The sequence below is a fragment of the Streptomyces sp. NPDC091682 genome, from assembly GCF_044756625.1.
Lineage (GTDB): Bacteria > Actinomycetota > Actinomycetes > Streptomycetales > Streptomycetaceae > Streptomyces.
This window is the reverse complement of record NZ_JBIVTH010000017.1, coordinates 1-57,671: the sequence shown is the minus strand read 5'-3', so window position 1 is coordinate 57,671 and position 57,671 is coordinate 1. Positions and strand designations below refer to the sequence as shown.

The following is a 57,671-nucleotide window of genomic DNA, read 5'->3' as shown; positions in this document are numbered from 1 at the left end:
CCCGCCCCTGCCCCCTCCCCCGCTACCGGCCGTCTCCCGGAACGCACCGGGCGGACCGGGGCCGCCCCGGACACCGGCCCCCAGCTCGTCTTGCTCTCGGCCGGCAGTCCCGAGCTCCTGGACCAGCACATCGGCGACGTTCTCGACGCACTCGACGCGGCGGACCCCGCCCCGCTGGCAGCCGTGGCACACACCCTCGGCTCCCGCCGGCCGCTGACGGCCCGGCTCGCGATCGTGGCCGCCGACACCGAGGCCTTCGTACGGCGGCTGCGCCGCGCCCGCGAGCAGCTCGTCGAGGGCGAACGGGGCGACCTCGGGAACGACGCCTTCGCCGCCGACGCCCCGCTGCCGGCCGAGCGGCGCCGCCTCGCCTTCCTCTTCCCCGGTCAGGGCAGCCAGCGGCCCGGCATGATGCGGGACCTCCACGAGCGGTTCCCCGGCTTCCGGGCGACCGTCGACGACCTCGGTGCCGCGGCCCGCGAGGCCACCGGCCCCGACATCGGCGACCTGTTGTACGGGGAGGCGGCGACCGCCGAGGGCGACGCCGAAGGGGCCGGGCGCAGGCTCGCCTCCACCGAGGTGTGCCAGCCGCTGCTCGGGGCCGTCCAGATCGCCGCCACCCGGCTCCTCGCCGGCTTCGGCATCGCTCCCGACCTGGTCCTCGGCCACAGCGTCGGGGAGTTCGCCGCGGCCGCTGCGGCGGGCGCCCTCACCGACGGGGACACCGTACGACTGCTGGTGCACCGGGGCGCGACCCTCCGGGAGGCCGAGAACGGCCTGCGCGGCGGGATGCTCGCCGTACAGACCGACAAGGACACCTGCCGCCGGCTGGTGAACGGCATCGACGACGTGTGGCTCGCCTGTTTCAACCAGCCGCGGCAGGTCGTGGTCAGCGGCACGCCGCACGGGCTCGACGCCATGCGGCGGGCCTGCGCCGAGGCGGGGGTCGTCACGGTGGCGCTCGACGTGTCGAACGCCTTCCACTCGCCGCGGCTCGCCGCCGCGGACGAGGAGATGCGCGCGGACCTCGCCGAGCGCCCCGTCAGCAGCCCCGTCCTCCCGTTCGTCTCCTCCGTGAACGCGGAGGTCTGCACCGAACCCGAGCGGCTGCGCGAGCTGTGGGCACGGCACGCGTCCGCACCGGTCCAGTTCGCCGATGCCGTGCGCACCGCCTACGACCAGGGGGCCCGTGTCTTCCTCCAGGTGACCGGCGGCAATTCGCTCCTGACCTCGGTCCGCCGCAACCTCACCGACCACGGCGACGTCCACGTCGTCCCCGTCGCCGGGGTGGCTCCGGACGGCGGCCGGAGCTTCGTACGGGCCCTCGCCCGGCTCGCGGTCCTGGGCGCCCCGGTCGACCCGCGCGCCCTGGTTCCCCAGGGGGAGCGCCGACTGCTCGACCTGCCGGTGGCGAAGCTCGCCACCCAGTCCTACTGGATGCCCCGCCGTCGCCCGGCAACGACGGGCACCCCCGCCCCCTCCCACCGGCCCCCGGCCCGGTCCCGGCCCGTACCCCCCGAGGAGACCACGATGAACGACTCGCCGCTCCACCCGATGGAGGAACTGATCCGGCTGGTCCAGCAGCAGACGGCGCTGCTCGCCCGCCTCGCCGAAACCCTCCCCGAGCCGAACCCGACCACGGAGGCGGCGCTGCTGGCCCGCCTCGCCGAAACCCTCCCCGAGCCGAACCGGACCGCGCCGGCCGTCGCCCCGGCGACCGCCGAAACCGCCCCGGTACCCCCCGCCGTGCCCGCCCCGCCCGCCCCGCCCGCCGCGCCCGACACCGAGGAGCGGCCGCCACCGCCGCCGACCGGGGACCTCACCACGGTCACGGAGTCCGTGCTCGCGCACGTGGCCCGGGTCAGCGCGTTCCCGGTCGCCCATCTGCGCGACGACCAGTTGCTGATCGACGACCTCGGTTTCGACTCGCTGATGCTGACGGACCTGTTCTCCTCCCTCAAGCGGCAGTGGCCTCAGTGGACCCGCGACAAGTCGGCCACCGACCGGCCGACCGTCGGAGGGATCGCCGCGATGATCGCGCGCGGCTGCGGCGACTCCGTACCGGCCCCCGCCCCCGCCCCCGTACCCGTAACCGCTCCCGCTCCCGTTCCCGAGCAGCGATCCGGAGCCGAAGAGGCGCCGGCCCCGGCCGCCGCCCCGTTGCCCGAGCAGCACACTCGGATCGAGTGCTTCCCCGAGGTCACCGCCCACGCCGAACGCATCGCCTCGCTCTCCGGGCTGGGGCTGGCCAATCCGTACTTCCTCGTCCACGAGGGCGCGCTGACGGACACCACCGTCATCGACGGCCGGGAACTCCTCTCCTTCTCCAGCTACAACTACCTGGGCATGGCCACCCACCCGCAGGTGAACGAGGCGGCCCACGAGGCGATAGAGCGCTGCGGCACCTCGGTCTCCGCCAGCCGGCTGCTCTCCGGCAGCCGACCGCTCCACCTGGAACTCGAAAGCGAGATCGCCGACCTGCTCGGGTGCGAGGCCGCGGTCACCCTGGCCAACGGCCATGCCACCAACGTCACCGTCATCGGCCACCTCGTCGGCCCCGGGGACCTCATCGTCCACGACTCCCTCGCGCACGACAGCATCCTCCAGGGGTGCCGGCTCTCCGGCGCGACCCGGCGACCCTTCCCCCACAACGACGCCACCGCCCTCGACACCTTGCTGACGCAGGTCCGTGACCAGTACCGGCGGGTGCTCGTCGTCGTCGAAGGCGTCTACAGCATGGACGGGGACATCGCCGACCTGCCCGCCCTCGTCGACGTCAAGCGCCGACACGGCGCGCTGCTGATGATCGACGAGGCGCACAGCATCGGGACGATCGGCCGTTCCGGCCGCGGCATCGGCGAGTACTACGGCATCGACCGCTCGGCGGTCGACCTGTGGTCGGGCACGCTGTCGAAGGCGCTGGCGAGCTGCGGTGGCTACGTCGCGGCGAGCCGCCCGGTCGTGGAGTACCTGCGCTACACCGTGCCGGGCTTCGTCTACAGCGCCGGGATGACCCCGGCCGACACGGCGGCGTCGCTGACCGCCCTGCGCATGCTGCGTGCCGAGCCGCAGCGGGTGGCACGGCTCTCGGAGAACGCGGCGCTCTTCGTCCGCCTCGCGCGCGAGGCGGGCATCAACACAGGGGACAGCCATGACACGCCGGTCGTACCGTGCATCGTCGGGGACTCGCTGAAGACCCTGCGGCTCGCGGAGGCCCTGTTCCAGCAGGGCATCAGCGTCAATCCCATCCTCCATCCGGCCGTACCGGAGGAGCTGGCCCGGCTGCGGTTCTTCATCACGTACGACCACACGCCCGGCCAGATCCGCCGGGCCGTGGCCGCGCTGGCGCACGAGCTGCGGCTCCTCGACCCGGACGAGGAACCGGTCTGATGACCGGCGCCGTGGACGCCGCCGCGACCTCGAACGCCGGAACCGGTCGGACGCTCGCCCTCGTCCTCGCGCACCCGGGTGGCTGAGTGCCCCGCGTGACGGTACTGCGTTGGTGCTCCTTGTCCGGCTGGATCATTCTGGTCAGAGGAGCGCCTGGCCGTGCACGTCCCCGTGGGGCGGCGGCAGCGGAACGAGCGAGGGCGAGATGAGTGGCGATGGAGCAAGTTCCCACCTCTCCTGGTGAGCGGCCCGAGGAGACGGCCGCCCCCCTCGAGTCGGCCTACACGGCCTCGGCGACGATCAACGAGCAGGGCATCGTCACCGAGTGGAGCGAGGGTGCGACCCGGCTGCTCGGCTACGTGCCGTCCGAGGTCGTGGGGCTGCCCGCCGCCCACCGGCTCGCCGATGTCCTCAGTGACGCGGCGCGTGAGGTGCCGTCCGAGCGGGAGCGGTGGAGCGGCACGGTGGCGCTGCGCCACCGGGACGGTCACCGCATGGAGGTGGCACTGCTGGCGCACCGCTGGACGTCCAGCGGCGGCACCGTCAAGTGGTTCGTGGTGTCCGCCGCCGGGGGCGCACCCCGCTCTCCCTGGGGCGAACCGCTGAAGGAGTGGGCGTTCACCCAGTCCCCCTGCTTCCTGGCGATCTTCGATGCGGACCTGCGCCTGGTGCGGGCGAACGCCGGTATGGAGCGCACGCTCTCCCTCACGGAGGCCGAGATGCGGGGGCTACGCCTGCCGGAGATCGCGCCGGATCCCGTGAGCGACGAGACCGAGCGCCGGATGCGGCTGGCGCTGGACTCCGGTGAGCCGCAGTACACGGAGGCCTTCGTCCACCCGACGGGCGCCGGTGCGGAGCACGGTTGGACCACCTCGCTGGCGCCGTTGCGGGACCAGGACGGCCGGGTGCACGCCGTATGTCTGGCCGCGCACGACCGGAACGGGGTGGAGGGGGTCCAGCACCAGATGCTCCTGACGGACGAGGTCGACACCGCGCCCATCGGGACGACGCTGGACAGTGTCCGCACCGCGCACGAGCTGGCCGACGCAGCCGTCCCCCGGTTCGCCGATTTCGCGGTGGTCGACCTGCTGGAACCGCTCCCGCGCGGCGACGAACCGTCCTCGGTCCCGGCGGACGGGCCGGTCACCGTGTGCCGCGCCTCGGCGCGGTCGGTCCTCGACGGGACCCCCGAGTCCGTGGTGGCCGTGGGGGACACGACCAGCTACCCGCCGCTGTCACCGCCCGTCGAAGCGCTGGTCTCGGGCCACGGCGCCGTGTACGGGGCCGCCGACCCGGCCCTCGCCCGCTGGGCGGCGCAGGACCCCGGAGCCGCCTGGATCGGCGAGTACGGGGCCCACTCGATCATGGTGGTGCCGATGCGGGCCGGCGGCGGCACGCTCGGTGTGGCCGTCTTCAGCCGTCACCGGCGCCAGGAGCCCTTCCAGCCGGAGGACCTGCGGGTGGCCGGGGAACTCACGGCCAGGGCGGCGGCCGGGATCCGCAACGCGTACCGGTCCGGCCGGGAGCACACGACGACCATGACCCTGCAGCGCAGCCTGCTCCCGCACACGCTGCCCGATCAGGCCGCGCTGGAGATCGCCTCCCGCTACCTGCCCGCGGCCGGCGAGGCCGGTGTGGGAGGCGACTGGTTCGACGTGATCCCCCTGTCGGGCGCCCGGGTGGCGCTGGTCGTGGGGGACGTCGTCGGCCACGGCATCCGGGCCACCGCCACCATGGGGCGCCTGCGCACCGCCGTACGCACCCTGGCCGACGTCGATCTGGGACCCGACGAGCTGCTCACCCACCTCGACGACCTCGTGATCCACCTGTCCGCCGACGAGGGTGACCAGGAGTCCGGCGGGGAGACGGCCGGGGGCATCGGCACCACCTGCCTGTACGTGGTCTACGACCCGGTCATCCGCCGCTGCACGGTCGCCCGGGCCGGCCACCCGCCGCCCGCCGTGGTCTCCCCCGAGGGCTCCGTGTACCTCCTGGACGTCCCGGCCGGTCCCCCGCTGGGCCTGGGCGGCCTGCCCTTCGAGACGCTCGAAGTCGAACTGCCCGAGGGCAGCATCCTCGCCCTGTACACCGACGGTCTGCTGCAGGCCCGCGACCACGACATCGACGAGGCGTTGGACAGCATGTTCGCGGCCCTGGTGCGGCCCGCGGACACGCTGGACGCGGTGTGCGACCGCGTGCTGACGGCCATGTTGACGCATCGCCCGGACGACGACGTGGCCCTGCTCGTCGCCCGGACCAGGAGCCTGCACGCCGACCAGGTCGTCGTCTGGGACCTGCCCTCCGACCCCTCCGTGGTCGCCACGGCCCGGCGCCAGACCACTGACCAGCTGACGGCCTGGGGGCTGGAGGAGGCCGCCTTCGTCACCGAGCTCCTGGTCAGCGAGCTGGTCACCAATGCGATCAGGTACGGCCAGCCGCCCATCCAGTTGCGGCTGATCCACGAGAAGAACAGCACCCTGATCTGCGAGGTCTCCGACGCGAGCAGTACCGCCCCGCACATGCGGCGGGCCCGGACCTTCGACGAGGGCGGGCGGGGCCTCCTGCTGGTGGCCCAGCTCGCCCAGCGCTGGGGCACCCGGCACGCGGCCATCGGAAAGACGATCTGGGCCGAGCAGTCCCTCACCGAGTACTGAGGGCGCGCACCAGGTTGGGCGATATGCGCGGAAATGTTCCCTGTGACGCGCCTGTGACAGTCGACGGACAGCTCCATGAAGTCCCACCGACAAGCTCTTTATTAGGGACAAACACCGACATTCAGGTATACGTCCCCTGCTTCCGAGGACGTGAGCAGTGATGACCAGACCGATCCGTCGGAGGAAATCATGAGCCTCACCCTCGTCGCCCCGCAGACCGAAGCCACCACCCCCACCCTCGCCCCGCGCGAGCAGGAGGCACTGCGACACATCGCCGCAGGCTGCACCTACCTGCAGACGGCTCGCCAGATGGGGCTCTCCAAGCACACGGTCGACGCCTACCTGCGCCGCATCCGCGCCAAGCTGAACATCAGCACCACGGCCGAGATGACCCGCCTGGCCATCTCGATGGGGCTGTGACGAGCGCGGGATTCGCGCAGGAACGACCTACGCAGGACAGCGGAAACGCCCGCCCCGCCCGTTACGGGCGGGGCGGGCGTTTGGCGTCTACGGGCCGCCGGGCCGGCCGTAGAAGACCGGCCGGGCCCAGACCGGGGGCTCCCGCGGGGGCGCTGAGTCCCCCGGGACACCGGGGGGACGGGAATCCTCCCGTGACGGCGGATCGGCGTAACGGCCGGTGCCGCCTCCCGTGGCGACGCGCAGCGCGGCCACGAATTCGAGGCAGGATCCGTAGCGGTCCTCGGGGACCTTCGACAGGGCCTTGGTCAGTACGTCGGCGGCGGCGGGAGCGATTCCCGGCCGCCGCTGCGTCAGTGGGGGCGGGGGGTCGTACTGGTGCGCCCACAGCAGCGCCGCGTCCTCCTCGCGCTGGAAGGGCGGCCCGCCGGCGAGCGTTTCGTAGACGACGCACGCCAGGCTGTAGAGGTCGCACCTGCCGTCCACCGGCCTGCCGGAGATCTGTTCCGGCGCCATGTAGTCGAGCGTCCCGACGAACTCGCCGTCCGTCGTGAACCCGGTCAGCGCCAGCGCCTTCTTCGTCAGCCCGAAGTCCGTGAGGTAGATGTGCTCGGGGTGCTCGCTGTCGGTGCCCGCGGCCACCAGGATGTTGCCGGGCTTGACGTCCCGGTGCACGAGGTCGTGGTCATGGGCCGCGTCGAGCGCCGATGCCACCTGGGCGGCGATGCGCAGGGCGGTCGCCACGGGCAGCGGGCCCTCGCGGTCCAGCAGCGCGCGCAGGTCCAGGCCGGAGACGTAGCGCATGGCGATGTAGAGGACGCCGTCGGTCTCGCCCGCCTCGAAGATGGGCACGATGTGCGGGTGGTCTATCGATGCGGCCACCCGCGATTCGTGCGTGAAGCGGCGCCTGAAGGTCTCGTCGCGGGCCCGCTCGGGGGCGATGAGCTTGAGCGCGACCGTACGGTCCAGGCGCAGGTCCTTCGCGCAGTAGACGACGGCCATGCCACCGCGGCCGATCATGCGCTCCACCCGGTAGCCCGCGATCTGCTTGCCGATGAGGCCCGAGGCTCGGCCCGCGTACACGCTGAGGTTGGACGCCTCGCTCATCGGGCGCCCCCCTCACCCCGCCGGGTGACGCCGCCGGACGCGGCAGGCCGCTCTTCCATACCTGGAAGTCTATCGAGCGCCCCGCCCGCGTGCCGCCCGCGCGCCGCCCCGTCGAGCGGTACGGGGGGACGGACACCCGAGCGGACGCGCACGCGCACCGGGACCGGTCCCCGAAGGGAACCGGTCCCGGTGCGCGCCGCGGTCCGTGGCGGTCAGTCGTCGTCGTTGCCGCCGGCGCCGCCGTTGCCGCCGAAGCCGCCGGTGGTCCCGCAGCCGATGCCGAAGCAGAGGCCGCCGTCTCCGCCCGTGCCGCCCTTGCCGCCGTCACCGCCGGGCAGCGCGACCCCGCCGGTGCCGCCGGTTCCGCCGTTGGCGCTGCCGTTGCACGTCCCGGCGCAGATGCCGCCCTTGCCACCGGTGCCGCCGCTGCCGCCCGGCACGCCCGTGACGCCGGTGCCGCCGTTGGCGCTGCCGTTGCACAGACCGGCGCAGATGCCGCCCTTGCCGCCCTTGGTGCCGTTCACCGATCCCTCGCAGCTGCCCGCGCAGACCCGGTCACCGACGCGGACGCTGCCCTTGTCCACCTTGACGCTGTCGAGCACCGCCCTGCCGTCGAACCGGCCCCCGCCCGGGGTCGCGTCGCCGTCGGCGAAAGCGGAGACCGTCCGAACGGTCTGCGCCGGGGCCGCCGTGGCGACCGGTGCCATTGCACCCGCGCCGATCAGGGTCGCGGAAATGACGAGACCGAGCCGAAACTTCGTGGATCGCGTACGCATGAGAATCTCCCTTGCCTTGGAAATTACTTTCCGTGACGCGGCTGCGGAGTCCCGATTTCCCGCTTTCCGCGTTCCTTTCGAATGGGCCAGATCGATGTCCGGCTGTTCTTTCCCCGGTGCCCGAGGTTCCGATGGCGCCCCGGCCCGTTGTGGACCGGGGCGCCTGGGCCTGGAAGGCCTTACGAGCGGACGTCGTCCGCCATCAGCGCGAACCAGTCGCCGTCGACGTAGTACTTCTTCCAGTTGTCGATCTGCTCGTCCGTGATCTTGTACTTCTCGGAGATCTTCTTCGTGGTCTCCTCCGGGTCGTCGGCCGCCAGCACGATGAGCACGATGCGCACCTTGTCGACCACCGTCAGATCCGCCTTCGGCTTGTCGGGCAGGTCCTCGAACTTGAAGCAGCCGACCCCGCCGGGCTGGCCGGGCTCGCCCGGCTGACCGGGCTCGCCGCCCCGACCGCCCTTGCCGCCCTCTCCGCCCTTGCCGCCCGCCCCGAATCCGACGCAGTGTTCGGGCGTGTCGGCCGGGGCCGAGGCGCTGATGTTCGTGGGGGTGTGGGACTGCGACGCCTGCGCGGCGCACGCCGTACCGGTGACGAGGGCCAGAGAGGCCGTGACCAGGATGATCGGACGCTGCCAGGACTTCGTGAACATGAGGGGTTTCTCCGTTTCGGCACATACCGACGAGGGGTGTGGGGGGTGGGGGGTGGGGGGTGGGGGGGCCGGGGGGCCCCCCCCCCGGGGGGGGGGGGGGGGGGGGGGGGGGGGGGGGGTGGAGGCCCTGAGGCCTCCACCCCGTTGAGCGGGTACTGCGGTGCGGGTCAGGTGAGGGTCAGAAGAGGCTGCCGCCACCGGCACCGCCGTCGCCGCCCTCGCCACCGATCAGGCCACCGAGGCCGCCGTCTCCGGCCTTGCCGCCGTTGCCTCCGTTGAAGAAGCTGAAGCCGCCGTTGCCGCCGTTGCCGCCCTTGCCGCCCTTGATGAAGCCGTCGCCGCCCCCGCCGCCGCCACCGGCGTTGCCGCCCTGGAGGACGCCGAAGCCGCCGTCGCCACCGTTACCACCGGCGCCACCGATGCGGCCTTCGCCGCCACCGCCGCCACCGCCACCGGCGCCACCGAGCAGGAAGCCATCCCCACCGGTACCACCGTTGCCGCCCTTGCCACCGGTACCCGTGACGCTGCCGCCACCGGAGCCACCGGCACCACCGGCGCCACCGACGAGACCGCCGGTACCGCCCTTGCCACCGTCACCTCCGGCGCCCCCGGCGTTCGGGAGGGCCGTAGCGACGTGGGTCGCCACCGGAGCGGCCGAGGCCATGGATGCCGGAAGGACGACTCCTCCTGTGACCACAGCGGCCGCGGCGACCAGAGTGGCTACGCGGAAACCGCGGCGGGTGGGACGGACAACGTTGTTGGTGTGCATCTTGCGGTTCATGACTTTCTCCTACAGATTCAAGAGGGGTGTATGACGCCCCGGATTTCCGAGACGCTGCGGTGATGTCGACGAAGGAAGAGGTATTCCTTTTCTTTCGTCTGCCTCGTTTTGTTTCCGGTGAGGCCCGCACCACAAGTAAGCCCCGGGGGCCACATCCGGGTCATGTTCCGGAATCTCGGGACTTGACACCCTCGTGAAAATCGCCTAAAAGCTCAGTCGGCCGGGCGGCGGGTCCGGCCTCAGGCGCCGGGTGGTGGGGCCAGCGCTCGCAGGCGGTCCTCCAGGGCGCGGACCTCCGCGAGGGAGGAGGCGTACGTCTGCGGGACCTCCGCAGCGAGCTCGCGCAGGATGGCGACCGACTCCTGCGCGGCGGCCAGCGACGCCTCCCGGCTGAAGTGCATCCGGGCGAGGTTGCCGAGCGCCATCGCCACGTCGCGCCGGTGGACCGCCGGATTGGCCAGGGCCAGCTGCCGGTAGAGCGTCACCGCCTCCTGGGCGCTCCGTAGGGCCCGGCGCCCTTGGTTGAGTACCGACCTGCGGCGGGCCAGGTTGTTCACCGCCTGCGCGAGCCCGAGGGCGTGGGCGGCCGGGTCCGCCGAGATCAGCCGCCGGTACAGGGCGACGGACTCCTTGGTGACCTTCAGCGCCTCGGCGTGCAGCCCGAGGCGGGACAGCACCACGCCGAGCAGGCTGAGCGCGTTGGCGAGCTGCGGGCGGTGCGCGGCGTCCCTGCGGGCGAGCCTGCGGTACAGGGCGACGGACTCCCGGGCCATCGCGAGGGCCTCCTGCGGGCGGCCCAGTCCCCACAGGGCGGTGGCGAGGCCCATCAGGGTGGCGCCCAGGGGCGCGGCGAAGGGCGCGTCCGCCTGCTGCGAGCGGCTCAGGGCCACGGCCTCGGAGGCGGTGCGCAGGCACTCCTCCCACCGCCCCAGCTTCGACAGCGCCTCGCAGCGCAACACCAGGACGTAGGCGAGCGGGGCGGCCGAACCCAAGGCTTCGAGCCGGCCGGGCCGGGCGGCGATCCGCTCGCGGTAGAGCCGCGCGGCCTCGTCGGTGGCCGTCAGGGCTTCCTCGTACTGGCCGGTGAGCACCAGGCGGCCGCTCAGTTCGAAGGCCGCCCGGGCCGGGTCGGGTACCTCGTCGGCCTTCGTCTTCCCGTCGGGCACGGAGCCCCCCGCTCTCGCGGACGGACGGGGGCGGCCCGGCCCGCCGGTCGACAACGGAAGCTGTGGTGCCACCGGGCCGGCCCCCCACACCCCGACGACCCCGTCAGCATGCCCGCGGGGGCCGCCCCCGAACCGGGTGGCGGCACCCGCCGTCCGGCTCCGCCCCGGGGAGCGGGGCGGAGCCGGGTGGGTTCAGCGGGACTCGACGAACGCGCGGCCCTGGTGGCCCTCGGCGGCGCAGGAACGCTTCTCCGCGGTCGTCATCTTGCGGCTCTTGACCACCACCGCGTTGCTCTTGCCGTCCGTGCCGTTCTTGGCCGGGCTGGTGATCGTGTCCTGGAAGAACCAGTAGTAGTGGCTCCACTTGGGGCTGTCGTAGTGGGTCTGCCAGGTACCGGAGACCTTCTGCATCACCTGGGCGCGCGAGATCCATCCGACCTCGCCGGGCTTCACCGTCATGTTGAGCGAGCTGCTCTCCGAGTGACTGCTCGACCAACTATGGCTGTAACTCGCGGTTACGCTCAGGTCAACGATGCCCGCTATCTTGCCTCCCGCCGTGACGGAGACGCCCAACGAATCGGTGGAGCCCACCGTGTCGTCCCAGGTCATCGACTGGGTGGCGTCCGACGTGGTGCAGTTGAACAGCGAGTTCGACACCTGGCGGAACTCACCCAGGTACGCCTCGCCGAGCTGGGGCGAGTTGAAGGTGCACTTGCCTTCGCCCGAGGCGCAGTCCGCCATGAGCTGCTGCCGGGTCGGCTGGTCGGCGGCGGATGCCGGAAGGGTGGTCGCCGCAGCGACGGCGCAGGCCGCGACCGCCATGGTCAACGCGCGTGCCGCGTAACGCCTGACGCGGTGTGTGGTCATCGTGGTGCCTCTCACGGTACTGGGGGGATCGGTGAACCGCCCTACGACAGGGGTCCGTTCACTCACCCCCGCCCGCACGGACGATCACCGCCTCTTGCTCCTGAGATTCTCCCGACCTACCGGAGGGGTACGGTCCATTTCAGTCAACCCGCCGCCGGGCACAGCACCATGAGCTCCGGGCCGAAGGCGACCACGAGCCGCCCTCCCGGCGCGGACCCGAGCGCGCCCGCCGGGAGCGGCAGCGCGTACTCCTTCCCGACCTCTCGCCCGACGGCGGGGTCCCAGAACCGCACGGCCCGGCCCTGGCCGATGGCCACCACCGGCGGGGCGCCCCCGGCGGCGACGGCCAGGGGCCCGTTCGGATCCGTGTGGCCGGTCAGGGGTTCGCCGATCTCCCGCATCGCGGCCAGGTCCCACCGGCGCACCGTCTGGTCCCGGCTCCTGCTGACCGCCACGGGCCTGCCGTCGACCAGGGTGGTGACCACCGATGTCACCCAGTCGGTGTGGCCGGTCAGCGGTTCCCCGATCGGCCGGCCGGTGGTGAGGTCCCACAGCCGTACGGTCTTGTCCCAGCTTCCGGTGACCGCGACGGGCCGCCCCGCCAGTTCCGTCGTCGCGACGGTGGTCACCCTGCTGGCGTGCCCGGTGAGCGGTTCGCCGACCGGGCGGCGGGTGGCGAGGTCCCAGACCGCCGCGGTGCGGTCGCTGCCGGCCGTGACCACGACGGACCGGCCGGCCAGGGTCGCACCCGCCAGGGCCAGCACCCGGCCGTGGTGGGTGGTGACGGGCTCACCGAGGTGTTTCCCGCCCACCGGATCCAGCAGGTGCAGGTCGTCTCCTGAGCCTGCGGTCACGACCACCGGCCGCCCGTCCACCACCGATGCGACCATGGCGGTCACCTCTCCCTCCAGACCGGTCACGGGGTCCGTGACCTGCTGACCGGTGGTCAGGTCCCAGACGCGCAGGGTGCGGTCCGCGGCAGCCGTAACGACCACCGGGCTCCCCTCGAGAACGGCTGTGGTGATCGCCGAAACCGTTCCGGTGTGGCCGGTCCGGGCCGGCCCAGCCCCAGGGGTGCGGGTGAGGTCCCAGGTCCGGAGCGTGTGGTCGGCGCCCGCCGTGACGGCGACGGTCCGCCCGTCCACGACGGTGGTGGCCACGTCCCAGACCTTGCCGGTGTGGCCGGTCAGCGGCGGGCCCACGGGCTGTCCGGTGGCGCGGTCCCGTACCACCACCGTGTCGTCCTGCTCCACGGTGAACAGGACCTGATCGCCGCCGTCGGAAGGACCGTTGCCACGGCCGGAGATCCGCTGCCAGAGGTCCCCTGCCGGCTCCGGGCCGGGCGGGAAGGCCGGCGCCGTGCCACTCGCGCCGACGGCACCGATCACCCGCGTGCCGTTCACGCGCGGCCGGTCGTCCGTCAGGTCCCAGATGCGCTGGGATCCGTCCGCTTCGATGGTGAGGGCGACGGCACGTCCGTCCAGCACCGCGGTCTCCCGGGCCCGGGCCCGTACCAGGGCGCCGTTCTGACGGGCGAGGGCCAGGGGGCCGATGAAGCGGGGCTCCTCGCCGTCGAGGCCGACGGCGACGGCACGTCCGTGCACGAGCGTCACGGTCGTCGGGCCGGGCCGGGCCGCGCCGCCGGCCAGGGCCGCGGCGGCCGAAGGGGTCTCCACCGGCTCGCCGGTGGCCAGGTCCCACAGCCGCTGCGCCTCCTGGCCGGGCTCCCGGGCGGTGACGACGAGCACGCGTCCGTCGAGTTCGACGGTCCGCACCACCTCCAGCGACCGGGCCAGCTGATCGCCGGTGCCCAGGTCCCACACGCGCACCGTCCGGTCCACGTCGATGTCGTCGACGGTGAGGACGACGCGGCGGCCGTCCAACATCGCGAGGCCGGCCGCCGACGGGAAGGCGGTGACCCGGCGGCCGGTGAGCAGGTCCCCCACGTACAGGGTCCCGTCGGCCCCGAGGGTGAGGAGGACCCGGCGCCCGTCCAGGACGGCGCTCTCCACCAGTCCGACGAACTCCCCGGCCGCACGGCCGGTGGCCAGGTCCCACACCAGGACCGCGTCGTCGCCGTGCAGGCTGAAGGCCACGGGCCTGCCCTCGGCAACCGCCGTGGCCACGGACAACACCTCGGCCGTCATCGAGGACACCGGATCGGTACGACCGGTGACCGGATCGTGGAGTTGCCCGCCCGTCGCGAGGTCCCAGAAGCGCACGGTGTCGTCCCGGCCGCCCGAGACCGCGACCGGTCTGCCGTCGACGATCGCGGTGGCCACCGCCCGCACCGGGCCGCCGTGGCCGATGAGGGGTCGCAGCTGCCGCTGGTCCGGTACGGGGCCTTCGGCCCACTGCACGGTCCACCGCGGATCGTCGAGCGGGCCGTTCACGTCGTCGGGCGCACCCGTGGAGGTCTCAGACATGCCCCCGAGGCTAGACACCGCCTCTGACATCGCCCTTCCCTACCACATCGGGTGCCGCCGACCGGAGCGTGCGAACCACCACCATTCCGCCCCGTGCCGGGCCTCGCTTCGGTGGGGGGCGCGGGCGGAGATTATGCGGGGCCACCGCCCATGTGCGGCTGGAACGGATGGCGTTGAGTCGGTCCTGTCGATCGGCCGGCCAGGAATCCACATCACCGTGCGTCCCGCGCACCCGACCTTCGAGGAGGTGATCCGGATGAGCGTCCTCAAGCTTCAGAACATGGAGGCCCGCGTCACGCCCAGTGCTGCCGCCACCATCAGCCTGACGAGCAGCAGCAGCGACTGCTGCAAGTCTCCGCACCAGCCGCACGACCCGAACTGACCCGTCGGGTCCGTGCGGGGGCTCGGCGCGCCCCCGCACGGACCCGTCGTTCCCGATGGCCGCTGCCGCTGCCGCTGCTGCCGGCGGCCCCCAGGACGATCACAGAGGCTGACATGCGCAACGAACGCTGGGTCTACCGCTTCCTCTTCGCGTGGAACGACACACTGTTCTTCGACCCGCTCGACGTCTTCTACGAGCCGAACGCGGACCACTTCCTCGCCGCGTTCGACGAGCGGGTGCGGGACCGCTTCGTCCGCAGCGGCATCTGGTGGAGCTTCCGGCACAACCAGAACCTGCCGGCGCAGGGCTGGAAGATCCACGTCTCGTCGAGCCACCGCCACGTGCGCGAGGTCGCCGCCTCGGTGATCGGCCACCTGACGGAACGCGAGATCGATTTCAAGATCGCCCTCGACCTCAACATCTTCGAGATGCTCAACTCCAAGGCCATGTCCCGGGGCAGCGGCGGCAAGCTCGTCACCGTCTACCCGCGCGACGAAGACGAGTTCCGCACGTGCCTGGCGGACCTCGCCCGCCTCCTGAAGGGCGTCGAAGGTGCCTACGTCCTGTCGGACCTGCGCTACCAGGACAGCAAGGCCCTCTACTTCCGCTACGGCCAGTTCCTCGACACCCACACCGTCGACGTCCTCGGCCGCCGGCTGCCTCAGGTCCTCGGACCGGACGGGCCCGTCCCCGACGACCGGCGCCCGGGCCGTGCGCAGCCCTCCTGGGTGCCCTGGCCGTTCGACGACTGGCAGCCCGCCGACGAGGACGAGGGGGACGGCCTGCTCGGGGGCCGTTTCCGGGTGACCGGCGCGATCCAGTTCTCCAACAGCGGCGGCGTGTACACGGCCGAGGACACCGCGGACGACGACCGCCCGGTGCTGCTCAAGGAGGCCCGGCCGCACACCAACATCAACCCGCGCCAGGACCACGACGCCGTGGACATCCTCGACCGCGAGTGGATGTTCCTGAACCGGCTGGCCGACGCGGGCTCGTACCCAGCGCCGATCGCCAAGTTCCAGCACTGGGAACACCACTACATCGCCGAAGAGTTCGTCGAGGGCTCCGACATCCGCTCGGTGCTGCTGGAGCGCAACCCGCTGGCACGGCCGGGGTTCGACATCGAGCGGTCGCGGGAGTACCTGCGGACATTCCTCGCCGTCTTCCGCGGGCTGGCCCGCGCGATCGGGGCCGCCCACGACCGGGGTGTGGTCCTCGCCGACTTCACCGCCGCCAACCTGCTCATCGACCCGGACACCTACGAGGTGACCATCGTCGACCTGGAGGCCTGCCGGCTGGCCGAGGGCGGCGACGCCGCTCTGGCGAAGCCGGTCGAGCTCTACACCCCGGGGTTCAGCCTCTCCCGCAACCGCTTCAAGGCGTACGGGCCGGAGGGCGACCGGTACGCCCTCGCCTCCACCATGGCGTACTTCGTCTTCCCGATCGCCGCCATGTCGTACCTGCGCGAGGACGTCCTCGACCTGTACCGGATCTTCATCACCGAGGGACTGGGCTGGCCGGAGCGGGTGCACCGGCTCATCACCGACCTGGCCCGGAACCGGATGGACCTCACCGGCCTGCTGGAGGCCCTGGAGGACGAGGCCGGCCTGCTCGACGCCGTCGAGGCCCTGCCGCAGCGCCCGGTCGTCGAGGAGCAGCTCGCCCTGGCCGAGGCGGAGGCCGGGGTGGCCGCGTTCGTCGAAGCCACCGCCGACACCGATCGCGACACGCTCTTCCCCGTGGACCCCTTCGCACACGTCACCAACCCGCTGAGCCTGGGCTTCGGAGCGAGCGGTGTCCTGTGGGCGCTGCACGCCAGCGGTGTCCCGATCCGCCCGGAGTGGCGTGCCTGGCTGGGCAGCAGGCTGGCGGACATCGATCCGGCCCGCTACCCGGACGGTCTCATGAACGGCCTGTCCGGCATCGCCTGGGCCGCCGACTCCCTCGGGCTCGCCGCCCGGGCCAGGGAGCTGCTGACCCGGGCCAACGAGCGCGCGGTGGAGAAGGGCGACCACACCTTCTACTACGGCCTCTCCGGGGTCGGCATGACGAACCTGCGCTTCTTCCTGCGCGGCCACGACCCCCGCGACCTCGCCGCGGCGCAGGAGTGCGCGCAGGCGCTGTACGAGACGGCGCAGCGCGACGGCGGGCAGGCCCACTGGCTCAACGAGTTCACCGCGAAGGGGCCGCTGACCGGCCTGGGCTTCGGGCAGGCCGGCGTCGCGATGTTCCTGTTGCGCATGCACCAGGTCACGGGAGAGGAGCGCTACCTGCGGCTGGGGCGGGAGGCGCTGGCCTGGGAGATGGCCCACGCCAAGCCCATCGACGACGAGGGCGGCCCGGTCATGTTCGAGCACGAGCGGACGATGGAGCCGTACGTCGAGGTCGGTTCCGCGGGCGTGCTGAAGGTGCTGCTGCGTTACGGGGACACCGAGGCGGCCCGGACCGTCCTGCGCGGACTGGACGTCCGGTACTCGGTCATGCCCGGCTACGCCTTCGGTATGACCGGGGTCGCCGACGCCCTGCTGGACGCGGCCGAGTTCACCGGCGACCGGTCGTACCGCGACACGGCGCTGCGCCAGCTCGACTTCGTCCGGAAGGTCTTCCTCTTCGAGCCCGCGGACCGTTTCGGGCTGCGCCGCGCCGAGGGCCGGCCGCCCCTGCTGGCACTGCCCGGTGACGGCCTGCTGCGCTGCTCCACCGACTACCTGACGGGCTCGGCGGGCGTGCTGCGGGTGCTCCACCGGGTCAACCGGGGAGGCCCGGCCGACTTCCTGCTGGACGAGGTCGGGCGGTGAGGCAACTGTGGGTCACGCTGCGGGGGCACCGGTCCCCCTTCGTGGTGGTCCTCGTCGCCGAGGCCACCACGAGCGGGCTGGAGGCGCTGCTGCACCCGCTGCTGCTGAAGGCCCTGTTCGACGAGGCGATCCTGACCGCCGACCTGCGGCGGTTCCTGGTCCTCGGCCTCGCCTACCTCGTGCTCGGGCTGACCCTCAACCTCACCGGGTACTGGGTCGCCTGCCGGCGCAAGCGGTTCGAGAACGCGTTCACGCTGGTGCTGGAGACGCAGCTGCTGGGGCGCGCCCTCGGCCTGGACGGGCGGAAGGTGTCGCGGGCGGGCAACGCCTCGTACGTGAGCCGCATCCACAACGACGTGTCCCAGGGGGTGCTGCCCGCCGTCGACGTGTCCCTGCGCATCGCGCGCCAGGCGGTCGCCTCGGTCGTCTTCCTGGGGGTGCTGCTGTACTTGTCCTGGCAGGCCAGCCTCGTCCTGCTGGTGATCGTGCCGCCGCTGGTGTTCGTGAGCAACCGGCTGGGCCGGCGGATCGAGGAGAACACCGGTCCCGAACGCGAGGCGGAGGCCCGGTACGTCAACACGCTGACGCGGACCCTGGAGGCCTTTCCCGCCCTGCGCGGTCTGCCGTCGCTGCTGCCGGGGACGCGCCGCGCGAACCAGGACGCGCTGCGCGGCTTCCTCGGCATCACCTTCGTCAACTTCCGGCTGGCGCAGCGCCAGCGGACCCTCAGCGACCTGGTGATGAACCTGTCGGACACCGCTTCGATGGTCGTCGGGGCCTTCTTCGTCTTCTCCGGCCGGATGTCCTTCGGCAGCTTCCTCGCCTTCGTCAACTCGCTGTGGCGGGCGGTGACCGGGATGTTCGACCTCATCAACATGATTCCGCAGGTCCGCCGGAGCACCGCCGTCCTCGAACGGATCGAGTCCCTGCGGGAGGCCCGGGAAACCCCCTACCACGACGAGGGGGCGCTGGTCCGGGTCCGCGGAGCCCGCGTCGTGTACGGCGGCGGCGCCGACGAGGACCGGGCCGGGACCGGGGCCAGGGCCGGGAAGAGCGAGGTGGCCGGGGTCTCGTTCGACACCTTCGAGCTGCACGCCGGCGAGCACGTGCTGCTGCGCGGCCCCAACGGCTGCGGGAAGACCACCCTGCTGCACATCATCGCCGGGACGCTCGCCCCCGATGCCGGGTCGGTCACCCTGCCGGCCCGGGTGGCGAGTCTGACCGCTCCGGTGAACCTGCCCCCGCTGCCGGTGCGCGACCTCGTCCCGGACGAGCGGCTGCGCGCCGCGCTCGACCTGGACGCGTCGGCCGACCAGCTGCCCTCGGAACTGTCCTCGGGTCAACGCCAACGCGTCGGGGTCGCCGCGCTGCTGTGCGAGGACGCGGACGTCTACCTCGCCGACGAGCCGTTCGCGAACCTCGACGACCGCGGCAGGGAACTGGTGTTCCGGCTGCTGCGCGAGCGGACCGCCGGGCGGGCGCTGCTCGTCGTGCACCACGGGGACGAGGACCTCGACGGCCGCTTCGACCGCGTGGTGACCCTGGCGGCCGGACACCCGCTGGCCCGCCTCTCGTGAACCGGGCCCACGGCCTACGAGGCCACCAGGTCGCGGGTGGCGGTGGCGAAGGCCGTTCGGTTCGGGTGGCCGGTCTTCTGCAGGAGGCTCGCGACGTGCTTCTCGACGGTGCGCAGCGAGATGTGCAGACGGCCGGCGATGTCCTTGTTGCTGATGCGCTCGGCGACCAGCCGGGCCACCTCGAACTCGCGGACGGTGATCCCGCAGCGGCGCAGGTCCGGCGGCACCCGCTCGGTGCCCGTGCGCCGTTGCCGGACCGACGCGCCCATCCCGCGCAGCAGCGCCCGGCTGGCTCCGGCGACCGCCTGGAGGCCGGCCTCGTGGAAGTACTCCTCCGCTTCGCGCAGCCACTCGACCGGCGTGCCCCAGCCGTCGTCGTACGCCGACTGCGCGACGAGGCGCAAGCACAGCCTGCGCGCCACGGGGAAGGGTTCGGCCGCTTCGAGTGCCTTGACCGCGGCGGCCGTCGCCTCGTCGGGGCGGCCCTCGCGGCCGAGCAGCACGGCGTGTGCGAGGCCGGTGAACTGGTGGTTCCAGCGGGTGGCACCGGCGCTCGCCAGGGTGACCTCGGCGTGGTGGCGCCGGCCCATGCGGCCCTCCAGTACCCCGAGCAGCAGGATGATGCCGTGCTTGCCGAACCCTCCCATCGCGGGGTTCTCCGCGTCGTAGGCGAGTGCCTGCGCGAACTCCTGCCCGGCGGCCTCGTGCCGTTCCTCCAGCAGCGAGCAGAACGCGCGGGCCAGCCCGTACGACATCGCGCGCACGCCGGGTGCCGCGTCCAACAGCGGGGCCAGTCGCTCCAGTGCTCCGCGCATCTCGGCGCGGCGACCCTGGTGGGCGTACCGTACGGCTTCGGCGAGCCGCAGCATGGCCAGCGGGCGGCCCAGTCCGAGGCGCGAGGCATCGGCGGCGGCTTCCCGGATCCGGTCCCGGGCCTCCTCGAACCGGCCGTGCTGGATCCGGTCCAGCGCGAGGACGAAACCGGTGTCGTGGACCAGGGGCAGCAGGCCCATGCCCAGTGCCTCCCGCCGGGCCCCTTCGATCCCGGTGGGCCGGCCGTCATGGCCCGCGGCAACGATGGCCAGGTGGACGTCAGCGGCCACGCGCGGGACGGGCAGCCGGCGGGCGAGGGCGATGGCGCGCGCCCGCCGGAAGTGGGCCGCGGCCGTCGGCTCGTCCTGTTCCCGGGCCAGCTGCCCGAGCAGCAGCAGGGCCCTGCAGGTCACGTCGGGCAGGTCGACGCGCTGGGCGGCGTGCAGTGCCCTGAGGGCGTACCGGGTGGCGGTGCGCAGCCGGTCGGGGGCGAGCCTGCTCAGCTCCACGTGCACGGCGCAGAGGTCCACGAGGGCGGCGTGCTCGTCGGCTGGGTGGCTCCCGAGCAGTGCGCGGGCGATGTCGAGGTGCCACAGGGCTTCTGCGGGCCGGCCCGTCAGGGTGGCGATGTCGCTCAGCCGGGCGTGGAGTCCGGCGCGCCGCTGGGCGGGTATGCCGTGCTCGCCGCCGTCGCCGCCGAGGGTGTCCACGACGGCGGCGGGCGCGGGCAGGCGGTCGAAGCGGGCCGAGCGGGCGACGGCGTCCAGCAGGCACTCCAGCACCGTGGCGTGCAGTTCGGGCGCGGTGCCCGGTTCGACGAGCCGGTGGGCCCGGGTGAGCAGCTCCACGGCCCGGTCCACCGCGCCCTCGCCCGTCGCCCGCCCGGCCGCCTCGACGTACAGGCGGATGGCCTCGGGGGTTTCGCCGGCGTGCTCGTGCAGCTGGGCGGCGTGCTCGCACCACGTTCCCGGCAGTCCGGGGTGGAGTTCGGTGAGGGCGCGCGCGGCCCGTCGTACGTACCGGGCCCGCTCGCCCGGGCCGAGGTCGTCCAGCAGGGCCTCGGCCGCCAGCGGGTAGCGGAAGGTGTACCACTGGGCGCCCGGCCCGTCCGGCGTGATCAGGCACGAGGCGACCGCGGCGCGCAGGGCGGCGGAGAGTTCCGCGTGGTCGCGGCCGATGGCGCGCTCCAGTACGGGCAGTGCGAAACGCCGGCCGAACAGGGCCGCCATGCCGAGGAGTTCCGCGCCGAGCGGGCCGAGCCGCTCGACCTGGCGCCTGACGTTCTCCGCGACGGTGGGCGGGACGGACGGCGCCCCCTGGACGTGGCGGGCGGGGCGGCCGGTGAAGTCGTGGACGAGCTCCTTGACGACGAAGGGGATTCCGGCGCTGCTGTCGACCGCCCGGTGGACGAGGTCGGGACAGACCTCGGTCGGGGGGACGCGCAGCTCGGCCGCGACGAGGAGGTGCACGTCGGGTCGGCTGAGGGGTGCGAGGTCGAGCACCGCGGCGGCCCCGCGCTGGCGGGCCCGCGTGGCGAGTTCGGCCGCCGCGTCGGGAGCGCATCCGGTGACGAGGAGGAGGACGGCCGGCTGGTGCCCGATGTTGTCGAGGAGGTATTCGACGACCGCCAGTGTTCCGGCGTCGGCGTCGTGCAGGTCGTCGAGGACGAGCAGGCAGCCCTGCCGTTCCCCGACGACGGTGAGCAGGCGCAGCATCGTTTCGGCGACCACGAGGTGCGACGCGGCGTCGGCGTCCGCGTCCCGGGCGCCGGTCAGCAGCCGGGCCATGACCGGCCCGTAGCGGCCGAGTTCCTCCGGGGCGGGCAGCAGGCCCGCCCGGGACAGCAGGAGGAGCGCCTCGACCAACGGCCGGTACGGGACGGGTGAGCCGACGGCGCTGGCCCGTCCCCGTACGGTGACCATGTTGGTCTCTGCGGCCACGGCGAGGGCCTCGGTGGCGAGCCGGGTCTTGCCGACGCCGGACTCGCCGGTGACGAAGAGCGCCGTGCCGCGCCCGGACCGGGCGGCCGCCAGGGCGAGCATGATCTGCCCCATCTCGGGGCCGCGGCCGATGAGTTCCCCCCGCCTCGGGTGCGGATCGCCGCCCGGGCCCGCGGCGGTACAGTCCTCCGGCAGCGCCGGCCAGAAAATGGACACCGGCTCGTCCCCTTTCCGGCGGGCCGTCCGAGGCGCCGCCGGGGATGACGGTATGGACGGTGGCGTGCCCCCTGTAGCCGTCCGTTTGGGGGGCTTGTGGGGGTGGTCAGCCCGCGTCGAGACTGTCCTCCCGGACCCGCTGGGCCAGGTCGAGCTTGGTGTAGGTGGGGCGGCCCGCCTGCTGGTACTTGGCCTTGACCCGGTCCAGGTAGTCCTTGGCGGTGTGGACGGTGATGCCGGCGCGCCGGGCGGCGGACTTCAGGGTCAGTCCGGAGGCGTAGTCGAGGAGGATCTGTCGTTCCCGGGGCGAGAGGCGGGGGCGTGCGGGGCTGTCGTCGTAGGCGCAGGCGAAGGCGAGTTCCGCGGAGAGGGCGCCCTGGCCCGAGGCGAGGTCCTTGATCGCGGCGACCAGGGTGGGCAGGTCGTGGTCCTTGGTCAGGTAGCCGTCGGCGCCCGCCCGGATGGCTTCGATGATCCGGGAGCGGTCGGGCACCGTGCTGATCATCAGGACGCGGCTGCCGGTCCGCAGCAGCCGCCGGATGTTGTCGGCGGGAGCGGAGCCGTCGCGCAGGACGAGATCGAGGAGGACGATGTCGGGCGGGGAGTAGCCCGTCGCCCCGAAGCCGTACGGCAGTTGCGCGTCAGGTGCGCCGAGGAGCTCCCCGACGGTGGCGGCGGTCGCCACGAGCCGCAGCTCCGGCACGCCGCCGAGCCAGGCCCGCAGGCCGTCGAGGAGCATCCGGTCGTCGTCCACCACCGAAACGGTGATCACCCGGGCCATCTCAGCTCCACCCTCACGCCCTCGCCGGGGGCGGTGTCCACGGTCGCCCGGCCGCCCACCTCCGTCATCCGGCCGTGGACCGAACCGCGCAGGCCGAGGCCGGGCTCGCACCGCGCGGGGTCGAATCCGGGCCCCCGGTCGACCACGGTGACGACGGCTCCCCCGCGTCCGTCCGGGTCCCTGGTGGCGGTGAGGTAGGCGTGTCCGGTGCCCGCGTGGCGCCGTACGTTGTTCAGCGCCTCACGGACGGCGTCCCCCAGCGCGGCGGCGACCGCGGGGGGCACCTGCGGAAGGTCGTGGTACTGGGCGGTGACCCGCAGTTGGAGGCTCTCGACGTGTCCGACCGCCTCTTCCAGGGCCGTGCCGATCTCCCGGTGGTGGACCTCTTCGGCGGTCTGCTGGATCAGGCGGCGCAGGTACGCGGCCTCGCGGGCGCAGCGCTGGCGCACCTCGGGGGCATTGGCGTCGACCGCGCCGGAGGCCAGGGTGGTCAGGGTGGCGAGGACGGTGTCGTGGAGCGCCCGGTGGTGTTCCAGCCGCTCGGCGTAGCGCGCCTTGTGGGCCTCGGCGGCCACCGCGCGGGCGTTGGCCTCGTCGAGCAGGCGGCCCTGGCGGAGCAGGTACCACCGGAAGAGCCAGGTCATCACGGCCGAGGACACCAGCGAGTTGGTGTGGCCGAGGATCACGGCGGGGCTCGCGCCGACCGCGTGGTAGCCGATGAAGTGGGTGCCGATGAGGAGGCCGATCACGATCAGGGCGTGGAGCCGTCGGAGGGAGATGGCGACGACGGCGCTCGCCGAGCCGCCGAGCAGCATGGCCCAGGCGATCGCGGGCGGTTCGCGCAGGCCGCCCCAGGCCCAGAGGGCCAGGGGCAGTGCGCAGCCGGTGACCAGGGCGTCCGCCCAGATGTGCCGCCGGTCGAACCAGCCGCGCCGCAGGGCGGCTCCGTAGGTCAGCGCGCTCAGCCCCAGGGCGACGGCGAATCCCGCGTACTGGAGGGGGAGTTCTGACCGACGCTGGGCGACGGCGAGGGCGCCCACCGTGAGATGGCTCGCCCGGTACAGCAGGGTGGCGACGATCAGGAAGGACTGGGCGCGTTGCAGGCCCGACGCCACCCCCCTCGTCCCCTGCAGTGCCCGTATGCGCCGTACCGGTAAGGACAGCAACGCCAAGACCACACCTTCCCTTACCGATGTGCCGGTGACATCTGCCATTTTGCCCCAGCAGGTGCACGTCAAATAGGCGGGTACCGGCCTGCTCACGGGCTTGGCCGAGGTGCCACCCCAGGTCGGCCGGAAAGGTGTTTCCGGCCCCGTCCGGCACCGGTCCGACACGTGTCCGGCGCCCATCGGCCAGGGCGAAGACGCCGTGCCGGCCACCGGCGGAGGGTCTCGCGCGGGTCCTCGGTGGCGAGATCGCTCCCCTCCTGCGGTCCGTCGGCGACCTGGATCCGGACGCGGTCGATGCCGCGGTACTGGATCCGGGGCGCTCGGGCCACCGTCCCCGCGACGGAAATGCTCGGCGGTTGGGTACCGGGCGGCGGGCTGTCCGCAACCGCTGGCCCGGGCCCTGCTGGAGCAGCCGGTGGAGGGCATCGACGACTGGACGGTTGCCACGGACGGCACCGGCCGGAGCCGGATCGCGGTCGGTGTGACGGAGGACAGGGCTCCTGGGGCGGGCTCAGTCCCGTGTGACCAGGCTGGTGACGAGCGCTGCGGTACGTCGGTGCCAGGCGCCCGCGCCGCGGAGCATCGCATGGCCGCCGGTGAACATCGGGATGGCGGTGGCGTCGGCGCCCGCGAGCCGGGACCGGCGGACGAACTCCCAGGACCCGGCGGCCGAGGTGACCCGGTCCTCCTCGTCGTGCAGCAGGTAGAGGCGCCGGCCCGCGAGGTGGTCCACCGGTTCGCCCGGTGGGCACCAGGGGGCGAGGGCCACCACGCCGTGGACCAGGGGTGCGCCGGCCGCCCGCAGCGCTGCCCGGCCGCCCATCGAATGGCCCACCAGGACCACCGGTACGTCCCCGGCGAGCTCGCGCAGCCGCACGAGGGCCGCCTCCGCGTCCCGGGCGGCGTCGCAGCGGGAGCCGTTCCAGCCGCGGTGCCGGTAGCGCACCTCCGCCACGAGGACGTCGCGTCCGCGCGTCGCCCGGACGACGGCGGCCGCGAAGGGCCGCATCCGCAGCGCGGGCAGGTTGACCAGGGGCGGCGGCTCCGGCCCCTCCTCGCGCCCGCCGTGCAGCAGCAGGACCGCGGCCGCTGGTATCGCGGGGGACGTACGGAGCACGAGGGCGCGGCCCTCGCCGGTGGCCTCCGTGTTCCGCTCGGTTCCGGCGCTCACCCCGCCTCCCCGTGCGTGCGGCGCGGCGGGCGCGGGAAGAACCCGCTGGTGCGGGCGGCATAGGCGGCGTATCCGGGCCGGTCCGCCATGTGCGCCTCCAACAGTCTCTTGCCGCTGCCCCAGATCAGCAGCGCGCTCATCACCAGGGGTGAGACCAGCGTGAGTGCCGCAGTCTGCCAGGTCGCGCAGGCCAGCAGGTAAAGACCCCACCACACGAGGAAGTCACCGAAGTAGTTGGGGTGCCGGGTCCAGCTCCACAGGCCGCGGTCCATGATCGTTCCACGGTGCTCGGGGCGTTCCTTGAAGCGGGCCAGCTGGAAGTCGCCGACCGCCTCGAAGAGCAGTCCGGTCACCCAGAGCAGCAGGCCGACGGCGGCGAGCGGCCCGAGGGGAACGGGCACGTACGACGCCGCCTGCACGGGCAGCGACACGAGCCAGACCAGCGCACCCTGGAGGAGGTAGACCTTGCGCAGGGCGTAGAGCCGGGGGCTGCCCGGCGCCCGGGCGAGCATGCGGGCGTAGCGCGGGTCCTCGCCGTGCCCCCGGCCGCGCCCGGCGATGTGCAGGGCCAGGCGCAGCCCCCACACGGTGGTCGCCGCGGCGACCGCCAGACGGCGGCCGTCGTCGCCGTACCCGGCCGACAGCAGCCAGCTGGTGAGCGCCACCGCGGCGAAGGCGACTCCCCAGGCGATGTCGACGATCCGGTGCAGTCCCTTGACGACGGCCACGGCGAAGGTGACCAGCATGACGGCGAACGCGGCGCCCGCCGCGACGGCCAGGTTCACGGACAGCGCGCCCCACTCGACGCCGGCGGACAGCGCCTGGGCCTGGACCTGGACCTGGGCTCCGGCGGTCATCGGGGCTCCCGTGGCCCGTCGTGGTCGGCGGTGAGCAGGAGTTGGCGCACGTCCAGGTAGCGCGAGCGGAAACCGGCCTCGGAGTAGGCGAGGTAGAGCTCCCACATGCGGTGGAAGGTCCGGTCGAAGCCGAGGGCGGCGACGGAGTCGGCCCGGCGGTCGAACTCCTCGCGCCACAGCCGCAGCGTCTCCGCGTAGTGGTCGCCGAAGCCGTCGTCCGCCACGGTGCTGAGCCCGGCGGCGGCGCTCGCACCGGCGATCGCCTCACGGGAGGGGATGACCCCGCCGGGGAAGATGTACTTGCTGATCCAGGTGTGCGTGCGGGCGGTGAGGAGCATGCGCTCGTGCGGCATGGTGATGGCCTGGAGGGCGACGCGACCGCCGGGGGCGAGGAGCCGGCGCAGGGCGGCGAAGTAGGTGGCCCAGTACTCGGCGCCGACCGCTTCGATCATCTCGACGCTGACGACGGCGTCGAAGGAGCCTTCGACGTGCCGGTAGTCGCGCAGTTCGACGGTGACCCGGTCTCGGAGGCCGGCCGCGGCGATGCGCTCCCGGGCCAGGTCGCGCTGCTCGGCGGAGAGCGTCACGCTCAGTACGTCGGCGCCCCGGGAGGCTGCTCTGATCGCCAGCTCGCCCCACCCGGTGCCGATCTCCAACACCCGCGAGCCCGGGCCGACGTCCGCGAGGTCGAGGAGCCGGTCGATCTTGCGGTGCTGGGCGGCGGTGAAGGTGCTGGGTGAGGCGGGGAAGGCGGCGAACACCGCCGAGGAGTAGCTCATGCTCCGGTCGAGGAACAGGGTGAACAGTTCGTTGGACAGGTCGTAGTGGCGGTGGATGTTCTCCCGCGCCCCCTCGGGGGTGTTGCGCTGCTGCTCCGGGCGCCTGCGCACCCAGGCTTCGCGCAGTCGGCGCAGCGGCGCCGGCACCAGGTCGTCGACGTGGGTGGCGAGCACGGTCAGCACGTCGACCAGGTCGTCGCTGTCCCATTCCCCGGCCATGTACGACTCGCCGAAGCCGATCAGGCCGTCCGCGCCGATCCGGCGGTGGAAGGCCCCGGGGTCGTGGAGGGTGAGGGTGGGCAGCGCGCCCTCCTGCCGGGGAACACGGTACGCGGACGGCTCCCCGTCCCCGTGCCGGACCCGCAGCGGGAGCCGGTCGAGGGCACGGCCGAGGATCCGCTCGGCGACGGCCGTGCGCAGGGCCGAGGCGCGGGGCGGCCGGGCCACGTCGGGCCAGCGCGCCGGGTCGACGGGGGCGAACGCGCTCTCGCGGGCCGGGATGTACGAGACGGTCACAGGGTGCCTTCCTGCGGGGAACGAACGGGACGGGGGCGGACCGGAAGGCCGCGGAGGAAGAGGCGGATGCCGTGGAAGCGGATGCCGGCGGAGACCCGGGCCGTGGACCACGGGTGGCGCAGGGCGGTGCCGAACAGGGCGCGGGCACCGGCGGGCCGGTGCGTGCCCCGCACCGTCGCGGTGAAGGGGCAGGTCCCGTCGTCGTGGCGCAGCTGCACGGTCAGGTCGAGGCGGTCGCCGGGGACGGGCAGCCGCATCCGGTAGAAGCCCTCGACGGCGAAGAACGGCGAGACGTAGAAGTCCTTGGGGACGTCGGTCAGCCCGTCGATGCCGGGGCGCAGCACGTAGCAGTGACGCTCGCCGTAGGTGTTGTGGACCTCGGCGACGACGCAGACCGGAGTGCCCGCGATGTCGTGGCACCAGTAGAGGGTCAGCGGGTTGAAGACGTGGCCGAGGACCCGAGCGTGGGCGAGCATCAGGACGCGTCCGTCGGCGTTCTCCACTCCGTGGGCGGCGAGTTGGGCCTGCAGGCCCGCGCGCAGGGTGGGCGCCCGGCCGCCGAAGTGGTCGCGGGGGTCGAACCGGGCCAGCGGGCGCAGCGCCCGGGGTATGCGGGGTGGGTCGTCGATGTCGATGAGCCACAAGTAGGTGCGCTGGCGGAAGGCGTGGCGGACGGGGGTGGTGCGGGCGTGGGCCACGGTGCACTCGTACAGGGCCGGTACGCGGGGCGGGGTCTGCCGCACGGGGGTGCCGTTCACCACCGCACCCCCAGGGCTTCGGCCGCGGCGACGCCGGAGCGGCAGCCGTCCTCGTGGAAGCCCCAACCGTGGTAGGCGCCGGCGAAGGCGGTCACGGACGTGTTCAGCCGGGGCAGTTCTTCCTGCGCCGCGACGGACCGGGGGGTGTAGACCGGGTGTTCGTACACCATGCGGGCGATCACGTCGAAGGGGTGGACCCGGCCGCGGGCGTTGAGGGTGACGATGTGCGGCTCGGCGGTCGGTAGCTGCTGGAGCCGGTTCATGTCGTAGCTGACCTGCACGCTCTCGGGGCGGGCGGAGCAGGAGGGGAGCCAGTAGTTCCAGGAGGCGCGCGCGTGCGCGGAGCGGGGCAGCAGCGAGGTGTCGCGGTGCAGCACGGTGGGGTTGCGGGAGTACGTGAACGCGCCGAGGATCCGGACCTCGTCCTCGGTCGGATCGGCCAGCAGGCGCAGCGCCTGGTCGGGGTGGACGGCGATGACCACGGCCGCGTACGGGGTCGAGTCGCCGTCGGGGGTGAGCACGCGCGCGTGGTCGGCGGCGCGCACGACGGCCCGGACCGGGGTCGAGGTGCGGACGGAGGTCAGGTGCTTGGCGGCCTTGGCCACGTAGCTCGCCGAACCGCCCGTGACCGTACGCCACTGCGGGGACCCCTTGACGGTGAGCAGTCCGTGGTGGTCCAGGAAGCGGAAGAGGTAGCGGGCGGGGTACTGGAGGGCGGTGTCCGGTGCGCAGGACCAGACGGCCGCGACGAGCGGGATGGCGAAGTGGCCCACGAAGTAGGGGGAGAAGCCGCGCCGGTCGAGGAACTCGCCCAGGGTCTCCCCGGTGTCGGGGGAGGCGAGCGTCCGGCGGGCGGCGCGGTGGAAGCGCGGCACCTCGGCGAGCATGCGCAGGTGGCGACCGCGCAGCAGGTTGCCCCCGCCGAGCAGTCCGGCCGCGCCCCGGGCGCCCGCGTACTCCAGGCCGCAGCCGTCGCACCGTACCGACATACTCATCTCGGATTCCTGGGTGGTGACGCCGAGTTCGCGGAACAGCCGCAGCAGGTGCGGGTAGGTGCGCTCGTTGTGCACGATGAATCCGCTGTCCACGTGGACCGTTCCCGCGTCCTCGGTGGGCAGTTCATGGGTGTGGGCGTGGCCCCCGAGGCGATCGTCCGCCTCGTACAGCACCACGTCGTAGGTGCGTTGCAGGACGTGGGCGGCCGTCAACCCGGCCACGCCCCCGCCCACCACAGCGACTCTCTGCCGGTCCACGTCCATCAACCCCTCGCGCTCGCCTGCCCGCACGGCCGGTGCCGGGCGTTTCACGGGTACTTCGGTGCAGGACGGCCCGCGGATGGGATCTTGTTCCGGCGGGTGCGCCCGGGACCGGCCGACTCCCCCGCTCCACCCCCGCCGCCGCCCCCGCGCGCCTCGCCGCCGAGGCAGTGGCGCATCCGGTGCAGCCCCCGCCGGGCGTGGCTCTTGACGGTGCCCAGCGGCAGTCCGGTGCGCTCGGCGATCTGGGCCTGGGTGAGGTCCGCGTAGAACGCCATGGCCAGCACCTCCCGCTGCGCGCGGGGCAGTTTCGCCAGTTCGCCGGTGACGAGCAGCCGGTCCAGGACGGTTTCCGGACCCGCCGGCGGCTCACCCGGGGGCGGCAGGGCGGCGCCGGCCGCGGACACCAGATCGAGCCTGCGGGTACGCGCCGCGAGCGCGTCGGCGATCTTCCGCCGAGTGATGCCCACCAGCCAGCCGGGGAACGGGCCGCGCTCCGGCCGGTAGTTGGCGCGGCCCTGCCAGGCGGCCAGGAAGACCTGCTGGCTGACGTCCTCGGCCTCCCTGGAATCGCCGAGGGTGCGGGCCGCCAGGGCGAGGACGAGTCCGCCCCAGCGCCGGTAGGCGGCGCTCAGGCACCGCTCGTCGCCGTGTACAAAACCCATCGCGACCTCGTGGTCGAGAAGCTGCTCCCGGGCCGCGGGCACGGGGGACGGCCGGGCGGTGACGCTCTGTGCGGTCATGGCGACTGCTCCTCGGGGGCCGGGGCCGGTTCCCGTCCAGATTCCGACCCGTCCGCGCATCGATTCCACTCGCATCGGTTGTGCGTCGCATGATGGAGAGATGAACGAGCCCGCACACCCCGCCGAGCTGGCGCGGCCCCCGCACGGCATCACCACCGGAGCCGTGGCGCGCCGGCTGGGAGTCGCCCCCACGACACTGCGGTCCTGGGACCGGCGGTACGGCATCGGGCCGGCCGCCCGCCAGGACGGCAGGCACCGGCGGTGGACCTCCGGGGACATCGCCGTCCTGCAGGAGATGTGCCGTCTGACCGCGTCGGGGGTACCGCCCGCTGAAGCCGCGCGCGCCGCCCTGGCCGGGACGGCGCCCGCCGAACCCGCCGAGCCCGCCGCGCCCGCGCCCTCGGCGCCCGCTGCCGCCACACCGGCCCGTCAGCCGGGTTCGGGCAACGGCCTGCCGCTCGGCGACGTGCGCCAGGAGTGCCGGGGTCTGGGCCGGGCCGCCGTCCGCCTCGATTCACCGACCATGGACGAGATGCTCGGCTCCCTGATCGGCGAGTACGGCCTGGTCGCCACGTGGGAGGAGGTGATGGTGCCGACCCTGCACGCCGTGGGGCGCAAGTGGGAGACCTCGGGCGACCAGTACGTCGAGGTCGAACACCTGCTCTCCTGGCACGTCTCGACCGCGCTGCGCCGCGTGGGCATCGGGGCGCCGTCCGGACACCGGGCGAGCGCTCCCCCGATCCTGCTGGCGTGCGTACCGGGCGAGCAGCACACGCTCCCGCTGGAGGCGCTCGCCGCCGGTCTCGCCGAACTGGGACTGCCCGCCCGGATGTTCGGGGCAGCGGTGCCGCCCGAGGCGCTCGACCAGGCCGTGCGCCGGACGGGACCGGTCGCGGTCGTGCTGTGGGCCCAGGCCCGCTCCACCGCGCACCACGCTCTGGCCCGGCACGTCGCCGACACCACCTGGGGCGTCAAGGGCGCCCGGGCCCGGACCACGGTCCTCCTGGCGGGCCCCGGCTGGGCGGGACCCGTACCCGCCCCGGGCATGCTCCGCCCCGGCGGACTGCGGGAGGCCCTGGGCCTGCTGCGCGGACTGTGCGAGGCGGCGACGACCACCACGACCGCGGTGGGACGGGGAGGCGCCGGAGCGGCCCCTCACCGCTCCTGACCGGCGCGGGCCTGCTCGACCACGTCACGGATCGCCCGTGCGACGAGCCGCGGCTGCTCGACGGCGATGCCGTGGCCGCTGTCGGTGTCGGTGACGTGCCGGGCCCGCAGGTCCTCCGCCAGGCGCCGCTGGGCGGCCAGCCAGGCCGGCCAGGTCGATCCGCCTCCGACCGACAGGTCCCAGGGGTGGTCGGAGGTGAGCACGACGGCGGGCAGGCCCCGGGGCAGGGCCGGCGCCCCGCGCAGCTCCCGCACGGCGCCGGGGTAGTCCGGTGTTTCGAGGCCCTTCCCGGTGTCCATGGCCCGGACCTTGTCCATCCAGGCCGACCATTGGGCCGGTGTCAGGGTGTCCTGGAGGAACGGGGAGGCGCCGTCGACGGTCACCACCCCGGCGGTCCGCGCCGGTTCGGTGCGCGCGAACAGCGAGGCGATCATCGCTCCCCACGAGGCACCGACCAGTACGTACGGCGGCTGCTCACCGGCGGCGTCGAGCACCGCCCGCAGGTCCCCGACGCCCGCCGCCGCCGTGGTGGGCTGGGTGACCGGAGTCGAACGGTTCGGCGTACCGTCCAGCCGGGTCGTGCCGGGACGGTCGTAGGCGCACACCCGCGTGAACCGGGCGACCTCCGGGAGCACCGCCGACGGATCGGGCTTCGGCTCGGCCCCCGGACGCGCGGCGTCCGCGATGTGCGTCCACTCGTCGGACGCGCCCCTGGCACCGGACACGAGCACGACCGTGGGGGATCCGGATCCGCGGCAGTCCAGCAGCACGCGGCGACCGCCACCGATGTCCACCGGGCGGGCCCGATCGTCCCCGTCGTCCCGGGCCGCCCCGGGCGCCGCCCCCGCGCACAGCGCGAGCGAGACGGCGAGGGTGACAGCGGCGGCGGACACGTGACGGGCCCGGACCGGGCGTCTTGCGAACACCCGTCCAGTCTGGCACCCGGCGGTGGCCCCCGACAGCCGGTGGTGTCACGGGCCGTCCTTGCCCCGCGCCTGCCGGAAGCGGGCGAGCCCCTCCGGGAGCCCGACCAGCGGGTGCGGGTAGTCGTACCGGGCCCGTTCGGGGCCGGCCAGCCGCCAGGGCTCGTGGACCGAAGGGCCCGACAGTCCGGCGAGTTCCGGAATCCAGCGCCGTACGTACGCGCCGTCGGGGTCGTACCGCTTGCCCTGGATCACCGGGTTGAGCACCCGGTTGGGGCGGCTGTCGGTACCGGTACCGGCCACCCACTGCCAGTTGAGCTGGTTGTTGGCCACGTCGCCGTCGACCAGCAGGTCGAGGAAGTGGCGGGCTCCGGCGCGCCAGTCGATGTAGAGCGTCTTGGTCAGGAAGGACGCGGCGAGCAGCCGGCCCCGGCCCGGCATCCAGCCCTCGTGCGCGAGTTGCCGCATGGCCGCGTCCACCACGGGGTAACCGGTGCGGCCCTCCTTCCAGGCGAGCAGGTCGGCCTCGGCCGCCTTGCCGCGCCGCCAGCGGTCGGCCCGGGTGCGGTAGTCGCGGGCCGCGGCGCCGGGGCGGGCGGCGAGGAGTTGGTACTGGAAGTCGCGCCAGCAGAGCTGCCGTACAAAGGCCTCGGCGCCCGCCCCGCCCCGGGACCGCGCCCGGTGCACGGCCTCGGCCGCCGAGACCGCACCGAAGTGGATGTACGGGGAGAGGCGGGAGGTGGCGTCGCCGGGAAGGTCGTCGTGGCCCTCCTCGTACCCGTCGGCGTACTTCCCCAGCCAGTCCACGAGCCGCTGTCTGCCTTCCGGCTCGCCTCCGGTGGCCAGGCCCGCCGAGACGGCCGCGACCGCGGCGCGGGACGGGAGCGCCTCGGAGCGGATCGCTCCGGGCACCCGTACCTCGCGCGGCGGCGCGAGCGGCTCGCGCAACCGCTCGCCCGACCAGCGCCTGAAGTACGGGGTGAAGACGGCGAAGTGATCGGATCCGCTCGGTGTCACGGCGCCGGCGGGCAGGGCGGTGACCACGCCGTCATGGACGTACAGGCGCCGCCCGTCGGCCTCCAGTGCGCTGCGCAGCCGCTGCTCGCGGCGCAGGGCGAAGGCGCTGCACCCGGCCGCCATGTGCACCTCGTCGGCGTCGGCCTGCCGTACGACGGCGCACACCTCGGCGACGGGGTCCCCCGAGCGCACCACGAGCCGGCCGCCGCGCTCGCGCAGCTCGGAGTCGAGTCCGGCCAGGCAGTCCGCGAGGAAGGCGAGCCGGTTGGGCGCCGCGAAGCCGGCGCGGTCGACCGCCGGGTCCCGGACGAAGAGCGGAACGGTCTCGTTCCCCGGGCCCAGCGCGGCGCGCAGCGGCGGATGGTCGTGGACGCGGAGGTCCGAGGTGAACAGGACGACCGAGACGTTCATGGTGCTGCTCCTGGCATCGGGCCACCGGGCGGGCCCCGGAGGTGCCGCGCGGTGGTCGCTGGGCTGGCCTTGCCCGTCATTCGGCGCGGGCGGCTGCGGCGGATGCAGCGGATGCGGGGGGCGCGGCGGATCCCGGGAGTGCGGCCGGGCCGCGGTCGTCATCCGCCGCCGTGCGCGCGATGTTGCGGGCCATGCCCCCGAAGACCACCGCGTGGAACGGCGAAACGCTCCACCAGTACAGGTGACCGGCCAGGCCGCGCGGGTGGAAGAGCGCCCGCTGCCGGTACCGGGTGCGGCCGTCCCCGTCGTGCTCGACGTACATCTCGAGCCAGGCGAGCCCGGGCAGCCGCATCTCGGCGCGGAGCCTGAGCAGGCGGCCCCGTTCGATCTCCTCGACCCGCCAGAAGTCCAGGGAGTCGCCGACCCGCAGGTGCGCGGCGTCACGGCGGCCCCGGCGCAGTCCGACGCCGCCGACGAGCCGGTCGAACCGGCCGCGGACGGCCCAGGCGAGCGGGAAGGAGTACCAGCCGTTCTCCCCGCCGATCCCCTCCACGACCCGCCACAGGGCCTGCGGCGAGGCCTCGACGATGCGTTCGCGCACGTCGGTGTAGAGGCTGCCGCCGGCCCAGTCCGGGTCGGTGGGCAGCGGGTCGCTCGGCGCGCCGGGCACGGAGGCGGAGGACCAGCGGGTGAGGACCTGGGCTTCGCGGACCTTCTTGAGGGCGTAGGTGAGGGCCGTGTCGAAGTCGAGGGGGGTGCCGGGCGGGTCGGGCACCCAGGTGGCGATGTCGTGCTCGTCGCAGACGACCTCGTACTTGAGGGACTCCGCGAGGGGGCGGGCGATGGCGCGGGGCACCGGGGTGACCAGGCCGACCCAGTGGCTGGAGAGCCGCGGGGTGAGGACGGGGACGGGCAGGATGAGCCGCTGGGGCAGCCCGTCGACGCGGGCGTAGCGGCGCATCATGTCGAGGTAGGTGAGGACGTCGGGGCCGCCGATGTCGAAGGCGCGGCTGACCTCGGCGGGCATGCCGGCGCTGCCGACCAGGTAGCGCAGTACGTCGCGGACGGCGATGGGCTGGATCCGGGTGCGCACCCAGCTGGGGGTGACCATCACGGGCAGTCGTTCGGTCAGGTAGCGGAGCATCTCGAAGGAGGCCGAGCCGGAGCCGATGATGACGGCGGCGCGGAGCACCGTGGTGGGGACGCCGGAGTCCAGGAGGATGCGTCCGACCTCGGCGCGGGAGCGCAGATGGGGCGAGAGGTCCCGGTCGGGAACGCCGCTCGGGGTGAGTCCGCCCAGGTAGACGATGCGGCGGACGCCGGCGGCGCGGGCCTGCTCGGCGAAGTTCCGGGCGGCCAGGCGGTCGGTGTGCTCGAAGTCCCGCCCGGTGCCGAGGGCGTGCACGAGGTAGTAGGCGACGTCCACGTCCTGCAGGGCGGGGGCGAGCGACGCGGCGTCGGTGACGTCACCGCGGACGATCTCCGCCTGCCCCGCCCAGGGGTGGTCGCGCAGTTTCTCCGGGGTGCGGGCGAGGCAGCGCACCCGGTGGCCCGCGGTGATGAGCTCGGGCACGAGCCGGCCGCCGATGTAGCCGGTGGCTCCGGTGACCAGGCACCGGGTCCCCGGGACCGAGGGTCCTTGTGCGTCCGTCATGGAGTTGCTCCGATCGGGTATCGCGGGTGTTCCCCCGGAGCTCTTCCGGGGGCACGGCCCGGCTGGATGCACGGACCGCCGCCCACGAGCTGATCGTCCGGAGCGTGCCTACTTCGGCATGAGGACCGTGTCGACGATGTAGACGGTGGCGTTGGCGGTGGGAACGTTGCCGCAGACCACCTTGGAGGAATCGTTCACCTGGTAGGCGGTGCCCGAGCCCTTGGTGGTGATCATGCCCTTCTGAAGGGTCTGGAAGGAGCCGCTGCCCAGTTGCTGCGGGGTGAGCTTCTCGCCGACCACGTGATACGTGAGGATCTTGGTCAGGGTCTCCTTGTCGGCCAGGACCTTGTCCAGGTCCGCCTTCGGGATCTTCGCGAACGCGTCGTTGGTCGGCGCGAACACCGTGATGTTCTGGGCGTTGTTCAACGTGTCCACCAAGCCGGCCTTCTTCACGGCCGCGACCAGGGTCGACAGCGCCGGGTTGTTCGAGGCGGCGGTGGCGACCGGGTCCATCGCCATGCCGTCGAAGGAGCCCGCGCCGCTCTTGGGCACCGAGGCGCACGCCGGACCGAACGGACCGCCCGCACCGGTGTCGGTGTCGCCGATCGGCTGGGGTGAGGAGACCGCGTCGGGCGCGGCGGCACCCTGATTGCTCGTACTCTCCTCCGAACAGGCGGACAGTGCCAGCGGAAGCAGCACTGCGGCGGTCACTACGAGGGCGGTACGACGGAAGGTGTGAATGCTCATGGTCTCTCCTGCGTCTACGGGACTCACCCACCGGTGAGTCACGCCGCCTATTCGGCCCCGCCCCCCATCCGGATGGCCGTATCACCCGAAAGAGTGGCAATCAGCGCAGATTGTCGAATATCGCCGCGCGGGCTGAAGGAAATGTCCGCCGCGACCGATCCCCCTGCCCCGCGGCTCCGAATGAGCTGTGCAACCGAGTACTCCTGGAGGACCTCCCCGGTGAGAGAGAACGTGCGCATAGGCCGGCATCCGTCGGCCGCTCCCGACCTGCCGGAACTGATGGGCCGAGTGGCCCGCGGTGATCAGCAGGCGTTCACGGCCGTCTTCGAGGCGGTGTCGGGCCCGGTGCTGGGCCTCGTGCGGACCGTGCTGCGGGACCCGGCCCAGTCCGAGGAGGTCGCCCAGGAAGTACTGGTCGAGCTCTGGCGGACCGCCGCCCGCTACCAGCCCGCGCGGGGCTCGGTGATGAACTGGGTGCTGACCCTGGCCCACCGCCGGGCCGTCGACCGGGTGCGCTCCGCGCAGGCGTCGACCAACCGCGAGAAGCGGGCGGCGCTGCTGGACCACACCACGGCCTACGACGAGGTGGTGGAGCAGGTGGAGACCCGGCTGGAACGCGAACAGGTGCGGCGCTGTCTGAACGGACTCAGCGAACTGCAGCGCCAGTCGGTCACCCTGGCGTACTACCGCGGCCTGACCCACCGGGAGGTCGCGGAGTTGCTGTCCCTACCGTTGGGTACCGTGAAGACACGGTTGCGCGACGGGCTCATCCGGCTCCGTGACTGTCTGGGGGTGGGCGTGTGAACGCCGCGGATCCGCACACGTTGACGGGCGCGTACGCGCTCGACGCCCTGGAACCGGAGGAGCGGGCCGCCGTCGAGCGGCACCTCGCCGACTGCGTGTCCTGCACGCAGGAGGTCCGGGAGTTCTCCGAGACCGTCACGCGCCTCGGGCTCGCCGTGGCGGCGCCGCCGAGTGCCACGCTGCGGGACGAGGTGATGCGCCGGATCGCGACGGTGCGCCAGGAGGGGCCCACGACGGTCAGGGCCGCGCGCGGCGGCCACGTACGACCCCGCTGGCGGCCGGTGCCGAGCTGGGCCCTGGCGGCCTGCATCGCGGGGGCCGTGGCGCTCGGCGGTGTCGCGGTGGCGCAGTACGAACAGGCCGAGGACGCCCGGCAGCAGGCGCAGCAGGCCCGACTCACGAACGATGCCGTCGGCTCGGTCCTCGCGGCCGCCGACGCCCGGGTGACCACGGCGCCGCTGCGGGGCGGAGCGGTGGGCACGGTGGTCGTGTCGGCCGCCCGCAACCAGGCGGTCTTCGCTGCCTCCGGCCTGCCGGCGCCGCCCAGCGGGAAGGTGTACCAGCTCTGGTACGACGACGGCGGGAAGATGCGTTCGGCGGGGCTGATGGACAGCGGTGCCCCGGCGACGGCCACCCTCCTCGACGGCCCGGTCAACACGGCCTCGGGGATGGGCGTCACCGTCGAACCGGCCGGCGGCTCCCCGCAGCCGACCTCGGCTCCGGTGGCCCTGCTGGCCTTCCCGAAGGCCTGATCCGGGCGCCGGTCAGCCGGCCGTCGCCACGAGGCGGCGCAGTGTGGCCTGGGCGGGCGGGCCCCAGGTGGGCTTGCCGCCCGGTCGGCCGCGGACGCCGGCCTCGCCGATGAGGATGCCGCCGAGGGCGCGCTGCACGGCCCAGCCGCGGGCACGGCGCAGCGTGGCCTCGTCCGGGGTCGGCCGGTAGACGGCGTGGAAGCGGTCGGCGGCGCCGTCCGGCAGCAGGATCCAGGGGGCGGCGAGGTCGCAGGCCGGATCGCCCGCGCAGAGGTCACCGAAGTCGATCACGCCGCAGAAGGTGCCGCCCGCGGTGAGGACGTTGGCCGGATGGAGGTCACCGTGGAGCCACATCGCAGGACCCTCCCAGACGGGTGCGGCGACCGCGTCCTCCCAGACCGCGCGGACGGCGTCCGGGTCGGGGATCAGCCCCATCCCGGTGGCCGAGGCGAGCCCCTCGGCGAACCCGTCGGCGAGGTCCGCCAGCGGCCCCCCGCGACCGTGGTTCCCGACGGGTGCCCCGTCGGGAGCGGGTCGGTGGAGGGCCGTCAGGAAGGCGGCCAGCGCTTCGGCCGCGTCGCCGGCCTTCGTGGCGGGGGCGCGGTCGGCGGGCTCGCCGGGCACCCAGGTGGTGACGATCCAGGGGCGCGGGAACCTCTCGGAGGGTTCGCCGATGCGCTGCGGGACGGGAACGGGCAGGGGAAGGGTCGGGGCGAGCGCGGGCAGCCAGGCGTGCTCCTTGCGCAGCAGCGCGTCCGCGGACGGGGTCGCCCAGGGCAGCCGGACGGCGAGGTCGTCCCCGAGCCGCCACAGCTGGTTGTCCCAGCCACGGGCGCCGAACCGTACGAGGCGGTCCGCCAGGTCGGGGTGCTGGTCGCTTAACAGGTCCCGGACCAGCTCCGCGGTGACCTCTGTTTCGGTGTGCGTCATGCGGACCAACCGTAGCCGGGACCACCTCCGCCAAGCGTTCGGGGCGTCAGAGTTCCTCGCCGAGCGGCAGTCGGTGGATGCCCGGCAGGTACTCGTCGAGCTCCCCCGGGGTGAACCGGGACATGCCCACGACGTGCCAGAACTCGCCGGCCACGTCACCCTCGTACTTGTATCCGCCGGCCGGTGTGAGGGCCGCCCAGCCGCCCGCCATGCCCATCAGCGTCGCGCGCAGGGAGGGCGGTTCCCCGTCCGCCGGGACGTTCCACAGCCGTACGGTGCCGTCCTCGGCCCCGCTCGCCAGGGTCGTGCCGTCCGGGGAGAAGGCGAGCGAGAGCACCCGGCCGGTGTGACCGACGAGGTCGGTGAGGTGCTCGCCCGTCTCGGCGTCCCACAGGCCGACGGCCCGGTCGTCGCCGCCGGTGGCCAGCAGCGGGCGGCCAGGGTGGGCGGCCACCGCCCACAGCCTGCCGCCGCGTCCGCGCAGGCGCAGGTCCGCCCGCCCGTCCCGCCAGACGACGGCCGTACCGTCCCAGCTCGCGCTGGCGAGCCAGGCGCTCCCCGGTCCGTACGCGACGCCGTACACCCGGTCGGCGTGCCCGCCGAGTTGCTCCACGAGGGCTCCGCTCCTGGCGTCCCACACCCGTACGAAACTGTCGTCGCAGCCGGTGGCCAGTACGTCGGCGTCCGAGCGGAAGGCGATCGAACGGACCCGGCCCCGGTGCTCGGTCAGCGTCGACACGGGGGAACCCGTGGGGCGGAACCAGACGCGTACGGAATCGTCGTCGTTGGCGGTGGCGAGCAGGGCCCCGTCGGCGTTGAAGGCCTCCGCCCAGACGTGTTCGGTCTCGGCGTCGAGCTCCCTCAAGTACTCGCCGCCCACCGGGTCCCAGAGGTACATGTCGCCGTCGTTGCTGGCCGTGGCCAGGAGGGCTTCGAGGGGGCTGAAGGCCGCCGAGACCAACCGGTCGCCGCGCCCGGTGAGCTCTTCCGTACGCCGGCCCGTGCGCGTCTCCCACAGCCGCACGACCCCGTCGTTCCCGGCCGTGGCCAGCTGCGTGCCGTCCGAGCTGAAGGCGACACCGCTGATCCGGCGGCCGTGGCCGCGCAGGATGCGCTTGCCCTGGCCGGTGGCCGCGTCCCAGATCTGCGCGCCGCCGTCGTTGCCGACGGTGAGCAATTGGCTGTCGCCGGGCCGGAAGGCGCACGCCCAGGCCGTGCCGCGGTGCTCGGTCGGCTGCTGGGGGTGGAGGGCGATCGTGTACCCGTGGGGGCGGCCGGTGACCGTCCACAGCCGGACCGCACCGTTGCTGTCGCAAGCCGCGAGGAGCTTCCCGTCGTCGCCGAAGAGCACCTGGTAGACGGCTCCGGTACCCCGTTCGAGGATTCCGGCGGGGGTGCCGACCACCGGGTCCCAGAGCCGCACCTGACCATCGGTGTCGCCACTGGCGAGGAGGTTGCCCTCGGGGTGGAAGTCGAGGACGTAGACGCGGCCGGTGTGTCCGGTGAACTCGTGCAGCAGCTGCGCGTCGGCCGTCCGCCAGATCCGCACGGTGCCGCCCTGCCCGGGCGCGCCCCGGTCGGCGGTGGCGAAGAGGGTCCCGTCGGGGCTGAACCGGGCCCGGTAGACGGCCCCCTGGTGGCCGTCCACCTCCCGGACGCAGTGCCCGGTGTTCAGGTCCCAGAGCCGTACCTTGGCGCCCGCGTCCCCGGTGAGCAGCAGCCCGTCCGGTCCGTGGACCGCGGTGTAGACGGGCGCGGTGTGGCCCGGCAGCCGGTGCACGGGCTGGCCGGTGGCCGTGTCCCAGACCGTGACCAGGCCCTCGCTGTCGCCGGTGGCGAGCAGCGTGCCGTCCGCGTCGAAGGAGACCGGCCACACGCCGTCGGGATGGACCCGCAGGTGGTGCCGGCACGCCCCGGTCACGGGGTCCCAGAGCCGCACCGCGCCGTCGGAGCCACCGGTGGCGATGACGTCCGGCCGGAACTTCACCGCGTACACGCGCCCTTCGTGCCCCTGGAGGGTGCGCACGGCGCGGCCGTCGTCGGCGCCGCAGACCAGGACGGAGCCGTCCTCGCTGCCCACCGCGAGGAGTTCGCCGTCGCTGCTGTAAGCGATGGGTTCGGGCAGGCGGCTGGTGCGCATGCCGAAGCCGTACGGGACCCCGACGGCGGAGGGCCGGAACCCGGCGTCCACGGGCATCCCGGGGGCGATCGCGGCGGTCCCGAGCTCGGGGGCCGACCGCACCGCGTCATCCATCGTCGTGTCGATGAGCGCGGCCCGGTGCCAGCGGCTTCCGGTCAGCAGGGCGCCCCGCAGATCGGTCCGGGTCAGCCGGGACCGGCTGAGGTTCGCGCCGGTCAGGTCGGCCCCGCTCAGGTCGGCCCCGTCCAAGCGGGAGCCGATCAGCCGGGTGCCCCGCAGCAGCGCGCCGGAGAGGTTGGCGCCGATCAGCCGGGCGTCCGTCAGATCGGCGTCGGAGAGGTCGACCCCGGAGAAGTCGCGGTGCGAGAGGTCCTCACCGGCCAGCCGGGCGCCGCGCAGGTCGGCGTTGGCCGGCACCCGCAGCCGGTCGGAGATCCGGACGGCGTTGGCTCGGGCGGCCTCGCTGACCGCCCGCCCCGGGGCGTCGAGGACGTCGCGCACCCAGCGGGCGCACTGCTCGTGGTCGGCGAGGTCGCAGAAGAACTCGACGGCGAGTTGGCTGAGCGGGCGCGCGAGGAGCAGGGTGTGCTGTCCGCGGGCGAGCTGGCGGGCGGCCTCGCGCGCCACCAGCCATTCGATGACGGAACCGTGGATGAACTGGAAGACCCCGTCGTCGCTGCGGACCAGCAGGCTGCCCGCACCGACCGCCTGGGCGCGCTCGGAGGGGGTGAGCGGGGACTCGGTGAGTTCGCTGAGGGTGCCGGCCACGGTCTCGGTGAGCTCGTCGAGCCGCAGGGCGCTGCGGCCGCTCTCCCACAGCCGCCAGGCCAGTGCGGTGACCGCGGCCCACAGCTGGTCGATGGTGAGCCCGGGCGGCGCGCCGGGCCCGCCCTGGCCGCGCCGTTCCTCGTGGTCGAGCCAGGAGGTGAACACGTCCTCGTACAGCCGGGCGGGGCTGAGCGCCCGGCCCGCTCCGGCGACCGCGCGCAGCTGGTCCTGGCTCAGATCGGCGACGAAGGAGAGCAGCCGGGGATTGCGGCACAGCATCAACAGGTCGGGGATGTTGCGCAGGAGCTGGTAGCGGCGGTCGGCGGCGCGCTCGTCGCCGTAGCTGCGTACGAGGTAGGAGCGGATCTGGGCGGGGGTGAACCCCTCGACGGCCAGGATCCTGCGTTGCGGGAGCAGGCCGACGCGCTCGCCGAGTGCGGTGAGGACCTGGGCGTGCGACTTGAAGTGCTGGGTGCGGCTGCTGACGACGATCTTGGCGTGGTCGACGGCCGCGTCGAGGAGGACCTGGAGGTGGTCGGCGGCCCGGTCGTAGCTGACCCGGTTGACCAGTTCGTCGAAGCCGTCGAAGAGCAGGACGACGCGGCCCTGGGCGAGCATGTAGCGCAGGGCCCGCAGGTCGATGGTGTCGACGTCGTGGCCGGCCAGGTGCGCGGCGACCAGGCCTTCGAGGCTGTGCGCCCGGTCGAGGGAGTTGAGCGGGATCAGCAGCGGGGTCAGGTGCGGGAGCTGTTCGGAGATGCGCCGGGCGAGCTCGCGCAGCGCGAAGGTCTTGCCGTGTCCGAAGTCGCCGAGGAGCAGGACGAACCGGCCGTGGTCGGACTCCAGGAGCTCCAGCAGTTCCTCGACGAGTCCGTCGCGTTCTTGGACGGCACCGTCCTGGCCGTCGGGGCGGTCGGCGTCGCGGTAGCGCTGGGGCAGGTAGAGGCCGGGGGCGTACTGCTCGCTGCTGCTCAGCCGGGCCGTCTGCGCGGCGACGTAGCCCCGGAGGTCGAGCAGGCCCTGGAACTCGATGAAGCTGCGGACCCGGACCCGGACGCCGTGGGCGGCGGCCCGGCGGCGCAGGCCGCCGGCCGGTGCGTCGCCCGCGTACACCAGGACGGCTTCGGAGCCGGTGTCGGTCGCGTGCACCTGGGCGATGAAGCGGTCGACTTCCTCCTCGGTGGGGCTCCCGGGGTGGACGGCTATGCGCTGTTGTTGGACGACGCCGTCCTCCTGTTCCCGCCAGGTGGCCATGATCTGCACCATGTCGCCGGGTTCGCGGCGCGGGACGTCGCGCAGCCGTACGCCCTCCCGGCGCACGCGGCAGATCTCCTTCACCCGTTCGGCGAGCGAGGCGGCCGGGTCGTCCAGGGGAGCCCGGCCGCCGGCCCGCTCGACGTTGATGACGGCGGGGAGTTCCGGTACGGGGAAGACCCGGCGGGTCTGCCGCCAGGTGGCGGGGAAGCTCTCGGACACGGAGGTGATCCGGTCGTCCCAGCGGGTCACGCCCTCGGCACCGACCTGGAGCAACTGGAACCTGGCGGGGGCCGCCGAGCCGAACAGGGGCAGCTCACCGGCGCCCCCGGACGTCGGGGAAGGCCCTGGCGCTCCTGGACCCCCTGTGGCACCTGGAGACCCTGTGGCCCCTGGAGCCCCGGCGAGCTGGGTGCGGCTGGGGGCCGAGGTGGTGGTGCGCGGGCCGCCGGTCGGCCCGTGGAGCAGCAGGTGGAGCCGCGGGGCGGCCAGTCGGGCGAAGGTGTCGACGTCCCGCAGCCCGCCGGGGCCGCCGACCGCGTCGCCGGGGCGGCGGCCGTCGGTGAGCGGGTGGCGGAGCGCGCCGATGCGCAGCCAGCCCTCCTCCTCGTACCGGCGCATGGCCTCGGCGAACCAGGCGGCCTGGTCGCGGCCGATGAAGCCGTACTGCTCCTCGGCGCGGTGGCTGTAGGCCATGGAGGAGTTGAATCCCGCCACGACCGTGCTCAGTTCGGGCACCGGGAAGAGGGTCCAGGGCTGGTCGCTGTCGAAGACCGTGTCCAGGCCCTGGTAGAGGCCGCGGAACAGCCGGGTGTAGTGGCGCCATTTGGGCCAGTACGGCGGCTGGGGTGCCACCTCGTCGGCCTCGCAGGTGTGGAAGTAGGCCTGGGACGCGGCCCGGTTCACGTCCTGTGCGCCCGGTACCACCATCACCCGCTGGGGGGACAGGTCGAGCTGGGAGCGCAGGGCGGTGAGGAAGGTGAGGGCCTGATCGCATTCGCGCGGGCTGCCGGAGGCGGTGAGGTCACCGGTGACCACCATCAGGTCGGGGGCGGGTGCCCCGGCGTCCCTGAGCATGATGAGGTCGCCGCGGATCTGCCGGCTGAGCGAGTCGGGTTCGCGGCCGCGCCCGAAGTCGGGGCCGGCCAGGTGCAGGACGGTCACCGTGTCCCGGGCCCGGTGGCCGGCCGCGGCGGCCTGCGGGTAGAGCGGCGCCCTGGCGGGCCGCCGGCGTCCCGACCAGCCGGGGCCGGCGAGCGCGCTCGGCTGCGGCTGCCCCGGATTGGGCTGCTCCGGGTGCCGGACGGGTCCCGGCCCGCTCCCGCTCCCGGTTCCCGGGAAGCCGGGACGGCGACCCGGTCGGGCGTGGCCGTCGACGGCCTGCCCGACCCGGTTGAGCAGCAGGGAGCGGGCCGCATCGATGTCCGCCACGCCGACGAGGTCGACGTAGGTGATCGTGGCGAGGAGTCCCTCGATCGGGATCTCGTCCACCCGGACGGTCAGCAACCTCCGTTCGGGCGACTCGGGCGAGGCCCGGAGCGCGGCCTGCCATTCCATGCGACCGTAGGTGGAACGCTCGTAGTGGCGGGACAGTACGGCGATGACCGCCAGGGACTCGCTGACCCCCCGGTCCATGAAGTCTATGAAGTTGGTTCCCGGTACGAAGTCCCAGGCCTGCACCACCGTGCGGTAACCGGCTTCCTCCAGGGTCCAGGCGATCCAGGCGGCCCATTGCTCGTCTGCCGGGGAGTAACTGATGAAGAAGTCGAACTCTCTTGCGGGAGCGCCGAATTGCCCGTCCGTCATCATGACTCCATCGTAGGGCCGCACCCCCGGCGGCGGGTTTGTCCCGGCAAGGACGGGACGGTCTCCCGCGGGGCGTCGGACACCCCGCCCGGGCGGACCTGTCCGATTCCTTCCGCCCCGTCTGATGTCGGGGCGTGCGTGTGTGCGAACCTGTTCGCCGTGTCCCTCCTCAGGCGTCTGCATCCACTGGACTGGCTGGCCGGCGGCCTGCTCGCACTCGGTGCGCTGTGCGTCGCCACGGGCCTGCTGCCCACAGGACCCGCCGCGGACGTGTTGGAGCGCATCGGTCCGCTGGTGGTGTTCCTCGCGACCGTCATCGTCCTCGCCGAGCTGACCGGCAAGGCGGAGGTCTTCGACGTCGTCGCCACCTGGGTGGCCCGGGCGGGGCGCGGCAGGTACCCGCTCCTCTTCTGCCTCTGCGTGCTGTTCGCCTCCGTCACCACCATCACCCTCAACCTGGACACGACGGCGGTCCTGCTCACCCCGGTGATGTTGGCGCTGGCGACCCGGGTCGGCATCGCACCCGTACCGCTGGCGATGACCACGGTGTGGCTCGCGAACACGGCCAGCCTGCTGCTTCCCGTATCGAACCTGACGAACCTGCTGGCCGCGGACCGCATCGCGCTGACCCCGTCGGAGATGGCCGCCACCATGTGGGCGCCGCAGTTGGCCGCCATCGCGGTCACGATGGCCTGCCTGTGGGTCTTCTACTGGCGCCCCGGGCGCCGCGCCGAGACCCGGTACGTCCCTCCGCCCCTGCCGCGCCCCGCGGATCCGGTCCTGTTCCGGGTGAGCGCGGTGGCGTGCGCCGGGTTCCTGCTGGCGATCCTGCTCGCCGACGTGCCGCTGTGGTCGGCGTCGATGGCGGCCGCGCTGATCGTGGTCGTGGCCTTCTGGGTGCGGGGCCGCGAGGCGCTGCGCCTGTCCCTGATCCCCTGGCGGCTCCTCGTCCTGGTCCCGGGAATGTTCCTGGTCGTGGAGACGGTCAACGCCCACGGACTGCACGAGATCCTCGCGGCGGCGATGGGCTCGGACAACGACGTCGTCGGAATGCTGCGGTCGGCGGCGGTCGGCGCGGGCTTCTCGAACGTGCTGAACAACCTCCCGGCCTACCTGGCGGGCGAGGCGGCGATCCCGGTGGCCAACCACGAGCAGCTGCTCGCCCAGCTGATCGGCGTCAACGTGGGACCGGTCATCACGCCGTGGGCCTCGCTGGCCACCCTCCTGTGGTTCGAGCGCTGCCGCTGGCACGGCACCCGGATCGACCTGGGCCGCTTCTTCGGTACGGGCCTCGTGCTGGCGGTGGCGGGCACCCTGGCGGCGACGCTGGCGCTGGCGGCCACGACCTAGGCTCCCGGGGTGACGGCCCCCACCTCCCCCAGCAGGTACGCGAGGGTCTCGCCGCGCGCCGCCACGAAGCTGCGCCCGGTGTCGGCCCCGGCGAAGCCGGGTCTGAAGGTCGTCCCGGACAGCGTGCGCAGCTCCACGCCCGCCTCGGCCGCGAGCAGCGCCCCGGTCGGCAGGTCCACGCCCTCGGCGCGGTAGCCGACGAAGGCGTCGATGGTGCCGCGCGCCAGCAGGCTCCAGCCGAGCAGCGGCGCCCACAGTTGCAGGACGCGCCGGCAGCGCAGCTCCAGCACCGCGCGCAGGGCCACCGCCGTCACGTCGCCCCGTTCCACGGCGTACCCCTGGGTCCAGGCGACGACGGGGCCGGGGCGCGGCAGGGCGGGGTCGGGGCCGGGCAGCGCGCCGGACGGCCCCTGGGCCCCGTACCCCCTGACCGCGTGCCAGGTCTCCCCGGTGACCGGCTCGTGCACCACTCCCATCACGGGGTTGCCACCCAGGCACAATCCGATCCCGACGGCGTAGGTGGGCAGCCCGATCACGACGTTGTTGCTGCCGTCCAACGGGTCGACCAGCCAGGTCCGTTCGCCCGCAGCCTCGAGCAGCCCGGCTTCCTCGGACAGGATCCGGTCGTGCGGGAAGTGGCGCCGTATCCGGCCGAGCACGAGCTCCTCGGCGGCGAGGTCGAGGTCCACCTGCACGTCCCCGGACCCGCCCTTCGTCCGCACGCACCGCGCCGTGCCGAAACGCGTGCGCAGCAGGCCGCCCGCCTCCTCCGCCGCGGCGACGGCGACCCGCCTCTCGTGGTCGAAATCAGGCCCGCTGCTCGGCATCGATCCTCCTGAGGACGGTGTGGACGCTGCGCACGGTCTGCGCGGTGTCGCACAGCCGGCGGGTCGTGCGGCGCGGCCGGCCGTCGAGCGGGCCGAGCGAGAGGTCGAGCTGCCCGGGGATCGACGTGCCGTGCACCAGGGTGGCCGCGGGCTCCACGCCCTCCAGCGCGGTGGCGTGGAACTCGCCGGCCGCCAGGGTGTACCTCTGGCCGCCCGCGCTGACGTGGGCGGGGCCGGGCTCGCTCCGCACCAGGAGGGGGGTCGGCCGGATCTCGTCCACGCCGTCGCTCCCGCTGAACACCTCGAAGACCCGGTGAGTGGCGCCCTCCTCGCCGTCCCGCACCGCGCTCGTCCGTACGGGGAGGTTCGCCACCCGCCCGTACAGCACGCGGCTGCGCAGTTCCCAACTGTGGGCGTGCATCGGTGACGCCTCCGGATCGGCACGGTTGCCGATCTCGAAGAGATGCACGCAGATTCCGCGCGGCCCCTCTCTCAGCAGTGGCAGGCAGAGGAATCCGAGCGGATGACGGACAGCATGTAACTCCCTTGCCCCGGAGGCGATTTCCTCCAGGGTGACGAGGGTGGTTTCGAGCTCGCGGTCCATGGGCACGCGCCGGAGCGCATCACCTCCTGTAGGGGTCCTCCGCGTGCAGGGCCTTTTCGATGATCTTGCCGATGTCGCTGTCGGTGAAGACGCGCGGCAAGGGCAGCCGTAGGTCGTCGAAGAGCGTCCGCACCTCGTCGACGGTGGGCTCCTGGCCGAGCGGGGAGGCGACGCGCAGATCGAGCACGGTGGCCTGCTCGCGGCTCTGGTGCAACTCGGTCACGTAGTAGTCGTAGAGCGGCTGCCCGCGCTCCACCAGCAGGTTCACCCGGGACTGGTCGTCCTGGGTGATGACGAGGCAGGTCTCGGACAGGTCGAAGCGCAGCGTCGGCACGGCGGCCGACAAGTGCACGCTGATCTCCAGCGTGGTCAACTGCCGCTGGTACCAGCAGGCGGCGAGGACGGTCGCGTACGACTCCCGACGGACCCGGTCGGTGGTCCACACGTCGTCGCCGCGACGCTGCCCGCCGAACATCTGCCGGAACCGGGCGTACGCGGCGCAGGCCCGCTCGTCGGCCGGATTGACGATGTCGATCTTCACGTTGAGCTGCGAGCGCTGTTCCTTCGCGGCGGCCACGCACAGGGGCAGCGTGACCGCCCGCAGGTAGGTGCCCGTACCGCCCTTGAAGTACCAGAGATTGGTGTGCTGACGGGCCTTGCGCAGTGCCTCGCCGACCTCGTTGCCGGAGAGCGAGCGCACCATCGCCAGGTCTTCCAGGGCCTGCCGGGTCCCGCTCATCGCCTCCTGGATGCTCGCGGGCCGGCGCACCCGCTCCACGATCGACCCGGTCGCGAGGAGGCCGAGCACGACGAGGGTGGCACCGGAGGAGACGTCGTCACTGATGACGTCTCCGAAGATGTCGAGGAGTCCGACCGCCATCGCGATGCCCAGGGCGACCACGACGTCGACGTTCCGCAGCACCCAGGCCACGAAGCGTTCCAGCCGCCCTACGTGCGCTGCCACGAACGCACCCCCCTCCCCCACCCCGTGTTCCGATGGTAGGAGACGCGCCGGTGGCGCCACTAGAGCGACTTCACGTCGCGCGGTGGCCCTCGCCCCCGTCGTGGCCGGTGCCCCCGTCGTCGCCGGTGCCGGTGCCGGTGCCGGTCAGCAGGCGGGAACGCAACCGCTGCGCGGTCCACTCCGACAGCCCGACCCGGTCGGTGAGGTACCCGTGCACGGATCCGTACCGGGCTTCCAGGTCCGCGAGCACCAACTCCATGATCACTGCGGGGGCACGGCCGTAGCTCGGCCACTTCATCACCCGCCCCGGGTTGGCGGCCCGCCAGTCGGCGGCGAGCCGCTCAGTGGCCAGCTCGGTGAGCGCGAAGTCCGCGAGGACGTCCGCCCGGTCCACCCCGAGCAGGGTCAACAGGAAGACCCCGATGAGCCCGGTCCGGTCCTTGCCCGAGGTGCAGTGGAACACCAGGGGGCCGGGGGCCTGCGCCAGCTCCTCCAGCACCTGCCGTATCTCCTCGGCCCCGTCCTCGGTGACCTCGGCGAACCGGTCCGCGAGGTACCGCCAGGGGTCGATGTCCGGATCGATCTCGGCCTGGTCGTACGGCCGGTGCTCGATGCTCAGGTTGACGTAGCGGAAGCGCTCCGCCTCGGGCACCCGCCCCTTGGCCTCGATCTCCCACGGATACCGCAGGTCGATCACGGTCCCGATCCCGAGCTCCAGGAACCGCTCCCAGTCGCCGCCCGCCAGCTTGCCGAGCGAGTCGGCCCGGTACACGGTCCCCCACCGCACGGTGCGACCGTCGGCGGACCGGTAGCCGCCCAGGTCCCGGAAGTTGTGCAGACGTTCGAACTCGACGTGCCGCTCCATCAGATCTCTCCCCCGTCTGCGGACTCCTCACCGGTCACCTTGCCTCAGGTCGGCCGCCCGACGGAGGGTGCTACTGGAGACTGGGCCGAAGATCACAAGCGTCAGCCAACGACACACGTCGACGGTCGACCGGATGATCTGAAGAAGACGACCTAGCCCTCCGCGGCAGGGAGGAGGTAGCCCCGGGTCTTGATTGCACGGCCGCCTCGGTCTTGGGGCCGAACGAGCCGTCGCGGGGCGGTGACCAGCAGCGCGCCGACGGCGGACGCGGCGAGGAGGAGCGGGGCAACGCCCTTCCCGGGGCGGGAGATGCGCATGCCGAGACGGCCTTTCGCTGGTGACCTGATGGCATCGGAAAGCTGCCACAGGGAGCGCGGCGGCCTCCTGCGTCCCACCCGACCGGGACGCGAGGGACGAGCCGGACCGAATGCTCCGGTCCCGGCCGGCCCCGTTCAGAACACCAGTCGGAACAACGCGCCCCCGCCCGGCGCGGCCTCCGCCGTCAGCTCGGCGGAGTGCGCCCGCGCGATCTGCCGGGCCATGGCGAGGCCGAGTCCCGACCCCGGCAGGGCGCGGGCCGCTCCGGCCCGGTTGAAGCGGTCGAAGACGTGCGGCAGGTCGTCCGGCGAGATCCCCGGCCCGTGGTCACGGACCGTCAGCTGCGGTCCCCGGCCGGGGGAGCCCGCCACCAGCTCCACCTCGACGGGCAGCCCGTTCCCGCTGAACTTGGCCGCGTTGTCGAGCAGGTTCCCCAGCAGTCGGCTGAGTCGCGCGGGTACCCCGGGCACCACGACGGGCCCGTCCGGCACGCGTACGTGGAAGGGAACGGCCGGCCAGTGCGTGCGCGCCGCCTGCGCGCAGTGCTCCACCAGCGCACCCAACCGGACCTGTTCCACCAGCGGCTGCGGCTCTTCGTCGCGTGCCAGCTCGATCAGGTCTCCCACGAGCCCCGTCACTTCCCGCAGCTGCCGCCCCAGCGCGGCCGAGGCGCGGTCGCGCTGGTCGGGGGTGAGCCGATCGGCCCGGGCCAGCAGTTCGGCATTGGTCCGCAGCGCCGTCAGCGGGGTGCGCAGCTCGTGGGAGGCGTCCGCGACCAGTTGGCGCTGTGCGGCGATCGACTGTTCGAGCTCCCCCAGCATGGTGTTGAAGCTCGTGGCCAGCCGGGTGATCTCGTCCTCCCGCCCCGGTGGCGGCAGTTCGATCCGGTGCCGTGCGTCGCGGGTGGCGGCGATCCGCTCGGCCGTCGCGGTGAGCCGGGTGACCGGGGCCAGGCCGGTCCGCGAGACCCAGGACCCCAGGAGGGCGGCCAGCACCACGCCGATCACCGCCGTCAGCACCAGCCATTGGGCTGCCTCCTCGATGCCGTCCTCGACGGTGTCGGCCCGCAGGGCCACCTGGAGGGCGCGCCCCTTGGCGTAGTCGGTGGTGAGCATCCGGGCGGGATGTCCGGCCACCGTGATGTTGGTGTAGTAGGGGGCCTTCCGGCCCGCGGGTTGCGCTGGGCGGCCAGCCGCGCGGACTGGGTGAGGCTGAGGTCGAGCTGCTCGTAGAGCGCGGACCGGACCACCAGGAACGCCGCCGCGCACACCCCGACGGCCACGAGGGCCACGGCGGCGGTGACCGACAGCGCCAGCCGGGTGCGCAGGGGGCCGCGCCTGCGCCAGACCCGGCCGAGCCGCCGGCGGCCGCCGCTCACGCCGCGTCCAACCGGTAGCCGACCCCGTGGACGGTGTGCACCAGTCGGGGCTCGCCCGCTGCCTCCAGTTTCCGGCGCAGGTAGCCGACGTAGACGGCGAGGGAGTTTGAGTCCGGCCCGAAGTCCCGTCCCCACACCACCTCGAGGATCAGCTCGCGCGGGAGGACCTGGCCGGGGTGGCGCAGGAGCAGTTCGAGCAGGGCCGCTTCGGTGCGGCTGAATTCCAGCGGACGGCCGCCCCGGCGTCCGGTCCGGGTCGCGGGGTCGAAGGCGAGGTCGGCGAAGCCGAGCGGGGCGGCGGTGCCGGCGGGTCCGGGCGCGGCCCGTCGCAGGAGCGCGCGGACCCGGGCGACCAGCTCGTCCAGGGCGAAGGGCTTCACGAGGTAGTCGTCGGCGCCCGCCTCCAGTCCGTCGACGCGCTCGCTGACGGAGTCGAGCGCGGTCAGGACGAGGACGGGGGTGCGGTCGTCCAGTGCCCGCAGCTGCCGGCAGACGGCGAGGCCGTCGAGTACGGGCATCATCACGTCGAGGACGACCGCGTCGGGCTCCCAGGCCGCGACCTGCGAGAGGGCCGCGAGCCCGTCCGGGGCGCCCCGCACCTCGTACCCCTCGACCGCGAGCCCGTCCTCGACGGCTGCCCGCACCTCGGGCTCGTCGTCGACGACGAGGATGCGCTGCCTGCCCGTACCGCCCGTGTGGTGCGTGCCGCCTGTGCTACCTGTGTTGTCCGTGGAGCTCATGGGGCAAAGCCTGCCAAGGGCTTCTGAGAGAACCTCTTAGAACGTTCTTAAGGCGCACCGGGAGTGTGCGCACATGACCACCACCTCACCCCACACATCCGCGGCGCTCTCCGTCGTGATCGGCGCGGGCGGCACCGGCGGGCACATCTATCCCGGTCTCGCCCTCGCGGAGGCGCTGCGCGCCGCCGTGCCCGGAGCCGTGATCTCGTTCATCGGGACCGAGCGGGGCCTGGAGACCGAGTTGGTCCCCGGCGCCGGCTACCGCCTGCACACCGTCGACATGATCCCCTTCGATCCCGCGCTGGGCGCGAAGCGGTACCTGCTCCCCGCGGCGCTGCTGCGCTCGGCGCACCAGGCGCGTGCGGTGATCCGGGCGCAGGGTGCCCACGTCGTCGTGGGCATGGGCGGATATCCGAGCGCCCCCGCCGTGCTCGGTGCCCGTCTGGCGGGGCTGCCGGCCGTGATCCACGAGTCGAATGCGGTACCCGGCCGTGCCAACCAGTTCGCGGCCCGGCTCACCCCGCACGTCGCGGTGGCCTTCGACCGCAGCCGGAGCCACCTCTCGGGCGGTGACCGGGCGCTGACCACCGGGATGCCGATCGCGGCGGCCCTGTCCGGCCTCGCGGAGCTGCCCGGACCGGACCGGGTGGCGCTGCGCGCCGAGGCCCGGCGCGCCCTCGGGGTGCCCGCGGGGCGCCGGCTGGTCGTCTTCAACGGCGGCAGCCTGGGCGCGGTCCGCCTCACGCGGGCGGCGACCGCGCTGGCCGACCTCTGGCAGCACCGGGACGACGTACAGCTGCTGGTCAAGACCGGTCCGGCCGCGCTGGCGGACGCGGTGGCCGAGCTGGCGGCATCCGGCGGGCAGCGGATCGCCCGGGTCGTGCCGTACCTGGACCGGATGGACCTCGTCTACGCGGCCGCCGACCTGGTGGTGTGCCGGGCGGGATCCGCGACGGTCGCCGAGCTCGCGGCGACCGGGGTCCCGTCGGTCCTGGTGCCCTACCCGCACGCGCCCGGCGACCACCAGACCCACAACGCGCGGGTGCTGTCGGACGCGGGAGCGGGACTGCTCCTGCCCGATGCCGAAACCACCGCCGACCGTCTCGCCGGCCTCCTCGGGCCCCTGCTGGCCGACCCGGCGCGGCTGACGGCGATGGCCGGCGCCGCCGACCCCGGCCCGCACGCGCGGGCCGCCGAACTGCTGGCCGCGGAAGTCCTCCGCGTCGCCGGCCTCGCCCCCACCCCCGTCATCTCTGATCTGGAGCGCATATGAACAGCTGGACCGACCGCACCGTCCTCGTCACCGGCGCGGAGGGCTTCATCGGCTCGACGTTGGTGGACCTGTTGGTGTCGCGGGGTGCGCGGGTGCGCGCCTTCGTCCACTACAAGCCGTACGCCGAGAAGGGCCACCTGGCGCGCTACCTCGCCGACCCGGGCGGTCCGGTGGAGATGTGGGCTGGCGACGTCCGTGACGCGGGCCGGGTCAGCGACGCGGTGGCGGGCTGCGACACCGTCTTCCACCTGGCGGCGCTGATCGGGATTCCGTACAGCTACGCCTCGCCGGGCGCGTACGTGCAGACGAACGTCACGGGCACGCAGAACGTGGCGGAGGCCTGCCGGCGGCACGGCGTACGCCGCCTCGTGCACACGTCGACCAGTGAGGTCTACGGGACGGCGCTGACCGCCCCGATCTCCGAGAGCCACCCGCTGCAACCGCAGTCCCCGTACTCCGCCTCGAAGATCGGCGCGGACATGATGGCGCTCTCCTTCCACCACGCCTTCGAACTCCCGGTGACGGTGGTGCGCCCGTTCAACACGTTCGGGCCGCGCCAGTCGGCGCGCGCGGTCATCCCGACGATCCTGGCGCAACTGCACGCGGGGTCCCAGGAGATCCGCCTCGGCTCGCTCGCGCCGACCCGGGACTTCACGTACGTGACGGACACGGCGGAGGGCTTCCTGGCGGTGGCGGAGTGCGACCGGGCACTGGGCGAGGTGGTCAACCTCGGAACCGGTGAGGAGATCTCCGTCGGCGCCCTGGCCGAGGCCCTGATCGTGGCTTCCGGCCGGGACGCGGAGGTGGTGGTGGACCCGACCCGGCTGCGCCCGTCGGGCAGCGAGGTCCAGCGCCTGCTCTCGGACAACTCCCGGGCCCGCGACTGGGCCGGCTGGCGGCCCCGGGTCGGCCTGGCGGAGGGCCTGCGCCGCACCTCGGAGTGGATCGCGGCGAACCCCTCCCTCTTCGCCCCGGACCACTACGCGGTCTAGGAGCATCGATCACGAGCGGCCCCGGGGCGCCATCGGCCGGATAAGCCGGTGAACCGATGACCGGATACCGGATATCTTGGCTGGTCCCGCAACGGCTACGGAGGTCCTCCAGCATGAGCAGCACGACGCCGTCCTTTCCCGACCGGATGGAGCTGACGGGCGAGGGCCTGGTCCTGCGCGACTGGACGGCGGCGGACCTGGCGTCGATGCCCGAGCTCTTCGACCACCCCGACATCGCGTACTGGACGCCGATCGTCTCCCCCTTCGACGACGAGGCCGCCCGCAACCGCCTGAACCGGGCGAGGGAACTGCGCACGCAGGGCACCGCCCTCCTGCTGGCCATCACCGTCGACGGCGGCGCCCCGCTCGGCGAGGTGATGCTCAAGCGCGCACCCGAGGGGACGGAGCTCGGATACGCGCTCGGTCCGGCGCACCGAGGCCGGGGGCTGGCCGCCCGAGCCGTGCGGGTGATGGCCGCGTACGCCTTCGAGCAGTTGGGGGTGGAGCGGGTGATCCTGGAGCTGGAGGCCGAGAACGCCTCCAGCGTCGGCGTGGCCACCCGGGCCGGTTTCCGACTCCTCGACGTGCCGCCCATCACGGGCGAGGAGAAGGGCCGGCCCTACGTGCTCGAGACCTGGGGCCTCGACCGCCCCGGGTCGGCCTAACCCCGCAGGGACAGGCCGGCGGCTCCCACCGGGGCCACTGGCTGCGCCTCGGGGGCCGGGAGGGCGAAGGTCTCGGACAGCAGCTCGTACGAGCGTTGGCGGTCCGCCGGGTCGCAGGTCAGGGTGTTGACGATCAGCTCGTCCACGCCGTGGCTCCCGGCGAGGGCCGTCAGTGCCGCGGACACCTGCTCCGGCGCCCCGGAGACGAGGGCCGTGCGGTGCACCTTGGCCCGTTCCAGTTCCGCGCCCGTCCAGCGGTGGCGGCGCGTGGTCTCGTAGGAGGGCAGCGGGCCGTCCTCGCCGAGGTCCTTGCGGGCGCGCCACAGCAGCAGGCTCTGGGCCAGTTCCTCGGCGCGGCCGGCGCTGTCCGCGGTCACCACGCGTACCGCGAGCGCGCCGCCCGGCCGGTCTCCCGTGGAGGTGCGGAACTGGGCGCGGTAGTCCTCGAAGGCCTCCTGGCCGCCCGCCGGGGAGAAGAAGTGCCCGAACGCGAACTCGGTGCCCAGCAGCCCGGCCAGCCGCGCCGACTCGCGTCCGGCGCCCAGGAGCCACATCTGCGGCGGGACCGGTGCGTGCGGGACGACTCCGCCCTCGCCCAGTAGTGCGCGCAGCCGGGCCAGCCGCTGCGGGAAGTCGCGGGCGGGGCCGCCGGCCCGGCCGATGCCGAGGTCGACCCGTCCCGGGTGGAGGGAGGCCAGTACGCCGAACACCTCGGCCACCTTCGCCGGGTCGTAGCGGGGCAGCAGCACTCCGCCGGTCCCGATCCGCATCCGCGAGGTGCGGGCGAGCAGGGTGCCCGCGAGGATCTCCGGCGCGCTGCTCGCGAAGCCGGGAGAGTCGTGGTGTTCGGCGACCCAGTAACGGGTGTAGCCGAGGCGTTCGGCAGCGCGGGCGAGATCCACGGAAGCGCGCAGTGCCCGGTCCGGAGTGTGGTCCTCGCCGACCGGGGTCTGGTCGAGTACGGACAGTCGCAGCTTCGTCATGACGGGCCGCCTTTCAGTGCTGGTGGGCGGGGAGTCCGGTGGCGCCCGCCATGGTCGCGGGCACGATCCTGAAGTCCCGTTCGAAGACCAGGTTGTGCAGGTCCGCGGCGGCGATCGCGCGCAGGGTGGGCAGTTCGGCGGCGGCCTGTGCGTCGTCGAAGACGTTCAGCGGCCATTCGGAGACCGTCGCGCCGCGCAGGTGCGGGTGGTGGAAGGAGGCTCCGTAGTGCGCGTACAGCGTCACGGGCGGGATGTCGGCGGCCGACTGCTCGTCCCACCAGAGGGTCCAGGCGTGGAAGAGGCTCCGGTCGTCGGCCCGTTGGACGCCGCTGGCGTCGATCACGCCCTGTCCGAGGAGCAGTTCGTCGTTGAGCTCGCCGAGCGCCTGGCGTGCGTACGGGTCCAGCAGGCGCGCGGCGGTTCGGAAGTGCTCCTCCTTGTCGGGGCGGGAGACGGAGCCGCCGTGGATGCCGTCGCGCAGGTCGGCGAAGTGGCGCAGCAGGGCGTCGAGGTTGGGGACGTCAGAGGTGGTCATGTCAGCTCCGTGGAGGGGAAGGGGGGAGGGTTTCGGGGTCGTTCGGTGCGGTGAGGCGGCGCAGGGCCAGCCCGAGCCAGCCGCGCATCGACGCCGTCGGGTGCCCGCCCGGACCGCGGCCGGGTTGCAGGAACGCCCCGTGACCCGTCTGTCGGAACTCCCGCAGGTCGACCTCCACCCCGGCCGCCCGTAGCCGGCGCCCGTAGTGGTGCACGTCGTCGCTGACGGGGTCGAGGTCGCCGGTGGCCATCACGGCCGGCGCGAGTCCGCGCAGGTCGGCGGCTTCGAAGGGGGTGCTGTGGAGCCGGGTGCCGTCCGCGGCGACCGGCCGGCCCGGGTGCCGGTAGTCCTGCCAGGCCGCCCTCAGGTAGGAGGCCGTGGGGAACATGTCCGGGAAGCGGTGGTACGAGGCCGCCGCGCAGCCGGGGTCCAGCGGCGGGTAGGCCAGTACCTGTGCGGCCAGTGGCACCCCGCGGTCGCGGCAGACGAGGGCGGCCGAGGCGGCGAGGGTGCCGCCGGCGCTGTCCCCGCCGACGGCCAGGACGGGCGGGGCGGACGGGCCGGATCGGGCTCCGGCGGGCCCGTCCGGCTGCTCCCCGGCCCAGGTCAGGGCGGACAGGATGTCCTCGACCATGGCCGGGTGGCGTACCTCGGGGGCCAGCCGGTAGTCCACGCTCACCACGCCGAAGCCGGAGTGGCGTGCGAGTTCGGCGGTGGCGCCGTGCCAGTCCTGGGCGGATCCGGCACGCCAGCTGCCCCCGTGGGCCCACACCAGCCAGCCCTGCGGCGAGGTGGTACCGGGCCGGTACGCCCGGGCGGGAAGGGGCCCGGACGCGGTGGGCACGGACACCTGTTCCCAGCTGACGACGGTGGGTGTGGCCATCGGGGTTCCTTTCCATCGGTAGCCGGCGCTCGCGCCGGGCCCGGGGCCAACGTTCGCGTCCGGGGCAGGGCTGTCACAAGGCGGAGTTGCCTTAGTGGAGGCGCGCACTTCGTCAGCTGGGCTGCTTGGTGCGGAGGAAGAGGACGGTGGTGAGGATGCCGACCAGGACGATCGCGGTGTTCACGATGACCGCGGTCGTGATCCCCGCATGGATGTCCGTGTTGGCGGCGGCGATCGCCGACATGATCGGCGTGCCCATCGTGATGCCGACCTGCTGCGTCATCGTCGCCAGACCCGTCGCCATGCCCTGCTCGTGGTCCGGCAGACCCGTCGTCGCCGTCACCATGAACCCGACGATCACCAGCATGTTGCCGACACCACCGGCGAACGTGGCGATCAGCAGCAGCCACATCGACGCCGACGTCTCGCCCAGCGCCACCAGGCTCAGCGTCGCCACCGCCTGCAGCACACCACCGATGATCAGCGTCGACCTCGTTCCCACCGCACCGATCACCCGCGGAGCGATCGAACCACCGATCACGGTGCCGATGCCCAGGACGCCGAAGGACAGACCCGCCGTGAGCGGCGAGAAGTCCAGCACCTCCTGGAGGTAGAGCGTCATCAGGAAGACCAGGCTGGTCTCGGTGAGGAACGCGATCAGACCCGCGATGTTGCCCCACGCGACCGTCTTCTTCTTCAACACCGAAACCGGCACCAGCGGGGCCGAGCTCTTCGACTCGATGGCGTAGAAGACGACCAGCAGCACCACGCCCGCGGCCAGCCAGCCCAGCGCCGAAGGCGCACCCCAACCGTGCTCGCCCGCCTGCGTCAGCCCGTAGATCAGCGCGAGCAGACCCAGCGTGACGGCCGTCGCGCCCGGCAGGTCGAGCTTCGGACGCACCGACGGACGCGACTCCTTGATCACCG

44 protein-coding genes and 1 pseudogene (1 of these 45 running past the window's edge) are annotated in these 57,671 nt (G+C 73.4%); 13 read left to right on the top strand and 32 right to left on the bottom strand.

The window, feature by feature from the left end; all coding sequences use genetic code 11:
- From ACIQK6_RS32050 to ACIQK6_RS32040, 3 genes are all read left to right on the top strand, one after another.
- Positions 1-3,390 carry the 3' portion of a type I polyketide synthase gene (locus ACIQK6_RS32050; RefSeq protein ID WP_402696153.1) on the top strand. The gene continues 1,371 nt to the left of window position 1, outside the view, so the window shows 3,390 of its 4,761 coding nt (coding positions 1,372-4,761); its start codon lies off the left edge, out of view; the stop codon is at positions 3,388-3,390.
- Positions 3,391-3,605: 215 nt separating this feature from the next.
- Entirely contained in the window at positions 3,606-6,044 is a 2,439-nt protein-coding gene (locus ACIQK6_RS32045; RefSeq protein WP_329104793.1) for a SpoIIE family protein phosphatase, read from the top strand.
- A gap of 189 nt (positions 6,045-6,233) precedes the next feature.
- On the top strand, positions 6,234-6,464 hold the full coding sequence (locus tag ACIQK6_RS32040) for a response regulator transcription factor (RefSeq protein WP_189734557.1): 231 nt from the start codon (positions 6,234-6,236) through the stop codon (positions 6,462-6,464).
- An 87-nt stretch (positions 6,465-6,551) separates the two neighbouring features.
- On the opposite strand, the gene ACIQK6_RS32035 is transcribed toward ACIQK6_RS32040, so the two are convergent.
- From ACIQK6_RS32035 to ACIQK6_RS32005, 7 genes are all read right to left on the bottom strand, one after another.
- Entirely contained in the window at positions 6,552-7,568 is a 1,017-nt protein-coding gene (locus ACIQK6_RS32035) for a serine/threonine-protein kinase (protein ID WP_329104790.1), read from the bottom strand.
- A 212-nt stretch (positions 7,569-7,780) separates the two neighbouring features.
- Positions 7,781-8,344 (bottom strand): hypothetical protein, encoded by a 564-nt coding sequence (locus ACIQK6_RS32030; RefSeq protein ID WP_329104788.1) that lies wholly within the window; start codon positions 8,342-8,344, stop codon positions 7,781-7,783.
- Between the two features lie 179 nt (positions 8,345-8,523).
- Positions 8,524-8,997, bottom strand: a complete 474-nt coding sequence (locus tag ACIQK6_RS32025) for a hypothetical protein (RefSeq protein ID WP_329104786.1) — start codon at positions 8,995-8,997, stop codon at positions 8,524-8,526.
- Between the two features lie 178 nt (positions 8,998-9,175).
- On the bottom strand, positions 9,176-9,778 hold the full coding sequence (locus ACIQK6_RS32020) for a hypothetical protein (protein WP_329104784.1): 603 nt from the start codon (positions 9,776-9,778) through the stop codon (positions 9,176-9,178).
- A gap of 239 nt (positions 9,779-10,017) precedes the next feature.
- The gene (locus tag ACIQK6_RS32015; RefSeq protein WP_402696149.1) at positions 10,018-10,944 is read right to left on the bottom strand and encodes a tetratricopeptide repeat protein; all 927 of its coding nucleotides are present in this window, start codon (positions 10,942-10,944) and stop codon (positions 10,018-10,020) included.
- Between the two features lie 192 nt (positions 10,945-11,136).
- Positions 11,137-11,811 (bottom strand): hypothetical protein, encoded by a 675-nt coding sequence (locus ACIQK6_RS32010; RefSeq protein WP_402696148.1) that lies wholly within the window; start codon positions 11,809-11,811, stop codon positions 11,137-11,139.
- Between the two features lie 143 nt (positions 11,812-11,954).
- Positions 11,955-14,237 (bottom strand): hypothetical protein, encoded by a 2,283-nt coding sequence (locus tag ACIQK6_RS32005; protein ID WP_329104779.1) that lies wholly within the window; start codon positions 14,235-14,237, stop codon positions 11,955-11,957.
- A gap of 256 nt (positions 14,238-14,493) precedes the next feature.
- On the opposite strand from ACIQK6_RS32005, the gene ACIQK6_RS32000 reads away from it, so the two are divergent.
- From ACIQK6_RS32000 to ACIQK6_RS31990, 3 genes are all read left to right on the top strand, one after another.
- Positions 14,494-14,619 carry a class III lanthipeptide gene (locus tag ACIQK6_RS32000; protein WP_351163818.1) on the top strand — a complete coding sequence of 42 codons (126 nt, stop codon included), beginning with the start codon at positions 14,494-14,496 and terminating at the stop codon, positions 14,617-14,619.
- A gap of 113 nt (positions 14,620-14,732) precedes the next feature.
- Positions 14,733-17,417: a class III lanthionine synthetase LanKC gene (gene lanKC, locus ACIQK6_RS31995; protein ID WP_329104775.1), complete on the top strand. Its 2,685-nt coding sequence runs from the start codon at positions 14,733-14,735 to the stop codon at positions 17,415-17,417.
- Positions 17,414-18,994, top strand: a complete 1,581-nt coding sequence (locus ACIQK6_RS31990; protein WP_402696145.1) for an ATP-binding cassette domain-containing protein — start codon at positions 17,414-17,416, stop codon at positions 18,992-18,994. The genes lanKC and ACIQK6_RS31990 overlap by 4 nt, the downstream gene beginning before the upstream one ends.
- Before the next feature lie 14 nt (positions 18,995-19,008).
- Here ACIQK6_RS31990 and ACIQK6_RS31985 read toward each other — a convergent pair whose 3' ends face one another.
- From ACIQK6_RS31985 to ACIQK6_RS31945, 9 genes are all read right to left on the bottom strand, one after another.
- The gene (locus ACIQK6_RS31985; RefSeq protein WP_329104772.1) at positions 19,009-21,963 is read right to left on the bottom strand and encodes an AAA family ATPase; all 2,955 of its coding nucleotides are present in this window, start codon (positions 21,961-21,963) and stop codon (positions 19,009-19,011) included.
- A 106-nt stretch (positions 21,964-22,069) separates the two neighbouring features.
- Entirely contained in the window at positions 22,070-22,744 is a 675-nt protein-coding gene (locus ACIQK6_RS31980; protein ID WP_030011604.1) for a response regulator transcription factor, read from the bottom strand.
- On the bottom strand, positions 22,732-23,859 hold the full coding sequence (locus tag ACIQK6_RS31975) for an ATP-binding protein (RefSeq protein WP_329104770.1): 1,128 nt from the start codon (positions 23,857-23,859) through the stop codon (positions 22,732-22,734). The genes ACIQK6_RS31980 and ACIQK6_RS31975 overlap by 13 nt, the downstream gene beginning before the upstream one ends.
- Positions 23,860-24,424: 565 nt before the next feature.
- Complete coding sequence (locus ACIQK6_RS31970; protein WP_329104768.1) at positions 24,425-25,084, bottom strand: alpha/beta fold hydrolase; 660 nt, start codon at positions 25,082-25,084, stop codon at positions 24,425-24,427.
- Positions 25,081-25,941: a DUF1295 domain-containing protein gene (locus ACIQK6_RS31965; RefSeq protein WP_402696142.1), complete on the bottom strand. Its 861-nt coding sequence runs from the start codon at positions 25,939-25,941 to the stop codon at positions 25,081-25,083. The genes ACIQK6_RS31970 and ACIQK6_RS31965 overlap by 4 nt, the downstream gene beginning before the upstream one ends.
- On the bottom strand, positions 25,938-27,236 hold the full coding sequence (locus ACIQK6_RS31960; protein ID WP_402696141.1) for a class I SAM-dependent methyltransferase: 1,299 nt from the start codon (positions 27,234-27,236) through the stop codon (positions 25,938-25,940). The genes ACIQK6_RS31965 and ACIQK6_RS31960 overlap by 4 nt, the downstream gene beginning before the upstream one ends.
- Complete coding sequence (locus ACIQK6_RS31955) at positions 27,233-27,994, bottom strand: DUF1365 domain-containing protein (protein ID WP_329104764.1); 762 nt, start codon at positions 27,992-27,994, stop codon at positions 27,233-27,235. The genes ACIQK6_RS31960 and ACIQK6_RS31955 overlap by 4 nt, the downstream gene beginning before the upstream one ends.
- Complete coding sequence (locus tag ACIQK6_RS31950) at positions 27,991-29,253, bottom strand: FAD-dependent oxidoreductase (protein ID WP_329108137.1); 1,263 nt, start codon at positions 29,251-29,253, stop codon at positions 27,991-27,993. The genes ACIQK6_RS31955 and ACIQK6_RS31950 overlap by 4 nt, the downstream gene beginning before the upstream one ends.
- Before the next feature lie 44 nt (positions 29,254-29,297).
- Positions 29,298-29,993 carry a sigma-70 family RNA polymerase sigma factor gene (locus tag ACIQK6_RS31945; RefSeq protein ID WP_402696140.1) on the bottom strand — a complete coding sequence of 232 codons (696 nt, stop codon included), beginning with the start codon at positions 29,991-29,993 and terminating at the stop codon, positions 29,298-29,300.
- A gap of 100 nt (positions 29,994-30,093) precedes the next feature.
- Here ACIQK6_RS31945 and ACIQK6_RS31940 point away from each other — a divergent pair, with 100 nt between their 5' ends.
- Positions 30,094-31,161, top strand: a complete 1,068-nt coding sequence (locus ACIQK6_RS31940; protein WP_329104762.1) for a cobalamin B12-binding domain-containing protein — start codon at positions 30,094-30,096, stop codon at positions 31,159-31,161.
- Here the strand turns inward: ACIQK6_RS31940 and ACIQK6_RS31935 are convergent.
- From ACIQK6_RS31935 to ACIQK6_RS31920, 4 genes are all read right to left on the bottom strand, one after another.
- Positions 31,149-32,087 carry an alpha/beta hydrolase gene (locus ACIQK6_RS31935; protein ID WP_329104759.1) on the bottom strand — a complete coding sequence of 313 codons (939 nt, stop codon included), beginning with the start codon at positions 32,085-32,087 and terminating at the stop codon, positions 31,149-31,151. The two genes, ACIQK6_RS31940 and ACIQK6_RS31935, sit on opposite strands and share 13 nt — an antisense overlap.
- A 45-nt stretch (positions 32,088-32,132) precedes the next feature.
- The gene (locus tag ACIQK6_RS31930; protein WP_329104757.1) at positions 32,133-33,512 is read right to left on the bottom strand and encodes a deoxyribodipyrimidine photo-lyase; all 1,380 of its coding nucleotides are present in this window, start codon (positions 33,510-33,512) and stop codon (positions 32,133-32,135) included.
- 76 nt (positions 33,513-33,588) lie between these two features.
- Positions 33,589-35,166 (bottom strand): SDR family oxidoreductase, encoded by a 1,578-nt coding sequence (locus tag ACIQK6_RS31925; RefSeq protein WP_329104755.1) that lies wholly within the window; start codon positions 35,164-35,166, stop codon positions 33,589-33,591.
- 108 nt (positions 35,167-35,274) lie between these two features.
- Positions 35,275-35,913 carry a fasciclin domain-containing protein gene (locus tag ACIQK6_RS31920; protein ID WP_329104753.1) on the bottom strand — a complete coding sequence of 213 codons (639 nt, stop codon included), beginning with the start codon at positions 35,911-35,913 and terminating at the stop codon, positions 35,275-35,277.
- A 219-nt stretch (positions 35,914-36,132) separates the two neighbouring features.
- On the opposite strand from ACIQK6_RS31920, the gene ACIQK6_RS31915 reads away from it, so the two are divergent.
- A complete protein-coding gene (locus ACIQK6_RS31915) occupies positions 36,133-36,717 on the top strand; it encodes a sigma-70 family RNA polymerase sigma factor (RefSeq protein ID WP_329104751.1) in 585 nt (194 codons plus the stop codon).
- Entirely contained in the window at positions 36,714-37,469 is a 756-nt protein-coding gene (locus ACIQK6_RS31910; RefSeq protein WP_329104749.1) for an anti-sigma factor, read from the top strand. The genes ACIQK6_RS31915 and ACIQK6_RS31910 overlap by 4 nt, the downstream gene beginning before the upstream one ends.
- A 12-nt stretch (positions 37,470-37,481) precedes the next feature.
- Here ACIQK6_RS31910 and ACIQK6_RS31905 read toward each other — a convergent pair whose 3' ends face one another.
- Together ACIQK6_RS31905 and ACIQK6_RS31900 are read right to left on the bottom strand one after the other, a co-directional pair.
- Entirely contained in the window at positions 37,482-38,399 is a 918-nt protein-coding gene (locus ACIQK6_RS31905) for an aminoglycoside phosphotransferase family protein (RefSeq protein ID WP_402696137.1), read from the bottom strand.
- Between the two features lie 46 nt (positions 38,400-38,445).
- Positions 38,446-44,370 (bottom strand): TIR domain-containing protein, encoded by a 5,925-nt coding sequence (locus tag ACIQK6_RS31900; protein WP_402696135.1) that lies wholly within the window; start codon positions 44,368-44,370, stop codon positions 38,446-38,448.
- A gap of 156 nt (positions 44,371-44,526) precedes the next feature.
- On the opposite strand from ACIQK6_RS31900, the gene ACIQK6_RS31895 reads away from it, so the two are divergent.
- Positions 44,527-45,717, top strand: a complete 1,191-nt coding sequence (locus ACIQK6_RS31895) for an SLC13 family permease (protein ID WP_329104742.1) — start codon at positions 44,527-44,529, stop codon at positions 45,715-45,717.
- On the opposite strand, the gene ACIQK6_RS31890 is transcribed toward ACIQK6_RS31895, so the two are convergent.
- From ACIQK6_RS31890 to ACIQK6_RS31865, 6 genes and pseudogenes are all read right to left on the bottom strand, one after another.
- Positions 45,714-46,544, bottom strand: coding sequence for an inositol monophosphatase family protein (locus tag ACIQK6_RS31890; protein ID WP_329104740.1), 831 nt, complete (start codon positions 46,542-46,544; stop codon positions 45,714-45,716). The genes ACIQK6_RS31895 and ACIQK6_RS31890 overlap by 4 nt on opposite strands.
- On the bottom strand, positions 46,525-47,148 hold the full coding sequence (locus tag ACIQK6_RS31885) for a hypothetical protein (RefSeq protein ID WP_329108133.1): 624 nt from the start codon (positions 47,146-47,148) through the stop codon (positions 46,525-46,527). Before ACIQK6_RS31885 ends, ACIQK6_RS31890 begins: the two co-directional genes overlap by 20 nt.
- Positions 47,149-47,167: 19 nt before the next feature.
- The gene (locus ACIQK6_RS31880) at positions 47,168-48,112 is read right to left on the bottom strand and encodes a hypothetical protein (RefSeq protein WP_329104738.1); all 945 of its coding nucleotides are present in this window, start codon (positions 48,110-48,112) and stop codon (positions 47,168-47,170) included.
- Positions 48,113-48,182: 70 nt separating this feature from the next.
- On the bottom strand, positions 48,183-48,977 hold the full coding sequence (locus ACIQK6_RS31875) for a tyrosine-protein phosphatase (RefSeq protein WP_402696133.1): 795 nt from the start codon (positions 48,975-48,977) through the stop codon (positions 48,183-48,185).
- 452 nt (positions 48,978-49,429) lie between these two features.
- Positions 49,430-50,673, bottom strand: a pseudogene (locus ACIQK6_RS31870) (sensor histidine kinase).
- Positions 50,670-51,413 (bottom strand): response regulator transcription factor, encoded by a 744-nt coding sequence (locus tag ACIQK6_RS31865; protein WP_329104733.1) that lies wholly within the window; start codon positions 51,411-51,413, stop codon positions 50,670-50,672. The pseudogene ACIQK6_RS31870 and the gene ACIQK6_RS31865 overlap by 4 nt, the downstream one beginning before the upstream one ends.
- Before the next feature lie 73 nt (positions 51,414-51,486).
- Between ACIQK6_RS31865 and ACIQK6_RS31860 the strand changes: the two genes are divergently transcribed.
- The 3 genes from ACIQK6_RS31860 to ACIQK6_RS31850 all read left to right on the top strand — a co-directional run bounded on the left by ACIQK6_RS31860 (position 51,487) and on the right by ACIQK6_RS31850 (position 54,343).
- Positions 51,487-52,686, top strand: coding sequence for a UDP-N-acetylglucosamine--N-acetylmuramyl-(pentapeptide) pyrophosphoryl-undecaprenol N-acetylglucosamine transferase (locus tag ACIQK6_RS31860; protein WP_402696131.1), 1,200 nt, complete (start codon positions 51,487-51,489; stop codon positions 52,684-52,686).
- Positions 52,683-53,678, top strand: a complete 996-nt coding sequence (locus ACIQK6_RS31855; protein ID WP_402696129.1) for an SDR family NAD(P)-dependent oxidoreductase — start codon at positions 52,683-52,685, stop codon at positions 53,676-53,678. The genes ACIQK6_RS31860 and ACIQK6_RS31855 overlap by 4 nt, the downstream gene beginning before the upstream one ends.
- Positions 53,679-53,791: 113 nt before the next feature.
- Positions 53,792-54,343 (top strand): GNAT family N-acetyltransferase, encoded by a 552-nt coding sequence (locus ACIQK6_RS31850; protein ID WP_402696128.1) that lies wholly within the window; start codon positions 53,792-53,794, stop codon positions 54,341-54,343.
- Here ACIQK6_RS31850 and ACIQK6_RS31845 read toward each other — a convergent pair.
- The 4 genes from ACIQK6_RS31845 to ACIQK6_RS31830 all read right to left on the bottom strand — a co-directional run.
- Positions 54,340-55,326: an LLM class flavin-dependent oxidoreductase gene (locus ACIQK6_RS31845; protein ID WP_329104726.1), complete on the bottom strand. Its 987-nt coding sequence runs from the start codon at positions 55,324-55,326 to the stop codon at positions 54,340-54,342. The genes ACIQK6_RS31850 and ACIQK6_RS31845 overlap by 4 nt on opposite strands.
- A 13-nt stretch (positions 55,327-55,339) precedes the next feature.
- Positions 55,340-55,861 carry a hypothetical protein gene (locus ACIQK6_RS31840; RefSeq protein WP_037714926.1) on the bottom strand — a complete coding sequence of 174 codons (522 nt, stop codon included), beginning with the start codon at positions 55,859-55,861 and terminating at the stop codon, positions 55,340-55,342.
- Between the two features lies 1 nt (position 55,862).
- Entirely contained in the window at positions 55,863-56,744 is an 882-nt protein-coding gene (locus tag ACIQK6_RS31835) for an alpha/beta hydrolase (protein WP_402696125.1), read from the bottom strand.
- Positions 56,745-56,856: 112 nt separating this feature from the next.
- Positions 56,857-57,671, bottom strand: an 815-nt coding sequence (locus ACIQK6_RS31830) for an MFS transporter (RefSeq protein WP_402696124.1), incomplete at its 5' end; no start/stop codon positions are given.

What these genes read in the sequence shown, in the direction of transcription:
- ACIQK6_RS32045 (WP_329104793.1), top strand. Translation starts at nt 3,606, where the DNA reads ATGGAGCAAGTTCCCACCTCTCCTGGTGAGCGGCCCGAGGAGACGGCC.
- ACIQK6_RS32040 (WP_189734557.1), top strand. Translation starts at nt 6,234, where the DNA reads ATGAGCCTCACCCTCGTCGCCCCGCAGACCGAAGCCACCACCCCCACC.
- ACIQK6_RS32035 (WP_329104790.1), bottom strand. Translation starts at nt 7,568, where the DNA reads ATGAGCGAGGCGTCCAACCTCAGCGTGTACGCGGGCCGAGCCTCGGGC.
- ACIQK6_RS32030 (WP_329104788.1), bottom strand. Translation starts at nt 8,344, where the DNA reads ATGCGTACGCGATCCACGAAGTTTCGGCTCGGTCTCGTCATTTCCGCG.
- ACIQK6_RS32025 (WP_329104786.1), bottom strand. Translation starts at nt 8,997, where the DNA reads ATGTTCACGAAGTCCTGGCAGCGTCCGATCATCCTGGTCACGGCCTCT.
- ACIQK6_RS32020 (WP_329104784.1), bottom strand. Translation starts at nt 9,778, where the DNA reads ATGAACCGCAAGATGCACACCAACAACGTTGTCCGTCCCACCCGCCGC.
- ACIQK6_RS32010 (WP_402696148.1), bottom strand. Translation starts at nt 11,811, where the DNA reads ATGACCACACACCGCGTCAGGCGTTACGCGGCACGCGCGTTGACCATG.
- ACIQK6_RS32005 (WP_329104779.1), bottom strand. Translation starts at nt 14,237, where the DNA reads ATGTCTGAGACCTCCACGGGTGCGCCCGACGACGTGAACGGCCCGCTC.
- ACIQK6_RS32000 (WP_351163818.1), top strand. Translation starts at nt 14,494, where the DNA reads ATGAGCGTCCTCAAGCTTCAGAACATGGAGGCCCGCGTCACGCCCAGT.
- lanKC (WP_329104775.1), top strand. Translation starts at nt 14,733, where the DNA reads ATGCGCAACGAACGCTGGGTCTACCGCTTCCTCTTCGCGTGGAACGAC.
- ACIQK6_RS31980 (WP_030011604.1), bottom strand. Translation starts at nt 22,744, where the DNA reads ATGGCCCGGGTGATCACCGTTTCGGTGGTGGACGACGACCGGATGCTC.
- ACIQK6_RS31965 (WP_402696142.1), bottom strand. Translation starts at nt 25,941, where the DNA reads ATGACCGCCGGAGCCCAGGTCCAGGTCCAGGCCCAGGCGCTGTCCGCC.
- ACIQK6_RS31950 (WP_329108137.1), bottom strand. Translation starts at nt 29,253, where the DNA reads ATGGACGTGGACCGGCAGAGAGTCGCTGTGGTGGGCGGGGGCGTGGCC.
- ACIQK6_RS31945 (WP_402696140.1), bottom strand. Translation starts at nt 29,993, where the DNA reads ATGACCGCACAGAGCGTCACCGCCCGGCCGTCCCCCGTGCCCGCGGCC.
- ACIQK6_RS31940 (WP_329104762.1), top strand. Translation starts at nt 30,094, where the DNA reads ATGAACGAGCCCGCACACCCCGCCGAGCTGGCGCGGCCCCCGCACGGC.
- ACIQK6_RS31930 (WP_329104757.1), bottom strand. Translation starts at nt 33,512, where the DNA reads ATGAACGTCTCGGTCGTCCTGTTCACCTCGGACCTCCGCGTCCACGAC.
- ACIQK6_RS31925 (WP_329104755.1), bottom strand. Translation starts at nt 35,166, where the DNA reads ATGACGGACGCACAAGGACCCTCGGTCCCGGGGACCCGGTGCCTGGTC.
- ACIQK6_RS31920 (WP_329104753.1), bottom strand. Translation starts at nt 35,913, where the DNA reads ATGAGCATTCACACCTTCCGTCGTACCGCCCTCGTAGTGACCGCCGCA.
- ACIQK6_RS31905 (WP_402696137.1), bottom strand. Translation starts at nt 38,399, where the DNA reads ATGACGCACACCGAAACAGAGGTCACCGCGGAGCTGGTCCGGGACCTG.
- ACIQK6_RS31900 (WP_402696135.1), bottom strand. Translation starts at nt 44,370, where the DNA reads ATGATGACGGACGGGCAATTCGGCGCTCCCGCAAGAGAGTTCGACTTC.
- ACIQK6_RS31890 (WP_329104740.1), bottom strand. Translation starts at nt 46,544, where the DNA reads ATGCCGAGCAGCGGGCCTGATTTCGACCACGAGAGGCGGGTCGCCGTC.
- ACIQK6_RS31885 (WP_329108133.1), bottom strand. Translation starts at nt 47,148, where the DNA reads ATGGACCGCGAGCTCGAAACCACCCTCGTCACCCTGGAGGAAATCGCC.
- ACIQK6_RS31875 (WP_402696133.1), bottom strand. Translation starts at nt 48,977, where the DNA reads ATGGAGCGGCACGTCGAGTTCGAACGTCTGCACAACTTCCGGGACCTG.
- ACIQK6_RS31865 (WP_329104733.1), bottom strand. Translation starts at nt 51,413, where the DNA reads ATGAGCTCCACGGACAACACAGGTAGCACAGGCGGCACGCACCACACG.
- ACIQK6_RS31860 (WP_402696131.1), top strand. Translation starts at nt 51,487, where the DNA reads ATGACCACCACCTCACCCCACACATCCGCGGCGCTCTCCGTCGTGATC.
- ACIQK6_RS31855 (WP_402696129.1), top strand. Translation starts at nt 52,683, where the DNA reads ATGAACAGCTGGACCGACCGCACCGTCCTCGTCACCGGCGCGGAGGGC.
- ACIQK6_RS31850 (WP_402696128.1), top strand. Translation starts at nt 53,792, where the DNA reads ATGAGCAGCACGACGCCGTCCTTTCCCGACCGGATGGAGCTGACGGGC.
- ACIQK6_RS31845 (WP_329104726.1), bottom strand. Translation starts at nt 55,326, where the DNA reads ATGACGAAGCTGCGACTGTCCGTACTCGACCAGACCCCGGTCGGCGAG.
- ACIQK6_RS31840 (WP_037714926.1), bottom strand. Translation starts at nt 55,861, where the DNA reads ATGACCACCTCTGACGTCCCCAACCTCGACGCCCTGCTGCGCCACTTC.
- ACIQK6_RS31835 (WP_402696125.1), bottom strand. Translation starts at nt 56,744, where the DNA reads ATGGCCACACCCACCGTCGTCAGCTGGGAACAGGTGTCCGTGCCCACC.